Origin of the sequence: Marinobacter sp., from assembly GCF_041690455.1 — a bacterium.
Lineage (GTDB): Bacteria > Pseudomonadota > Gammaproteobacteria > Pseudomonadales > Oleiphilaceae > Marinobacter.
The window spans coordinates 1-49,759 of record NZ_JAWLHI010000030.1 but is presented as its reverse complement, the minus strand read 5'-3'; the positions used below and the strand labels follow the sequence as shown (position 1 = coordinate 49,759).

Genomic DNA, 49,759 nt, shown 5'->3' with positions numbered 1-49,759 from the left:
TCGACAAGGCCGCGGTTGCGACCAACCTGCTGGACCAGGCGCGCAAGAGCGAGAACTCCCAACTTTGGGGTGAGATGGCCGCTGTCGTCGCCCACGATTCAGCCATGTTCCGCAGTTCCGGCTGCGTGGTATTGGACATTGCGCGGGTTGCCTCCGGCAGCCTGGATGCCGCCATCATTTTCCGCCCGGAAGAAGCCGATATGGACCTGGGCGTGACCCTGGCCATGGAATCCGGCGCTCTGACCGGCGATTTCTCCGGCAACCCCTCCACCGGTAACGCCCGGCAACTGGTCGTGGCCAACCCGAAACTGTTCCGGGAAGTCCTGAAAACCCTGCACCCGTTCCGGGCTCGCCTGCCGCGCTGATCCACCCTTTTCGGCAAGCCATAAAAAAACCGCCAACTCCTCGGAGTGGCGGTTTTTTTGTGCCCGGAGATTTACATCCGGTTAAGCCATTCGGGCGGCTCTTCGTCTTCTTCCTCCCCGGCGGCGCCCTCCTTGACCGGCAGCATCATGTCCTCGCGGGACACACCGAGCGCGATCAGCAGGTTGGCGGAGACGTAGATGGAGGAATAGGTACCCACCAGCACACCGATAATCAACGCCAGCGCAAAGTTGTTGATTGCCTCACCCCCGAACAGGTACAGCGCAAACAACACCACCAACGTGGTACCGGACGTGTTGATGGTCCGGCTGATGGTCTGATGGATCGAGGTATTGATGATGTCCCAGGCATCCCCGACGCGCATCTTACGGAAGTTCTCCCGGATGCGGTCCGCAACAACGATGGTGTCGTTCAGGGAGTAACCGATCACGGCCAGCAACGCAGCCAGCACGGTCAGGTCAAAGGTCCACTGGAACAGCGCGAACACACCCAGAACGATGATCACATCGTGGGCCAGCGGAATCACCGAGGCGATACCGAACTTGAACTGGAAGCGCATACCTACATAGATGAGCACAACCGCCAGAGCCAGCAACAGACCCAGACCACTGTCTTCCTTCAGCTGCTCGCCCACCTGGGAACCGATGAACTCGGAGCTGATCAGTTCGAACTCCGCGCCGCCCTTCTGAAGGGCATCAGCAACTTCAACGGCAAGCTCATCATTACCCGCTTCCGCCAGGCGGATCAGGATCGTCGTATCGGAGCCGAAATTCTGGACCACGAAATTGTCGAATCCACCCTCATCCAGCTGGCTACGGATATTCTCCAGTGACGGCGCTTCCGCATATTCGAACTCAACGGACGTGCCCCCTGTAAAGTCCATACCCAGGTTCAGACCGCGAACCGCCAGCAAGGCAATCGAGGCAATGATCAGGGCGATGGAGAGGACGGAAGCGGCCTTCCGGAACCCCATAAAATCAAACGGTTTCTTCTCCAGCTCAGACATTTGCCAGCTTCCCTCCAATCGACAGCTTTTCGATCTCCCGACCGCCATACACAAGATTCACGATGCTGCGACTGACCATCAGCCCTGAGAACATCGAGGTGAGAATACCGATGCACAGGGTGACGGCGAAGCCCTTGACCGGGCCGGAGCCCATGGCGAACAGGATCACCGCGACCAGCAGTGTGGTGATGTTGGCATCAAAGATCGAGACGAATGCCCGCGAATAACCGGAGTTGATCGCCAGTTGCGGCGCCACCCCTGCTTTCAGCTCTTCGCGTATTCGCTCGAAGATCAGCACGTTCGCATCCACCGCCATACCAACGGTCAACACGATACCGGCAATACCTGGTAACGTGAGCGTCGCCGACAGGATAGACATGCAGGCAATCAACAGCATGAGGTTGAGCGTCAGCGAGACGTTGGCAATCAGCCCGAACCCGCGGTAATAGACAATCATGTACAGCAGCACCAGCCCGAAACCGAGCGCCACCGACATCACGCCGGCATCGATGTTCTTCTGACCGAGGCTCGGCCCGATGGTCCGCTCCTGCACGAAGTACATGGGGGCCGCCAGGGCACCGGCACGCAACAGCAGCGCAAGCTCGGCTGCTTCCGGAATGGAATCCAGCCCGGTAATCCGGAAGCTGCTGCCAAGAGCGGACTGGACGGTTGCCAGGCTGATGATGCCCTTCTCCACAACCCGCTTCTCGACCATAGTGGGCTCACCGTCCACCATCTGGCTTTCGGTTTCGGTGCGGTATTCGATGAACAAAACGGCCATCCGGCGACCAATGGCGTTGCGGGTGGCACGGTTCATCAGGTCACCGCCCACGGAGTCCATGGTGATGTTGACCTGTGGCTGGCCGTTCTCGTCAAACGCCTGCTGGGCGTTAGCCACATTGTTACCAGTGGCAATCACATCACGCTCAAGGCGCGCAGTGCGCTGGGGATTATCCCGGAAGCTGTACTGCTCCGTTTCGCTGGCCGGCGCATCGGGACGGGCCTCAAGTCGGAATTCCAGATTGGCGGTGGCACCCAGCACCCGCTTGGCCTGAGCCGTATCCTGCACGCCAGGCAACTCCACGATGATGCGATCACTGCCCTGGCGCTGGACCAGAGGCTCCGCGACACCCAGTTCATTCACCCGGTTACGGATCGTGGTCAGGTTTTGCTCTAGCGCATACTCCTGGATGTTCCTTACTTCCTCTTCGGACAGGGACAACACGAGGAGAAATTCATCGCCCTCGGTCTGCTCGTCCATCAGAAACTCATTGTACTGGTCCCGGACCATGTCAAAGGCTTCTGTACGGGAACCCTCATCCCGGAAACTCAGGACGATCTGCCGGTCACCGGCATCCACATCGCCACCACGATAACGAACCCGCTCTTCACGCAATTCCCGTTTGATCTGACTGGACAAGGCCTCCAGCCGCTGCTGCAGCGCCGTATCCATGTCCACTTCAAGCAGGAAGTGCACACCACCACGCAAATCCAGACCCAGCTTCATGGGTCCTGCACCGACGGCTTTCAGCCAGTCCGGGGTGGACGCAGCCATGTTCAATGCCACCAGGTATTCGTTGCCCAGCGCCTGCTGGACGGTCGGGCGGGCCTTGAGCTGGTCATCGGAGCTGGTCAGGCGGATCAGGGCATCACGCTCTTGAAGGGAGCTACTCTTCACCGTGATGCCTTCGGATTCCAGCGCCTGGACCGCACGTTCCAGCACGCGTTCATTCACTTCGGTGCTGCTACGGGCGCCGGTAATCTGGATGGCGTAATCATCGGGGAAAAGGTTCGGCAGAGCGTAGATAAACCCGATCACGAGCGCGACCAGGATAACCAGGTTTTTCCAGAGCGGGTACTTGTTCAGCATGGGTTCCCTTAATAGCCGGCCCGGGGGCCGGCCTTGGTTGTCAGCCAGAAAGAATCAGACAGGCAGGTTCCTGGGAAGGCAGATAGCCTCACCTGGATCAGATATCCTTCAGGGTACCTTTGGGCAGGGCTGCAGCAACGGCAACCTTCTGAACCTTGATTTCGACGTTATCGGCCACTTCGACCACGATGAAGTCATCAGTCACCTTGGTGATCTTGCCGGCAACACCACCGGAAGTCACAACTTCATCACCCTTGTTCAGACCGGACATCAGCGCCTTGTGCTCCTTGGCACGCTTGGACTGGGGGCGCCAGATCAGGAAGTAGAAAATCAGGATAAAGCCGGCGAAGAAGATCACCTGCCCCATCACGCCCATGCCCTGGGCTGCGGGATCCTGGGCCATAGCCAGTGCCGGCATCAGGGCCATCAGTCCAGCAACAAGAAACTTCATTGATTTCATTTATTATCTCCGTTGGTTTGGCAATTCATTCAGGCACCGGCCTGCGGCGGTACCGATTCGCCGCGAAGGGCGTAGAAGTCGCTAACAAAGTCCGACAATGTACCTGCTTCAATGGCCCCACGCAATCCAGCCATCAGGTTCTGGTAGAACCGCAAGTTGTGGATCGTATTGAGCTGCGCGCCCAGCATTTCTCCACACTTATCCAGATGATGCAGGTAACTTCTCGAAAAATTCTGGCAAGTGTAACAGTCACAACGCTCATCCAGCGGACTGATGTCATGGCGATGACGGGCGTTGCGGATCTTGATGATGCCGGTGGATGTGAACAGGTAGCCATTCCGGGCGTTCCGTGTGGGCATCACGCAGTCGAACATGTCCACTCCCCGGCGCACCGCCTCGACGATATCCTCCGGGCGGCCAACGCCCATCAGGTAGCGCGGCTTGTCCTCGGGCATTTTCGGCGGCAGGTGATCGAGGATACGGATCATGTCTTCCTTCGGCTCCCCCACCGACAGCCCGCCGATGGCGTAGCCGTCAAAACCGATCTCTGTGAGCCCCGCCAGGGACTGGTCCCGCAGCCCTTCGTACATGCCACCCTGGACGATACCGAACAACGCGGCCGGATTGCCCTCGTGGGCATTCTTGCTGCGTTCCGCCCAGCGAAGGGATAGCTGCATGGATTCCCGGGCCTGCTTCTCGGTTGCCGGGTAAGGCGTGCACTCGTCAAAGATCATGACGATATCCGAGCCCAGATCCCGCTGTACCTGAATCGCGATTTCCGGTGACAGCTCCACTTTCGAGCCATCCACCGGTGACCGGAAGGTCACGCCCTCTTCCGTGATCTTGCGCATCTCGCCCAGGCTGAACACCTGGAAACCGCCGGAATCGGTAAGAATCGGGCCCTGCCACTGGGTAAAATCGTGCAGGTCACCATGTGCCTTCACCACTTCAGTGCCGGGGCGAAGCATCAGGTGAAAGGTATTACCTAGAATGATCTGGGCACCGATTTCATGGATGTCCCGGGGCAGCATGCCCTTGACGGTGCCATAGGTACCGACGGGCATGAATGCCGGCGTCTCGACCACACCCCGAGGAAACGTCAGCCGGCCACGCCGCGCACGACCGTCTTCGGTGATTTTCTCGAAGGACATGAAGCAGGAATTGGTCACGATGATTCTCCGGACTCGTCGGATTCGGTAGTGGCAGCACTGGCGTATGCGCCCAGGAGCATGCCGCGGCTGGGCTCCTGGCTGGTGATAAACATGGCATCGCCGTAGCTGAAGAAACGGTAGCGCTCGGCCACGGCTTCCCGGTACGCCGCCATCACATTGTCGTAACCGGCAAAGGCACTGACCAGCATGATCAGGGTCGATTCCGGCAGATGGAAATTGGTAATCAGGGCGTCCACGGTCTGGAAGCGGTAACCCGGATGGATAAAGATATCGGTCTCTCCCCGGAACGGCCGCACACGGCCACCCCGGCTCGCGGACTCCAGGGACCGTACCGATGTGGTACCAACGGCAATGACACGCCCGCCGCGGGCACGGGTCCGCTCGATCGCTTCGACGGTTTGCTCCGGCACATGCGCAACCTCGCTGTGCATCACGTGGTCCTCGATTCGCTCCACGCGCACCGGCTGAAAGGTACCGGCCCCCACATGCAGTGTTACAAAGGTGGTTTCGACACCTTTCTCCCGAAGCTGCTCCAGCATCACCTCGTCAAAGTGTAACCCCGCCGTCGGGGCTGCCACCGCACCGGCCTCCCGGGCATAAACCGTCTGGTAACGTTCCCGGTCAGAGGATTCGTCGGGGCGGTCTACATAGGGTGGCAGCGGCATATGGCCAATACGCTCGAGCAGTTCGAGAACAGGCTCAGCGGTTTCGGCCATCAGCCGGAACAGCGCACCCTCGCGCTCGACCATGCGCAGCACACTGCCATCTTCCAGAATCACCTTCTGGTCGGCTTTGAGAGCTTTGGAGGCACGGACATGGGCGAGGATTTCGTGTTCACCGGTTACCCGCTCGACCAGCACTTCCACCTGGCCGCCGGTTTCTTTCCGGCCGAACAACCGCGCCGGAATCACCCGGGTGTCATTGAATACCAGCAGGTCACCTTCCTGGACCAGGTCCTGCAGGTCTGTGAACCGGAGATGGTCAACCTTGCCGGTCAGCCCTTCAAGGTAAAGCAGACGGGAGGCGCTGCGCTCCGTGAGCGGATACCGGGCTATGAGTTCGTCCGGAAGATCAAAATAAAAGTCGGAGACGTTCATGGGATGGACTGGTTACGACACTGCAGGAAAGATGATGGTAGCGGCGGGCGGACTCGAACCGCCACGGGTTTTACCCCAACGGATTTTGAATCCGTCGTGTCTACCAATTTCACCACGCCGCCATCGGAGAGTGTGGGGGATTATACTGACGTTATTTTCGAAAGCAATAACATTACCGGCGTTCAGGCGGCCAGTCCGAGACGAACTCCCCAACCTCCGGCCGAGGCACCTTCGGCTTCTCCGTGGCGACCGTTCCGGTATACAGAAAACCGATGATGGATTCCTGCTCTGACAGACCCAGACCTTCCCTGACTGCCGGATGGTAGGCCATCGTGCCTGTACGCCACATCACGCCGAACCCGGCCTCCTGCAGCGCCAGTTCCAGAAAGCTCATGCCGGCGCCCGCGGACAACAGCTGCTCCACTTCCGGAACCTTCGGATGTTCGCTCGGAGACGCAATCCCCACAATGATCATCGGTGCCCGCTGCGGCGCGCGGCGCAACTTCTCAATGTCCTGCTCGTCGGCATTGTTGGGACAGGTGGACGCAAACAGCTCGCCCAACTGCTCAAGCCCTTCCCCTTCGACCACCAGGTAACGCCAGGGCCGCAACAGGGCGTGATCCGGCGCCCGTGCGGCGCAGGCAAAGGCACGCTCCAGGGTTTTCCGGTCCGGGGCGGGGGCGGTGAGGCGCGGTTCGGAACTGCGATTGAGAAGGAACTCGGTAACGGACGTCATATCGACTCGCTGTCTGGAAAAAATGTGTTCAAAAAGCCCTGTTTAGAAGCCCACACGCGAATTGTGGCTTATACGTAATACTGGTAACCTTCAACTCTGGTTGGCCCATGTTAACAACTATAAATGAAGTGGCAGCACCATGAATGACCAGAATGAATTTCGCAACTTTTCAGAATTCTATCCTTACTATCTGGAAGAGCACAGTGATGTCACCTGCCGGCGCCTGCATTTTGTCGGCAGCCTGCTGGTCCTGATCGTGGCAATCTGGGCGATCACCTCGGGCAAACTGTTGTGGTTACTGGCGCTCCCGGTTATCGGATATGGCTTTGCCTGGGTGGGCCACTTCAAGTTCGAGAAAAATCGCCCGGCTACCTTCAAATACCCGCTTTACAGCCTGATGGGAGACTGGGTGATGTTCCGAGACATGCTGATTGGCAGGATCCGTTTCTGAGATGATGAGCGCCCCTGTGGACTTGCGAAACGCAAGCAACAGCGCCGGCAACGCGCTGTCCCACGAGCAGGGCAGCAGTTCAACGGCCGTTCCCCCGATGCCGGATTACAGCGGGCGTATCCTTGCCTATACGGTCACTGCCGTCATCATCGTCATCGGTGTCCTTCAGAGTGCCTTTGAACATTGGCTGTTGTGGCTGGTTGCCGGGGCCCTGCTCTGGCCCCACATCGCCCACTTCCTTACCCGCCGAACCTTTCTGAACCGCTCTCCACGCATCCGCCAGAAGATGTTGCTGGTCGATTGCGTGTTCGGCGGCACGTTCATCGGTTTAACCGGACTGGTAGCCGTGCCCGCGGTTTCAGTGGCCCTGATGATGATGTTCAGCTGCCTGATCATCGGCGGCATCCGCCAATGGCTGATGGGCACCACCCTCATGGCATCCGCGATTGCTGCCGGCGCTGCCCTCGCCGGGCCCGCCGAGTCCTTCCAGTCGCCGCTGCTGACCAGTATCAGCGCGGTGCTGGCCACCGGTATCTATATCTGCGTTACCGCCTTCTATTCCCACCAGCAGGCGCGCGCCCTGATGCTGGCCAAGACCCAGATCCAGAACCAGCGGGAACAATCCATCGCCCTCTCCCATAAACTGTCCAAGTACCTGTCGCCCCAGGTCTGGCAGTCCATCTTTACCGGTGAACGGGATGTCCGCCTGGAAACCCAGCGCAAGAAGCTGGCGATCTTCTTTTCGGACATCAAGGGCTTCACGGAGCTGTCCGAGGAGATGGAGCCGGAGGCCCTCACTGAACTGCTGAACCACTACTTCAACGGCATGTCCGAGGTAGCCCTGAAGTACGGCGGCACCATCGACAAGTTCGTGGGTGATTCCATCATGGTGTTCTTCGGGGACCCCACCAGCCGGGGCCAGAAGGAAGATGCTTTTGCCTGCGTATCCATGGCCATCGAAATGCGCAAACACATGAAGATCATGCGCCAGAAGTGGCGGAGCCAGGGCATCAAGACGCCCCTGCAGATCCGCATGGGCATCAGCACCGGCTACACCACCGTGGGCAACTTCGGCGCCGAGAACCGGATGGACTACACCATCATCGGCAAGGAAGTGAACCTTGCCAGCCGGCTCGAATCCCTGGCCGAGCCTGGTGAGATCCTGGTTTCCTATGAAACCTTCTCACTGATCAAGGACCGGATCATGTGCCGTGACAAGGGCGAGATTACGGTCAAGGGCTTTACCAAGCCGGTGCCGATTTACGAGGTGGTGGACTTCCGCCGGGACATGGGCCCGAACCGCAGCTTCCTGGAACACGAGCACAGCGGTTTTGCCATGTACCTGGACTCCGACAAGATTACCGAGAAGGAACGCAAGGCGATCCTGGAAGCGCTCGAGGATGCCGCCGACCGCCTGCGCTCCGAAGAGGAACTGCCCGACTCCGGCAAACTCGGCTGAACCGGGCCACTCCGGTTACTGCCGGATCAGCCTCGGCCCCGCACTCCCTTCTGCCTGCGTACTTCGCCACGGGTTGATGTCGAGCCCGCCTCGGCGCGTGTAGCGCGCGCACACCGCCAGTTCCGTTGGCTGGCAATGCTCCATCAGATCGGTGAAGACCGTCTCCACGCAGTGCTCGTGGAAATCCTGCTTGTTCCGGAAACTGACGACGTACCGCAACAACGCCGAACGGTCGATCTTCGGCCCGGTGTAGCTGATCAGCAGCGTGCCCCAGTCCGGCTGCCCGGTTACCGGGCAGTTGCTCTTGAGCAGGTGTGAGCACAGTTGCTCGGTCACCACCCCTGCACTCTGTTCTACAGCCAGGCATTCCGGCGCGTACTGGTACACCACATCGGCCACCGGCTCGTCATCAATCAGGAGGTAACCCTCGGGGCGACCGATCGCTTGCCCGCTGTCATCGACACTGTGCAGGTTCACCCGGACCGCGGCGCCACAGGCGCTGGAGAGATCGCTGACCACCGTCTCCACCAGTTGCTCCGGCGTGGAGAAAACATGCTGGTTCAGCGAATTGAGATACAGCTTCAGGGACTTTGATTCAATGATCGACGGCGATGCCGCCGGCACGAAGATCTCTGCCCAGGCGACAGCAGGCACACCGCCAGGCCGGAGCCAGGAAACTTCCCAGGCCTGCCAGAGGTCCTCACCGAACCAGGGCCAGCGACCATCCTCAAGCCCGATCCGGCGGCGGTTTTCATCCCGCGCCACCGGGAACAGCAGGTTCGGGTCGTAAGAATCCGGGTATTCGCTGGATTTGCCCAGCGGCGCGTTATGCAAAGCCATATCGGTTCCTGAAATCAGTGGCGGATGCCCTTGCCGCGCTCGAGCATACGCAGGGCAATGAACGCCAGTACAACGATGAAGACCAGAATCATACCAAGAGACACGAACGGATTAACGTCCGAAACACCCAGTATGCCGAAACGGAAGCCGTTCACCATGTACAGGATCGGGTTCGCCATGGACACGCCCTGCCAGAACCCCGGCAACATGTCGATGCTGTAGAACACGCCGCCCAGATACGTCAGCGGGGTCAGCACGAAGGTGGGCACGATCGAGATATCGTCAAACTTGGTCGCCAGCATGGCGTTGATGAAACCGCCCAGAGAAAAGAGCGCGGACGTCAGGAACACCGTCACCACCACCATCGGCAGGCTGTGGATCGACAGCTGGGTGAATGCCAGGGACAACGCCGTGACAATAACGCCAATACCAAGACCACGGGCCATGCCGCCGGTCACGTAACCGGCCAGGATCACCCAGTTTGGCACCGGGGATACCAGAAGCTCCTCGATACTGCGCTGGAACTTCATGGAGAAAAAGGACGACACCACGTTGGCATAGGAATTGGTGATCACCGCCATCATGATCAAACCGGGCACGATGAACTGCATATAGTTAAAGCCGCCCATCTCACCGATCCGCGAACCGATCAGGTTGCCGAAGATGATGAAGTAGAGCGTCATGGTGACTGCCGGCGGCAACAGCGTCTGCGGCCAGATCCGGGTAAACCTGCGAACCTCACGGAGAACAATGGTGTAGAACGCAACCCACAATGCATCAAGCTTCATGCCGCACCCTCCACGTTCTTGCGGGTGTCGGCGGCATTCTCTTCCACCATCCGGATAAACAGCTCCTCAAGCCGGTTGGCCTTGGTACGCATACTGACGACCTTGATGCCAAGCTGATCCAGCTGTGCAAAGACCGTGTTCAGGCCCTGGCCTTTTTCCACGTCCACTTCCAGGGCACCCTCGTCATTGATGCGGCAGGTGACGCCTTCCAGCTCCGGTGCACCGGAGAGCTCTTTCTCGGTATCCAGAACGAAGGTCTCCACGCTCAGCTGCTGCAGCAGCTCGCGCTTACTGGTGTGCTTGAGGATCTTGCCATGGTCAATGATGGCAATATTCCGGCACAGGGCTTCCGCTTCTTCCAGGTAATGGGTGGTCAGGATGATGGTGGTGCCTTCGCGATTCATCTCTTCAAGGAAGGTCCACATGGATCGGCGCAGCTCGATATCGACACCGGCGGTGGGCTCATCGAGAATCAACAGCTTCGGCTCGTGTACCAGCGCCCGGGCAATCATCAGGCGGCGCTTCATACCACCGGAAAGCATGCGGGCCGGAGTGTTCCGCTTGTCCCAGAGGCCCAGCTTCTTGAGGTATTTCTCGGCGGACACCGAGGCCCGACTGAGAGGAATGCCGTAATAGCCCGCCTGAGTGGTCACGATATCGAACACTTTTTCGAACTGATTGAAATTGAACTCCTGAGGCACAACCCCGAGGTTCAGTTTCGCACCCGCGAGGTTGGTGTCGATGTCATGGCCGAACACCCGGACCTTGCCGGCGGTCTTGTTCACCAGTGAGCAGACGATGCCCAGCGTCGTGGATTTGCCGGCGCCATTGGGGCCCAGCAACGCGAAGAAATCCCCTTCCCTGACATGAAGATCAATCCCCTTCAGGGCCTGGAACCCGTCACCATAGGTCTTGGTGAGGCCCTCAATTTCCAGTGCGTTGGTCATAGCTCATCCCGGATCCGATGGATTTCGATGGCAGCCAGCACAGCCGTGCACGCCAAAAAGTAGAGTGCTATTCATTGTGGCAACCTCGTGAAATTCAAGGGTATGCCTGTCGCCCCGGCAAAACCGCCAAACTGCGACAGGTATCGCGATATCAGCCAACCGCCATCCCTATAATGCAGTTACAACAACTTACAAAACGCCGGCCGGACTCTCCGCTGCCAGCCATCAAGACCGGGATGTACGCCGAAACATGAGATTCGTTCACCGAACTGCGCCCCTGACCGTCCTCCTGAGCTCCTTCGCCCTGACGGGCTGCCTGGGCAGTGATGACGGCGGCAGTATCGCCGCGGAAACCGGGCAACTCAATTTCAACGGATTCAGCGGCCTGGACTTCCGGACCGCAAGTCAGAGCGGCACCACCAACCTCGACGGCCAGTTCCGCTATTATCCCGGCGAGACCCTGAGCTTTCAGGTCGGGGACCTGGTCCTGGCAGACGGTGTTCCGGCCAGACCCCACGTTACCCTGCTGGAATTCTTCCCCGACATTCGCAGTGCCCTGCAAACCCCGACGGTCGACACCGAAGGCCTTCGCACCCATACCCGCACGGAACTCAACCTGCTGGATAACGGCGCGCTGATGAACATGACCCGCCTGTTGATGTCACTGGACTGGACCCAGGGTGTGCCGGAAGACGAGGGCATCGAAATTCGCCAACGGGTGATCGATCAGCTTAACGCGGCCCTGCCCCTGATTGATGGCACCATCGACTTCAACGTGCCGACCACCGAGTTTACCGCCACGGGCACAACGCCCTCACCTGCGAACCAGCTGCTGGCCAGGATCTGCTTTCACCCGGAAGGAGATGAACTTTGCGAACCCCCGCCCACCCCTGAGCAGATCCAGAATGCCCCGGAACGGCCGGAAAACGAGGAAGACTGGGACCCGGATGTGGAATACCGGCAGGACCTGCAGGCCAAGCGGGATCGCATCCTGGAAGCCATCCGGACCCTGGATGAAATAGACAACGAAGACGCACGAACCTACCTGCGCCGGGAACTGAAGGACATCACCACCACTGTCAGCAACGGCTATTACCTGGATGAAGACGTGGCCAACCACCCGGCCAGTGACACCGAAATCAAGAGCGTCCGGGTGCAACGCATCGGAGGCGACACGGCGCTCGCGGAGATCGAGGCCATCAGCACTCGCCCGGAGGATGTCACCATACACGCGTGGAGTTGGCAGAGTGCCGAGTTGGACTATTTCGTCAGTGGGGACAGCGGTGGTGAATCTGAACTGGTGATGAGCTTCCGCCCCGAAAACACCTACCGCTGGGTACGCAAGAGCCTGCGGGTGATTATCCGCTGATCAGACGACTGAAATTCCAGCGGGATTCCGCACCGGTAACATCATACCGCGAAGGATCCAGACCCTCGGAGCCGTGCGGCAGACATTCCTTCACGATCAGCGCCTCGTTGACGTCCCGGCTCTCGTTGTAACGGGCAAGGTCGATGATGTGTGCAGACTTCAGGGGCTTGTGCTCCTGATCGGTCATCACCATCACCTTCGGCCACAAACGGCGCTCCGGAGAATGGGAAACCACGATGCCACGCTGGCCGTCGCTGAGTTCCACCAGGCTGCCGGTCGGATAGACACCAATCGCCTGGATGAAATTCTCCACCAGGTCTTCCTGGAACTCGATGTTCCTCATCTCGTACAGCAGGCTGACTGCCTTGGCCGGCGTCATGGGGTCATCGCCACCGTCCCGGGGGCCGATCAGGCTCTCAAAATACTCGGCAATACCCGCCACTTTCGCCATCAGCGGAATCCGGGTACCGCGGACACCCTGCGGGAAACCGGAGCCGTTGTGCCGCTCCCGATGACCGCCGACCACGCTGAGCACTGCGCGGGAAACGCCGGTGCCCTCGAGCATGGCGAGGCCCTTCTCAACGTAGGTGCGGTAACGAGCATAGTCCTCGGCGCTGAACTGACCTTCGTGGTTCAGCAGAGAGCGCGGCAGAACCGTCTTACCCACCTGGGACAACAGGCAACCCATACCCAGGTGATTCAGGAGCCCTTCATTGAGGCCGAGATGACGACCGCACACCAGCGCCCAGATCGACGTGTTGAGTGAGTGGCGGTAGATATAGTCATCGTGGGCTCGAATCCGGCTCAGCCACAGCAGTGCGTCGGGATGACGAATCACACTGGCGACCATCTTGCGGGTTATTTCAGCAACCGGGCGAAGGTCGGCCTCACCACCCTCCTGCAGGGATTCGAAGGCACGCTCCAGAGCAATCTCGGCGTCGTCCAGGAGCTGCCGGGAAACCTTGATTTCTTTCTTCAGGGTTGTCGTGGTCTCGTATTGCACCGGCTCCTGAATGGCCAGGGGCGGCAGCTTGAGTTCCTCACGATCACCGCCACGCCTCAGGGTTCTGCGCCCGAACGCCGGCTTGATCTCGCCCTGATCGAATTTCGTGGTGTCCCGGATTTCGGCGACATCGATCATCACCCAGCGGCAATGGGATTTCAGCGCCCGGATGTCATCCTCGGAACGGATGTAGAACCCCTGGATAGGAAACGGTGTCTGGTGCCAAGGCCGGTCCAGATCGGACACAAACATGCCCACTTCCAAGTCATGAACCGCAACTTTTCTCTGCTGGACACCCACGAGAGTCACCCCTGAAAATTATTCATTTTTAGATATTTGACATTCTGAACCAGCTTACACAAGAGTCCATTACATTTTCGTACCCCAAAAGATCCAGAAAGTAACTGAAGGTAAACAGACTGTAACGCCGTGATCTGAATCACACCGCTCACCCCTGGCTATTCGCAGGCGGATTCATCGAAGGCCGGAAGACTGGCACTCAGGGATCCGCGAGGTACTTTACGAGTATAGACAGTGTAAGGAACGGGAGAAGCACGAAGATAATCCATATTGACGATCTCCCCTTCGCGCTCCGACTCAGGCACCACCGGCTCGCAGGCCACCAGCAATTCCAGACGCCCCTCTATGCCTGCAATCCGGGCATTGCTCTGCCCCGGGTTCACCACGAGACACGCCGATGGATCCAGGTCCTCCCGACGCACCACCACCCGATCCACCCCGGGTTCCGCGCAGGCGCGGATTCCGTCCCCGCACTTGCCCGCATCCTCATGGGAGTCATCCTGCAGTCGCCATATCCGGGCACTGCACTGGGTTTCCACTTTCAGTGCCGTGGAACGGTCGTTGAGGACCCACCAGTCGGGATATTCCGCCGAGTTCCAGGACACCCGCACCTGGCGGGACTCACCCTGTGAGTTCTCTGCCGGAAACATGGCGAAATGGCTGTAGTAGCTGGCGCAGCCGGGCAAGAGAGCCACCAGCGGAATAAAAAGAAACAATATTCTGTGCATCATCCCTGCTTTTCCAGTCATTCCGGAATCCCTGTATTACGAAAAACTTCATGTTTTTTAGAGTGTTCTGAAGAATACCACCATTTTGCCTGAAATATTCCAAAGGTGATATTGACTCTGCCGCCAATACAAATGAGAATGGTTGCTGTTTTTAGATGCTTGTGACTCTTACAAGCGAAACAAACTCAAATCAGGCAGAGGTAACATCATCATGCGCATGAAACTGGCAGCAACCGCAGCAATGGCCCTGGCGGCCATGCCACTCTCCGCATCCGCCGACGGCGAAGTCAACATCTATTCCTACCGCCAGGCATACCTGCTTGAGCCGCTGCTCAACGCCTTTGAAAAAGAAACCGGCATCGAGACCAACGTGGTCTTCGCCAAACAGGGTCTGGCCGAGCGCCTGGAGCGTGAAGGCCGCAACAGCCCGGCGGATGTAGTCATGACGGTGGATATCTCCCGCATCAACGAACTGGTCGAGCGCGATCTGGTTCAGGGCGTGGAGAACGACGTACTGAACAAAAACATCCCGGAGAACCTGCGTCATCCGGACGGCAAGTGGTTTGCCCTGACCACCCGCGGCCGCCTGATTTTCGTCTCGAAAGATCGCGTGGAAGAAGGTGAAATCACCACCTACGAGCAACTGGCGGACGACAAGTGGGAAGGTCGCATCTGCACCCGCAGTGGCAAGCACCCGTATAACGTGGCCCTGTTCTCTTCCATGATCGCCCACCACGGCGAGGCCGAAACCGAAGAATGGCTGGCCGGCCTGAAGGACAACCTGGCCCGCAAGCCACAGGGTGGCGACCGCGACCAGATCAAAGCCATCGCCGAAGGTGTGTGTGACGTTGCTATCGGTAACAGCTACTACTACGGCAACATGCTGCAGGACGAGAACCAGCGCCCGATTGCCGAACAGGTTCGCCTGGTGTTCCCGAATGCCGATGACCGTGGCACCCACGTCAACATCAGTGGCATCTCCCTGACCAACAGCGCACCGAACAAGGAAAACGCCATCAAACTGATGGAATTCCTGTCCTCGCCGGAGGCCCAGCGCATTTACGCCGAGGCCAACACCGAATACCCGGCCAACCCGGAAGTAAAGCCCTCCGGTCTCGTTGCCGAGTGGGGTGAAATGAACCCGGACGACCTGTCCCTGCAGGAAATTGCCAATAACCGCAATGCCGCAGTGAAACTGGTTGACCGCGTCGACTACGACGGCGAGTAATCGCGCCGGACCGACAGCAATAAAATCAGGGAAAGGGCGCTGCGGCGCCCTTTCCTGTCTCGGGTGTATCGGTTCCGAAAATGACGCGAGTCATTGCAGCGCAACTGGCAGCTGACTACAATCCTCAATCTTTCTCAGTTCCATTTGACAGACGGGAGCATTATGACCGAGGCCGTAACCGCCGCTGATCCGGGGCTCACTCAGCCCTTGCTGGCAAAACGCGCTTCCCGTCGCTGGATCATTTCCGCCGCCCTGATTACCGCCATTGTGGCGCTCCCTGTACTCTCGGTGATCTTCCTGGCCTTCTTCCCGGAAGAGAACATCTGGCCCCACCTCATCGACACCACCCTGCCACGCTACCTGTGGACCACCATCCAGCTGATGGTCGGTGTGGGCGCCATCACCCTCGCAATCGGTCTGTCCAGCGCCTGGGCAGTGACAATGTGCGAATTTCCGGGGCGCAAGTTCTTCGAATGGGCCATGCTGCTGCCCTTTGCCGTTCCGGCTTACGTAATTGCCTATGTCTACACCAGCCTGCTGGACTACGCCGGCCCGGTTCAGCGGACCTTGCGCGACTGGTTTGGCTGGCAGAATGCCTCCGATTACTGGTTCCCTGAGATTCGCAGCCTCGAGGGCGCCACGTTGATGATCGGCCTGGTGCTCTACCCCTATGTTTATTTGCTGGCCCGGGCCGCCTTCCTGGAGCAATCGCCGTCCCTGTTTGCGGTCAGCCGCAGCCTTGGCCATTCCGCGCTAAGCACCTTCTTCCGGGTGGTCCTGCCCATTGCCCGGCCCGCTGTCGCCGTCGGCCTTTCCCTGGTGCTGATGGAAACCCTGAACGATTTCGGCACGGTCGATTTCTTTGCTGTCCAGACCCTGACCGCCGGGCTTTTTGATACCTGGATGAACCTGGGCAACCTGGGCGGAGCCGCGCAGATTGCCACCACCATGCTGGTGTTTGTGGTGATTCTTGTAACCCTCGAGCGCTATTCCCGCCGCCGTCAGCAGCAGTATGCCGCCCGCGACAACCGGGACCCGATCCGCCGCTTTACCATGTCCTTTCCCCGGCAGCTGATCTGCGTTGTTGTGTGCGCCATTCCGTTCATCCTCGGCTTCGTGGTGCCTGCCGGAACGCTCGGCCTGTATGCCTGGGAATATTTTGAAGAGAGCTGGAATCCGGACTTCGTCCAGAACACCCTGAACAGCCTGTTCCTGTCCAGCGCTGCTGCCCTGACCACCCTGCTGATCGGCGTCATCCTCGCTTACAGCCGGCGCCTGCATAACACCCGGGGCATGCAGATTCTGATGCGGCTTTCCAGCCTGGGCTACGCCATGCCGGGCGCGGTACTGGCGGTGGGTGTGATTGTGCCCCTGGCGGGCTTCGATAACTGGCTGGACAGCCTGATGCGCAACACCTTCGGTGTCAGCACCGGCCTGCTGCTCAGCGGCACTGCATTTGCGCTGGTGTTTGCTTACACCGTCCGCTTCCTGGCGGTATCCGCCGGAAGTGTGGAAAGCGCCCTGCAAAAAATCACGCCGAGCATGGACATGGCTTCCCGCTCACTGGGCTACACACCGGGCAAGACCCTGATGAACGTGCATCTGCCGATGCTCCGGGGCACCCTGCTGACCGCCGCCCTGGTGGTGTTCGTGGATTGCATGAAAGAGTTGCCGGCTACGCTCATCCTGCGGCCGTTCAACTTCGAGACCCTGGCGACCTATGTGTACCAGTTCGCCTCGGACGAGCGCCTGTTCCACAGCGCCCTGCCCTCATTGATCATTGTCCTGGCGGGCATCGTGCCGATCATCCTGATGAGCCGCTCCATCTCCAACACCCGGAGCATTGCCTAGGACTAAGCGGCCTTCAATTGCGGAATTAAAGGTCCACCCGGGACCGCACATCCTGAACCACAAAACGACCCTGGAACACCGCCACCGGATCAGTCTTCGGCAGTACCGTGGGCTCACCGCAGAACACTTCAGCGGTCAGATCCAGCCGCCCCTTGCCATGGCGGGCAAGACTCTTGCGGAAGCGCTCGGGAATCTCCTCCCCGGGCAAACGGCACACCACATAGAAATCGCTGGTGACCGGTTCAAGGTAATCGATGTTGCCACTCTGCACGACCACGGCGCCTCTCAGTCCGAGATCCGCGAGGGCGAGCTCGGTGAGGCTCCAGGCCGCGGTTACCGCGGCGGAATAGACACTGCCGCCAAAACCGGTGCCCTGGTGGTTGCGGTTGGGCTCAAGCGGTGCGCTCAACACCAGCGCATGACCGTCCCAGGAATGCAGCTGGATACCCAGCGCACGGGACAGGGGAATATCTTCGTTGATTCGTTTCTGGAAAAGGGCCAACTGGGTCATAACTTCCTCCTGACTAACAGAAGTTTAGGCCCGAGCCGTCGTTTTCAACATGCGACTAACGTCGGCCAGATACAGCCAGATATAGAAAGGGCCCGGGAAATTCCGGGCCCTTTCGTTGGAGCGATGGTGCGGTCAACCGCGGTTTATTGCCAGATAACCGGCTGCTTCTGGGCGTACCAGTTGTCCACCTTCTCCTGGTAGGCATCCTCCACCACGTTCCGCTTGAGCTTGAGCGTCGGAGTCAGGAAGCTGTTCTCGATGGACCATTCGTCACTGACCACGGTAATGAACGCTAGTTGCTCGTGGGGATCCACGGTTTTGTTCACTTCCCGGATCAGGTTCTTGAAGCTGTCTTCCAGCTGTTTGCGGTAGTTCTCATCTGCGAGCTTCGGCCGGGCCTCCTCGCCGAGCATCACCAGGGCATGGGGCTGGGTCTGGTTGGCACCGGACACGCACACCATCTCGATGGCGTCGTGGGACATCAGGCGGTTCTCGATCGGCGCGGGCGCAATGTACTTGCCCTTGCTGGTCTTGAAGATCTCCTTGATGCGGCCGGTCAGTTTAAGGCGCCCCATCTCGTCGATCTCGCCCTTGTCGCCGGTCTTCAGGAAGCCATCCTCGGTAAAGGTTTCCCGGGTTTTCTCCTCATCCTTGTAGTAGCCCATCATGGTGGCGGGGCTCTTGACCAGCACCTCACCTTCCTCGCTGATCTTCGTTTCCACACCCGGCAGTGACTCGCCCACGTACCCGGTGCGGGCCCGACCCGGCTTGTTCATGTGGGAGTAGGCAAAGTTCTCGGACATGCCGTAGCCTTCAAGCAGCTCCAGGCCCAGGTTGCGGTACCAGTCCAGCACATCGTGGGACAGCGGCGCGGAGCCACTGCCGGCCAGCTTCACCTTGTCCAGGCCCAGGCCCTTGAGCACCTTCTTCTTGATCAGCCGGTTCACCAGCGGAATCTTCATCAGCCGGTCCATCTTCTCCTTCGGCAGCTTCTGCAGCACACCGTGCTGGAACTTCACCCACAGGCGGGGAACCGAGAGGAACAATGTGGGCTGCGCCCGTTGCAGGTCCTGGACAAAGGTATCCAGGGATTCCGCAAAGTACAGCTGGAAGCCGGAATACAGCGAGCCCAGCTCCACAAAGGTGCGCTCGAACACGTGGGCCAGGGGCAGATAGGACAGCATCCGCTCGTTCGGGCCGACACCCAGGGTCTCGATGCCACCGGCCGCGGCAAACGCCATGTTGTTGAAGCTCAGCATGACGCCCTTGGGCCGGCCGGTGCTGCCGGAGGTGTAGACGATGGTGGCCAGCTCTTCCGGATCACGCTGAACGTTCTCCTCCAGCGGCGGGTACTTGCTGACAATATCGTCCCAGGTTTCGAAATCGTTGGGCGGGCTCAGCGGGTAGGAAATGCAGCGCACCGACTCGGGCACGCCGGGCTTCATCATGTCCCAGTCATCCAGCTTGCCGACGAACAATACTTCGCACTCCGCATGGTTAAGGATGTAGTTGACGGTGTCCGAGTTCAGCGTGGGATACAGGGGAACGGAAATGTGCCCGGCCATCCAAATGGCCCAATCCGACATGACCCACTGGGCGCAATTCTTGGAAATGATGCCCACCCGGCTCTTTTCCGGGAGGTTCAGGGATTTCAGATAGGCCGCCATCCGGCGCGCCTCTTCCACCGCACGACCCCAGGTGTACTCCACTACCTTGCCATCGCCCACGGGCTGGGTCATGTAGAGGTCGTTCTTCTTCGCCTTCTCCCAGTGATAGACCATATCCAGGGGAAGTTTGTTTGTTGTGTCCATGGACCTTCCTTATGCGTCACAGTGCTTTTAATTATTCGCCTTATCAGGCGTATTATTAGACTTTCGTAGGGTATTTCAACACACATCGGCCCGTCAAAACGTGACGGGCGCAAAACAATTAGAAATTACAACTTCTTCGGGCAAAAACCTCTCAGCCTTCAAGATCCCCTACCCCCTACGGCCCCGGGCTGTGATAAACTCACGCTCTTTCCGGACGTCAGACCCGACACACCTGAAACCATTAAAAAACTCGGAGATGGGTATATGGCCAAGAGAACTCTGCGCACTCTTCTGGGTGCCTCCCTGCTGGCAGCGGCAAGCCTGGTACAGGCCCAGGAAGCCAAGACGGTTGCCATCACGCAGATCGTCGAACATCCGGCTCTGGACGCCGTTTACCAGGGCGTGAAGGACCAGCTGGCCGAACAAGGCTACAAGGAAGGTGAAAACCTGACCGTGATGCACGAGAGTGCCCAGGGCAACTCCGCCATTGCCTCCCAGATCGCCCGCAAGTTCGTCGGTGAGAGCCCGGATGTGATCGTGGCCATCGCCACGCCTTCCGCCCAGACCGTCGCCGCAGCCGCCCGCAATATCCCGGTCGTGTTCTCCGCTGTTACCGATCCGTTAGGCGCCAAGCTGGTCAAGAGTCTGGAAGCACCGGGCGCCAACATCACCGGCGTCAGTGACATGCTGCCGCTCGACAAGCATCTGGACATGCTCCAGCGCGTGATGCCGGATGCCAAACGCATCGGTACCGTCTACAACCCGGGTGAAGCCAACGCCGTTTCCCTGGTCAACATGCTAGAAGAGCGCCTGGCCGCCCGTGGCCTGGAGCTGGTCAAGGCTGCCGCAACCAAGACCTCCGAGGTTCTGGGTGCCGCCCGTTCCCTGGTGGGTGAAGCCGACGCCATCTACCTGACCACCGACAACACCGTGATCAGCGCCGCCGAGGCAGTGCTCTCCGTGGGCGAGCGTGCTGATATCCCGGTGTTCGCCGCTGACACCGCTACCGTTGAGCGTGGCGCCGTGGCCGCTCTTGGCTTCAACTACTACGAGCACGGCCGCCAGACCGGCAAGATGGTCGTCCGCGTGCTCGAAGGTGCGGAAACCGCCACCATGCCCGTTGAAACCATGGACACCCTGGACCTGTTCGTGAACCCTGCCGCCGCCGAGCGTATGGGTATCACCCTGTCCGAAGATTTCGTCAAGGAAGCGAAAGAAGTCGTCAAATCCGACAAGTAAACGCCCAGACCAATACGGGCGGACCCCACAAGGGCCCGCCCGTTTTTCTTTCACAGTGAATACTACCCATGCTCAGTGAAATCGCTTTTTACGGCGCCCTGGAAACCGGCCTCATCTATGGCCTGGTCGCCTTCGGCATCTACATCTCTTTCCGCGTTCTCGACTTCCCCGACCTCACCGTTGACGGCAGCTTCCCGCTGGGTGCCGCCGTGGCCGCCATGCTCATTATCGCTGGCTGGAATCCCTGGATTGCCACCGGTGCGGCGGTGCTCGCCGGCATGGCAGCCGGCGCCGTCACCGCGTTGCTTAACGTCAAGCTCAACATCCTGAACCTGCTGGCCTCGATCCTTACCATGATCGCCCTGTACTCGGTGAACCTCCGGATCATGGGCCGGCCCAACGTGGCCCTGTTGACCGAGGAAACCGTGCTCACCCCCTGGTACGAACTGGATCTGGCCTACCACCAGGTGCCGGTGCTGTTGTTCGTAGTGGTGGTCTTCATCTCACTGATCCTGCTGTGGCGTTTCATGAAATCCGAAACTGGCCTGGCGATGCGTGCCACCGGTGCCAACCCCCGGATGGCCCGGGCCCAGGGTATCGCCACCGGCGGTATGATCGTTCTCGGCGTTGCCCTGTCCAACGGCCTGGTGGGTCTGGCCGGCGCGCTGTTTGCCCAGAGCCAGGGTGCGGCGGACGTCACCATGGGTGTAGGCGTGATCGTCATCGGCCTGGCTTCCCTGATTGGCGGAGAAGCCCTGGTCACACCCTCCACGGTTGTCCGGGCACTGATAGCCTGCGTGGTGGGCGCCATCATCTACCGCCTGGCCATCGCCTTCGCCCTGAACGCCGACGTGCTGGGCCTGCAGGCACAGGATCTGAACCTGATCACCGCCGTGCTCGTAACCCTGGCCATCGTATTGCCGGGCGTGCGTAACTCCGTAATCGGCAAACTCACCCGCAAAAAGGCCTGAGGAATCGACATGATCAGTGCAAGCGATCTCCGACTGACTTTTGGCAAGGGAACGCCGCTGGAAAACCCGGCACTCCGAGGCATGAGCCTGACCGTGAACCAGGGTGAATTTGTCACCGTGATCGGCAGTAACGGCGCCGGCAAATCCACCTTCCTCAACGCCCTCGCGGGCGAAGTGATTGTGGACACCGGCCAGATCATCGTGGACAACCAGGATGTCACCCGGCTGCCCACCCACAAGCGTGCGGCAAGGGTGGCCCGGGTGTTCCAGGACCCCCTCGCGGGCACCTGCGAGAACCTGTCCATCGAGGAAAACCTGGCCCTCGCCATCAAACGTGGCCAGCGCCGAGGGCTGACCTCAGCGGTTAAGAGGCAGTTTCTCGGCCAGTTCCGGGAAAGCCTCTCCTCCCTGAAACTGGGCCTGGAGAACCGCCTGGGCGACAAGATGGGCCTGCTCTCCGGTGGCCAGCGCCAGGCCGTGAGCCTGCTGATGGCCAGCCTGACGCCTTCCAGCATCCTGCTGCTGGATGAGCACACCGCTGCCCTGGACCCGAAAACCGCCGCCTTCGTGCTGGAACTGACGGAAAAGATCATCGAGGAGCAGAAACTCACTGCCCTGATGGTCACCCACAGCATGAAACAGGCACTGGAAGTCGGCACCCGCACGGTGATGCTGCACCAGGGCCAGGTGGTATTCGACATTGCGGGCAAGGAACGGGAAGGTCTGGAAGTGAAGGACCTGCTCGGGCTGTTCGAGCAACAGCGCGGCCTGGAAGTGGATGACGACAGTTTGCTGCTGGGCTGAATCGGCTGATATAGAAAAAGGCGGGAATGGAAACTCCCGCCTTTTTTATGCCATCAAGACACGGGCGGTCAGTGACCGTATATGCGCATCGCGGTGTTGGTAATCGCCAGGTTGTCCAGCGCCACCGAACCAATCGATGTACCGCCGATCAACACGCCACCAATCCGCATATCCGCCGTGAAGTTGTCCATCTCCACTGCCAGCGCTTCCCCGCCGGCCGCATTGGTATCCTTGAAGATGTCCATATCGACGCTGGCAAACAGTCTTAGTGGCTGGGGAGCAGACAGGTCATAATCGGCCCCGGTGAGCTCGAGATCCCGGATCCCTAACGCCAGGAAGGGTACGTCGAAGTCCAGGTCGTCGATGGCGAAATCGGTCAGAAGGTTGAGCCTGTCCGTGGCTGTGTCGATGCGGATTGTTCCGGAGCCGATCAACGCATCCATCCGGAAATTATCCATGACCGTGGTAGTCTCGCCGCCCTGGCCGACCAGGTTCCAGGCACCGGTGGCGATGGTGAAATCCACCGCTCCAAAGGACATAGGCAGGATGTTTATGATGGCATCGCCGTCACTGGCAATATCGATGTTGATCCGGATGTTGTCGAGCTTGTCACTCGCCGGCTGGCTGGTGATGTTGGTCCCCAACTCCGAAAAGTAGTCGGTCCGATTACCGCCACCCACAAAGATGTCGTTGATCTCCAGCGACCCCTCATCCGTGTAGATGAACCGATCGATATTCAACCTGGTTTCCAGCTCGATGGTCACACCGGCCTGGCCGGTGATGTTACCCATGGCGTTCTCATCCAGGCTCCGGATTTCCGCCAGGGCAGCGGCGGGCACGCCTGCCACGCTGAGCGCCAGTATAGAAAGTTTCAGGCCTTTCATTGTTTCGTCCTTTTTATAGTCGTTATCACTTCCTGTGGGCCACTGCGCTACTACGACGCCACCCGCTAACTTTAGCGACACGTCCGTCGAGGGTACGTGCAGGAGTCACAAAACATGCAACTCTGAATTATTGGCATCATTTGACTGAATTCTGACCACAATATGTAGTGTTTTTGAGCAATCTTTCCCAAGACCCCGTTTTTACGCGGCTTTCGGTATTTTCAAGCCCTCTTCCATTGATTTTCTTTGCCCCGCACCGTCAATCAATAGTTGCGTTCTTATTCACTCAATACTATATCCTGTTATACTCCTTGGAAAATAAGCCCATATATAGGGCCACAAGGACAAAACGGACCTGCCCACCCGGCAGGCGCGAGAAGGCCTCAGCCAGGGCTGCCGCAACGATCACACAACGGGAACGGCCATCAACGGCTGGCAGGGAAGACCCCCACATCTTGTGGTCTTCTTCCCTATTCGCCCAAGCCGGGCCCGCAAGACACAGAAACTGACAGACGCAACACGACTCAAAGGGGTATGGCACCGGCGACGGCGCCATCGAAAAGAGACATACTGGAAGAACCGAGGGTGGCAATGAACGCTAAGGCACAGGCAGTGATCACAACGATTCCCATGCAGGAAGCTTCACTGGATATCTGGAGCAGCAAATACCAGCTCAAGACCAAGACCGGTGAACCCGTCGACAAGGACATCAACGCCACCTACGAACGTGTGGCCAAAGCCTTGGCGGAAGTGGAAAACAAGTCCGTGCGCACCAAGCACATGAAGGACTTCATCTGGGCCCTGCAGAACGGCGCCATCCCGGCCGGCCGCATTACCTCCAACGCAGGCGCGGAAGCCCACAAGCCGGCTACTTCCACCATCAACTGCACTGTCTCCGGCACCGTCCATGACTCCATGAACGACATCCTGGAGAAGAACCACGAAGCGGGCCTGACCCTCAAGGCCGGCTGCGGTATCGGTTACGAGTTTTCCACCCTGCGCCCCCGTGGTGCTTACGTAGCCGGCGCCGGCGCCACCACCTCCGGCCCGCTGTCGTTCATGGATATCTTCGACCGCATGTGCTTCACCGTGTCCTCCGCCGGTGGCCGTCGCGGTGCACAGATGGCCACCTTCGACGTTCACCACCCGGACGTGATCGAGTTCATCCAGGCCAAGCGTGAAGACGGCCGCCTGCGCCAGTTCAACCTGTCCCTGCTGATCACCGAGGACTTCATCGAAGCGGTGCGCAACGGCGATGACTGGCACCTCTCCTTCCCTGTCACCCAGAAGGAAGTGGAAGACGAAGGCCTGGACCTGAGCGATACCTCCCAGTACCTGTACCGCGATTTCCCGGTGCAGGACGGGTACGTGGTCAACGATGAAGGCAAGGTTGCCTGCCGCATCTACAAGACGGTCAAGGCCCAGTTCATCTGGGACACCATCATGACCAGCACCTACGACTACGCCGAGCCGGGCTTCATCCTGATCGACAAGGTCAACCAGATGAACAACAACTGGTTCTGCGAGGACATCCGCGCCACCAACCCCTGCGGCGAGCAGCCCCTGCCCCCGTATGGCAGCTGCCTGCTGGGCTCGGTGAACCTGACCAAGTTCGTGGAATACCCGTTCACCGACAAGGCCAGCTTCAACTACGAGAAATACCGCAAGGTAGTGGGCATCTTCACCCGCATGCTGGACAACGTGGTTGAGATCAACGGCCTGCCGCTGGCCGAGCAGCGCCACGAGATCACCCACAAGCGCCGCCACGGCATGGGCATCCTGGGCCTGGGCTCCACCCTCGCCATGCTGCGCATGCCGTACGGTTCTGACGAGTCCGTACAGTTCACCGAGGAAGTGGTGCGTGAGATGGCCGTGGAAGGCTGGCGCCAGTCCCTGGCCCTGGCCGAAGAGAAAGGCCCGGCGCCGATCATGGAAGAAGAGTTCGAAATTACTCCGAAGATGATGACCAAGTGCCCGGAACTGGCCAAAGAAGGCTACAAGGTGGGCGACATCCTCAAAGGCAAGCTGCTGCACGCCCGCTTCAGCCGCTACATGCAGCAGATCGCCCACGTGGAGCCGGAGCTGGTGAAGCAGCTGGCCGAGAAAGGTGGCCGCTTTACCCACCACACCTCGATCGCGCCCACCGGCACCATCAGCCTGTCACTGGCCAACAACGCCAGTAACGGCATCGAGCCGAGCTTCTCGCACCACTATGCGCGTAACATCATCCGCGAAGGCCGCAAGACCAAGGAGAAGGTAGACGTATTCTCCTTCGAGCTGCTGGCCTACCGCCACCTGGCGAACCCGGGCGCCATGCCGTTCTCCGAAGACGAGGACAAGAAACTGCCGTCCTACTTCACCACCTCGGACGACGTAACGCCGAAGCAGCACGTGGACATCCAGGCAGCCGCCCAGAAGTGGGTAGATTCCTCGATTTCCAAGACGGCCAACGTTCCGACAGACTTCGCATACCAGGACTTCAAGGGCATCTACCTGTACGCCTACGACAAGGGCCTGAAGGGTTGCACAACCTTCCGCTTCAACCCGGAAGCCTTCCAGGGCGTACTGGTGAAAGAGAAAGACCTTGAGAACACCCTTTACGAGTTCACCCTGGACGATGGCAGCAAGGTGACCCTGCGCGGTAACGAACAGGTCGAGTACGACGGCGAAATCCACAACGCCGCCAACCTGTTTGATGCGCTCAAAGAAGGCACCTACGGCAAGTACTGATCCGGGAACCGACAACAGGACAACGAACATGACAGTCAAAATCAGCAACAAAATCGTCGGCTACCGCGTTAAGAAGGCCGAGACCGAAACCCCGAACGAGCACCAGGCGCAGGTACAGGCAGAAACCAAGCCGGTCCAGATGAACGAATACATCGAACGGCCGGACTTCCTGCTGGGCACCACCTACAAGATCAAGCCGCCGGTGGCCGAGCACGCGATGTACATCACCATCAACGACATCCTGCTCAACGAAGGAACGGACCACGAGAGCCGCCAGCCCTACGAAGTGTTCATCAACTCCAAGTCGATGGAACATTTCCAGTGGGTTATCGCCCTCACCCGCGTCATCTCCGCGGTGTTCCGCAAAGGCGGTGACGTGACCTTCCTGGTGGAAGAGCTGCGCTCCGTGTACGACCCCAACGGCGGCTACTTCAAGAAAGGCGGCGTGTTCATGCCCTCACTGGTCGCCGAAATCGGCGCCGTGATCGAGAAGCACCTGAAGGCCATCGGCCTGCTGGAAAGCGAGGAAATGAGCGAAACCACCAAGCGCATCCTCGCCGAAAAGCGCGCCGAGTTCGAAGCCAGCCAAAGCACGGCCACGAATGACGACACCAGCAACGACTACCCCGCCAACGCCACCATGTGCGGCAAGTGCAGCACCAAGGCGGTGATCGTAATGGACGGTTGCGCCACCTGCCTGGCTTGCGGTGATAGCAAGTGCGGTTGAGGTGATTGAGTGGTGAGTTAGTAAGAAGGCCCGGAGTGAGAACTTCGGGCCTTTTTGTTTGGGGTTGGGGATTGAGTGACCGGGGCCTGTATTCGTGTGAACGGTTCGTTGTTACGCGATGATATTGCGGTTTCTTGGCGCAACTGACTGGTAATCTACTGATTTTAAGTTACTCAGGAATGACGTACTTGTGAGGCGTACAAATGAAGGGGTCAGGTTTCACCAATCATGAATACGTCTGTCGAATACGCTGTTAGCACCTCAAGTCCGACGGCTATCGTTTACATCATCCGCAAGCCAAGCCTTGATCAGCGATTGATAGGGCATATCCCGTTTGTTGGCTTCGATTTTGATCCGATCAAGCAGAGTTTCCGGCAGCCGAAGTGAAATCGTCTTGGTAGAGGGTTTCAGTTTCGGGAACGAAGCCGGCTTGGCCTGGCTCCAGTCCAGGTAGTCGGTGGAATCGTGGGTTTCCCAGAATTCCCGTTCTTCTGCTTCAGTTTTGAACTCAGGCATCTTTTTTGGTTTGCTCATAAACAGCCTTCTCTTTTCGGTGCATGTCGCGAGCGGAAATCACCCTAATCAGCGTACCGTTCTGCCTCAGTGTGAACGTGATGTGGAGTAACCTCTCATCATCGGTTTCACCAAGGGCATGAAAACGGGCCTCAGTCTGGCTGTGTTTGGAGTCTTCCAGCACCAGAAGCGGCTCATTAAAGAAAATTTCTTCCGCCTCGGACTGGTTTACGCCATGTTTCTCCGCGTTTTTGCGGGAGTTACCTTGGTCCCAGTCAAAGCCAGTAACTTGTGCCCAATTGATCATAAAAGTATATTATCAGCATATACGCTGGAATCAACAAGTGCTAAGCAATGCAGGCACGGCGACGCCCACTACATTGCGCCTTTGGCTCCATTGCGTGGGCGCGCATGCTGCAGGCGTTGAATTTCAGCCAGTGGCCATGGAAGCAGTTCTGATGACTGATCATTTAGGTTCTTGTCTGTGCGGCACCGTGAGCTTTGAGGTAAAAGGTGACTTCGACAGTTTTTACCTGTGTCATTGTCTGCGCTGCCAAAAAGATACGGGTTCTGCTCATGCGGCAAATCTGTTCTCACAGTCAGCTAAATTGATCTGGCAGTCGGGTGCAGATGCTGTGACTTCCTTTACGCTTCCAGGCACTCGTCACAGCAAAAGCTTTTGTAAGTTGTGTGGTTCAGCATTGCCAAGCACTCAGATCGCAGGTTTGCTCGTCGTTCCCGCAGGGTGTTTGGACACTGAAATCTCTATGTTGCCAACTGCGCACATATTTTCATCCAGCAAAGCTACTTGGGATGGGGAGTCAGGGGACGTGCCAAAATTCGAGGGTCTGCCAGAGTGAGCGACCATCACATAGCAAGTGACTGCACGAGAAAACCGGAACAGATCTGTTTTCTGAATCCGAAACCCTATGACCTCACCAAAGCCTGTAAAGTACCTCGGTAACAACCTTGGCCAGGGTTTCCTGACCTCCCCTTTTCAGGCCCCATTGAAGGCCTGGGCCCTGATACCAGTGTTCGCAATCATTTCGGTATCCGTTGGTTTTGGAGCCGGCTTATTTCAATTCGGGTGGCTGGATTCGCCAATCACTCCCCTGCTCCCGATCATACTGTTCGTGTTCCCGTCGCTGCTCGAAGAAGCCTTCTTCAGGGGCGTACTTATACCGAGAAACATCCTGGCCTCGGGGCACGTAAAGGCTGCCTGGAGTGTGGCAATCAGCACACTGGTCTTCGTTCTTTGGCATCCGTTCAATGCGCTGGCGTTTAACCCCACCGCTATTCCGCTTTTCCTGAATCCGTGGTTTCTGGTTATCGTAGGCGCTATGGGGGTTACCTGTGGCTACGCCTACGTGCTTTCCCGGTCTATCTGGGTTCCGGTGATCATTCACTGGGCAGCGGTAACGGTTTGGGTGCTTCTTCTTGGCGGCAGAAATCTTGTGCTGGAGTTGTAACCTTTTGCCGGCCCCGGGGACTGCCAGCTGCTAGCCTGTCACTGAGGGAAACGTTTTAAGGACGAGACCAATGCCATACGATAGCAATTCGGATTTACCGGCGAGTGTACGCAACAATTTGCCAGCCCATGCCCAGGAGATTTATCGCAAAGCGTTCAATTCCGCCTGGGAAGAATACAGCGATCCTGAAGATCGCCGTGGCCATTCGGGGCGGGAAGAAACCGCCCATAAGGTGGCTTGGGCGGCGGTAAAAAAGGAATACCACAAGGAAGGTGACAAGTGGGTGAAGGATAAAACCTGAGGATAGACCGGAACAAACCTATTTCCGCTCCGGGTGCATCAGCCCGATGCCCAGCCGACCAAGAGCTACGTTCGTCTTGACGTACGTACATAAAGGCGTACAATTGATCAAAAGTTGAACACACAAGAGGTGCGTCATGACCGGAATCACAGCAACTGAGGCGCGCAGCAACCTTTATCGGTTGATTGATGAAGCTGCCGAATCCCATCAACCAATCGTCATCACGGGTAAGCGGAACACAGCCGTCTTGATATCCGAAGAAGACTGGTCGGCAATTCAGGAAACACTTTACCTGCTCTCCGTGCCTGGTATGCGGGAGTCTATTCGTGAGGGGATGGATACCCCTGTGGATGAATGCAATGAGGAGCTGGACTGGTGACATGGAAGTTGGTTTACACCAAGCAAGCACAGAAAGACGCAAAAAAACTGGCCTCCAGCGGCCTCAAGCCAAAAGGCCAGGAATTGTTGGCACTGATTGCAGAAGACCCCTACCGGAAGCCACCTCCGTTTGAAAAGCTCATTGGTGATCTTGCGGGGGCCTACTCACGCCGGATCAATATTCAGCATCGCCTCGTCTACCAAGTGCTCGAGGAGGAGCGGGTAGTGAAAGTTCTCAGGCTCTGGAGCCACTACGAATAATGCGCATCAGGCCTGCCACCGCCGAGGATAGAATGGATGTCTTTTCGCTGGCCCGTTCCTTCCAGTCAGCTTTCTCCTCTCTTAAAGAGTTTGATACGACTTTTTGTGGACTACTCGATTCCAGGGATCACCGCATATGGATTGCCGAAGACCGTGGCACTGTCGTTGGCTGGCTGCACGCCTTCATCGCTTTACGAGTTGGAATTGGCCCATTTATAGAAATTGGAGGCCTCGTAGTTAAGGAAGACTACAGGCGTGGAGGAGTTGGCTCTGCGTTGGTTCACGAATCAGCTGAGTGGGCGAGATCGGAAGGAATGGCTCTCCGTGTACGCTGTCACTCGGAAAGAGAGGAAACTCATGGTTTCTACAAGGCCTTTGGCTTCAAGCTGCTTAAGCCACAATTTGTATTTGAACTTAACCGATAACGAGCCCTGCTCAATAAACCGGGACAGTTCTATTTTCCCATCAAACATGGATGATAAATGATCAACTGGCAGTATTTTCCTAAATCCGACGAAGCACCCCCTATCGTTTACACCGTAGTCGATGCGTTTGAAGAGGCTTCCAAAAGAATTGATTCATCCAAATTCGATCTGCCCAGTAATGACGTCCTGGCAGAAGTCTGTAGTTGACTCAAAGCTGCAGAATTTGACGTCGAAACCGGCAAGAAAAAATCCGAAAAAATTCTCGTACCAGTACTCTTTGGGCTCAACGGCAAGCCCGAAAAATCATTCGAAGCTGATGCATACCACCGACAAGAGGAGTTTGTGCTTGAGGTGGAGGCAGGTCGGGCAGTAGTGAACAATCAATTCCTGAAAGACCTGTTCCAAGCATGCATGATGCATGGAGTAAATTATCTTGGTATTGCTGTCCGAAATATTTACCGGAATAGCAACGATTTTGATCGGGTCATCCGTTTCATCGATACTCTGTATGCAAGTAGTCGGATTCGTCTTCCACTCAAGGGAATCCTGATCATAGGGTATTAGATGCATAATCAGGACTGCAGCCGGTAAATTCCGAGGGGTCGCATGGCATCACTTTATGACAAACCAGTCCGTACTCTCATGCACGATATGGTGCATGAAATTGGTTTAACACCGGACACGGTCCTTTCTCGTGATCGCGTTCGTTCCTGGTTCCGGGAGAACTACCCAAAGATCAAAGAAGGAACGATTGCCGCGCACCTGCTCCGAATGTCAGTGAATTCTAGAAGCCGGGTTCATTATGGGGCAAAGCCGGGAGAGGACGACCTGTTCTTCCAGGTCGACCCAAAGCATTTTCGTTTGTACCAACCCCAGACTGATCCAACACCAATTTACCCGGGCAATGATGCCGAACCGACTGTAGAGGAAGAGGTTGGGGAGCTAACAGAGGCAGGAAGTCCGGAGTTCGCCTATGAAAAGGACCTTCAAAACTATCTCGCCAAGAATCTCCATCTCCTAGAGCCGGGCCTCACTCTCTTTGAAGATGAAGGCATTAATGGCCTTGAGTTCCCTGCCGGTGGCAGGTTTATTGACATTCTGGCCACTGACTCCAGAGGCAACTTCGTTGTCATAGAGCTAAAAGTTTCCAAGGGGTATGACAGAGTCGTAGGTCAGTTGCTGCGCTATATGGCCTGGATACGAAAAAACCAAACTGAATCTGGCCAGCTGGTTCGAGGCATTATCGTTGCGCGACATATCTCCGAAGACCTGCTGCTCGCGTGCTCGGGAGTCCAGGGCGTTCAGCTGTTTGAATATGAGCTTTCAGTCAGCCTCCGTGAGGCGCGACTGGAATAAAGATTTCAAAAATTGGGGACACTCTTTTTCGTCTGATATCGCCGGCGCAGCCTCATAGAATTTTCTTCAGCGCACCCTCGATGTCGCCGCTGTTTCCCGGGCGCACTAACCGCGCCATTTCCTCACCATCCTTCAGAAAAATCAGCGATGGCCAGAGCTTAACGCCAAATGTCCGCCCCAACCTCCGGCCTTTGCCATCTTCAACCTTCACATGCGGAACGTCTGGGTGTTTGTCCATGGCCGCCTTGATATCTGCCTGCGCACCCTGGCAGAAGCCGCACCAGTTGGTACCGAATTCGATTACCATCGCGCCCGTGCTCTGGTCCAGCTCGTCACGGCTGAGCGTTTCGGGTGTATATTGGCTGGTATAGGACATGGTGTTTCCTCGTTGGGTTATCGGCAACCTTGGAGCGCCTGCACTCGAATGATACCGTTTGGTGGTTTCAGTCATCCAGACTCCGGAGGAGCCCATGGCAGGTGGATGGTCACGTGATGGTGCGGTTCAGGAACAGATCGATGCAAGCGTTGATGACGAAATTCAGCGCGCACGCAGCCAGTTAGCCGCAGGCGAGAGCGCCACGAATTGCGATGAGTGTGACGCCCCGATTCCAGAAGCCCGGCGCAAGGCCATTCCCGGTGTCCGGTTGTGCATTGACTGCCAGTCGGCCTATGAAAAGCAGCAGACTCATTCTGGCAGCATCAATCGCAGAGGTAGTAAGGACAGCCAGCTTCGATAGCCTGTTGGTTTCGCCCGCAATTGAACTCGATTCTGAGAACTGCGTCCGGCTGGGCACTGGCCCTGAGAGTCTGGATGCTTTATACAAGTTGTTGTAGTTCGTTCCGGCCTGCCCAAGGCTGTTCCGGGTCTCCCCGGATTGTGCCGGCGACCTGTTGAATAGGGTAAAATCCTTGGAATACAGCGTACGGCAGCTGCCGGAGGAGATACTAATGAATAATAAAATTCGGAACGGCGTAGTTGCCGTCCTGCTGGCTTCGTTCGCAGGGGCCGCTATGGCCGTTTCCGACGAAGAGATGGAGCGCCAGAGGCAGATACACCAGCAGAGAATCGCGGACGAGAAAGAATCCTACCTACAAAACTCAATCCGGGAAGTTGAGGATTCGGCGCGGAAGGGTGTTGAGCAGATCGAGACCATTATGAGCCTCCACGAGAGCTCGACCGATGGCCTTCAGTTCACGGACGAGGATAGGTTCCGCATATATCGTATCGGTGCCGAAGAGGGGCACGGGGCCTACCAGATTAAGCTGGCTGAGTACTACCTGGAAGGAAAAGGAGTTGAAAAGAGCGTAGAAAAGGCAAAGGAATGGCTCGAAAAAGCAGAACAGACGTGGCTTTCTTCCCGGCTGTCTGTCGAGTCTCTCTTTAAACTTGCCACAGTTTACCTCGACGATCCCCGCTTGGAGCGAGAGGATCGTGGGGCGTACTACGTATTCCAGACGTGCCAGCAGGCACACCCGGAGGCCTGCTATCGCACTGGTCTTATCTTCGAGCAAGGCCGGCTTGCAGAGAAGAATGAAGAGCTTGCGGCCGAAGCGTTCAGGCTCGCCCGGGAGGGCGGCAGCATAAGCGCGGTGCATAAGCATCTGAAGGAGCTGCTCAAAGGCGGGGAGCAAGAGCAGCGGGAAGCCTTCGGGCTATGGATGAAGTACGCACAGATGGGGGTGGATCGCGGCTCCGATCACGAGTTCTTCGTGACTGCCTGGTACCAGGTCGGCGCCATGTACCTGGACGGGATTGGAACCGAGCGAGATCCCGTCAATGCGAAGGAATGGCTCCGCAGAGCCAGTGAGGCTGGCCATCCAGAGGCGAAGCTTGCGCTTGGGGGAATCTGAGAGGCGGCTGGACGTCGGATCCCACCAAGATGAGATCCGTGCCGGAGCCACGGGCAATGGCCGCCCTTGTGGCCGACCAGTTAACAGGCACAGAGTGTTCTAGGCCGTGCGTGGCACCGGTCAGTAGACTGACCGCTTTAACCGGTTGAACGCCGACACCCCGTCAACAGGAGCCCACCCAGTGCCTGAACTGAAAACCCTCGGTCTGTTTGTCGTCACCGCCCTGGCGGAGATCGTTGGCTGTTACCTGCCCTACCTCTGGCTTCGCGAAGGCAAAAGCGTCTGGCTACTGGTGCCCGGCGCCCTCAGCCTCACGCTTTTCGCCTGGTTACTGTCACTGCATCCGACGGCGGCTGGCCGGGTGTATGCGGCTTATGGCGGGGTTTACGTCTTTATGGCGATACTGTGGCTCTGGGCGGTTGACGGTATCCGGCCTACCGGGTGGGATATCCTTGGCTCGGCTGTCGCCCTGCTGGGAATGGCGATCATCATGTTTGCGCCGAGAAGCAGCTAAGCTGGTTCACACCCAAAACAAAACCTGCTGTCGATTTTGCGGTGCCCCACACGACTACTGGTTGCAAGAAAGCAAACCAGGAGGATGGACTCATGCGAAAAGTGATTGTTGGCGCCATGGTGTCGCTGGACGGCGTGATGCAGGCCCCCGGCGGCCCTGAAGAGGATCCCACCGGTGGATTCGGCTACGGCGGCTGGGTTGCCCCGATGGTGGACGAGGTGTTTGGCGAAGAGATTGACCGCATGTTCGGCCAGCCCTTCGACCTGCTGCTCGGGCGCAAGACCTATGAGATTTTTGCCGCCCACTGGCCCTACGCCGAGGACGGGCCGGACGATTCCATCGCCAAAACCTTCAATACGATCAACAAGTACGTTGCCACCCGGAAAGGGCTGGATCTGACCTGGCAGGGTTCGGTGGCGCTCAATGACGCAGCGGCCGATGTCGCGCGGCTAAAGCAGGAGGATGGTCCTGCGCTGGTCACGCAAGGCAGCTCGGATCTGCTCCAGACGCTGTTTGCGAACGACCTCGTCGATCAGATCAATGTCTTCACTTTCCAGGTCGTACTCGGCCACGGCAAGAAGCTGTTTGGCACTGGCACCAAGCCAGCCGCATTCAAACTCGCCTCCAGCCGGGTTTCACCGAGCGGCATAGTGATTGCGCGCTATGTACGCGATGGCAAGGTAGCAACCGGTGATTTTGCCATGGACCCACCTACTCCGGCGGAAATCGCTCGCCGGGAAAAGATGCGCCAGGAGGGCTAACGCGATGGAACACGCAAAGAACACCATTTGCCTCTGGTTCAACGGCGGCGCCGAAGAGGCGGCCCGCTTTTATGCGGAGACCTTTCCGGATTCATCGGTTGGCAGAATCCTCCGCGCTCCGGGAGACTTTCCATCCGGCAAGAAAGGCGATGTGCTGACCGTGCAGTTCACCGTACTGGGCATCCCCTGCCTCGGGCTAAACGGCGGCCCCGCCTTTACCCACGACGAAGCCTTTTCCTTTCAGGTTGCCACCTATGATCAGGAGGAGACGGACCGCTACTGGAAGGCCATTGTCGGTAATGGCGGCGAAGAAAGCGCCTGTGGCTGGTGCCGGGACAAGTGGGGCATCTCATGGCAAATTACACCGGTGGCTCTGACCGAAGCCATCGCCGACCCGGATCCCGCTGCTGCCAAACGAGCGTTCGATGCCATGATGGAGATGGGGAAGATCGATATTGCAGCCATCGAAACGGCACGCAGGGGGTAATAACGGTCACCGGCACAACAGGTCTCAGATGCGAGGAACTCAGGAAATGAGCGAGTTACTGGAGTTTGGAAGAAAGATACTCAAGAACCAGCCCTTCAGCGCCCTGCTCGGCACCGAGCTGGAGGTCTTCGAGCCCGGAACGGCTGTTCTCTCGCTCGCCATCAGGCCGGAGTTGAAGCAACAGCATGGCTTTGTGCATGGAGGCGTTGTCAGTTACCTCGCTGACAACGCATTGACCTATGCGGGGGGCTCAGTCTTGGGCGATTCGGTGACCTCTGAATACAAGATCAATTACCTGCGCCCTGCGATTGGCGACAAGCTGGTCGCCAGGGCCATGGTTCTTTCGTCAGGAAGAAACCAGGCAGTCTGCCAGTGCACCGTTATCGCGAGTGGAGAGGCCGGTGAGCGCACCGTTGCGGTGGCCCAGGGCACGATCAGCAAGGTTGAACCCGGAAAATGACGACCTCCGAGCATCGCTAACCGGCAACTGATGCTGCATCAACAGCCAACTCGTACTATTTTCTAGTGAGTGACCAGCAGAATGATTGCTGCCTGGTCTCCCATACACGCATGGAGCTCACTTCATATGACTAACTTACCCGATGTCGGAGAAAGGATCAGTGCCGGCGAATCCGCCAGCATTGAAAATACCCATACCGCCAAACTCTCGATCAGCCTGTTCTGTGGTGACGCTTGCCGCGTCGATATTGACCTGGGGCCTGGTCAGGTTCTGGAATTTACCGCCGGCAACTCAGACGCGAAGGTTGTCCTTCACCATGGTGATCCTGCTAACCTTCTGATCATCAAACCGGAATCCGCATCCTGAACTATGAGCTCAGCAAGCGCATTCCGGGTGCCCGGATAACGGAGCTGAAGCCAGTCCAGGTTGTACAGACAGGAACCCAAACGGACCGAAAGCCTGAACTTTTTTTACAAGGCGGAGGCGGCATGAAGTTTCCTTCGAGTACCGCATTTGCAATTTTCGGGGCGGCCCTGATCGCAATCAGTTATGGGCTCGCACGCTTCGCCTTCGGTTTGTTTGTGCCGCCGATCCGTTCCGAATTGGAACTGTCCCCGGAGGTCATTGGCATCATCGGTGCCCTGCCCCTCATCAGTTTTCTATTGGCGACAATGGTCGCGCCATCGGCAGCCGACCGTCTCGGCGCCCGCAACACGGCAGTGATTTCCGGTGGTTTCGGTGCGGCGGGTCTGGCATTGATCAGCCAGTCCTCCGGCGCCGTGTCCCTCGGCGTGGGTGTGTTCGCCTGCGGCATCTGTACCGGCCTGATGATGCCGGCGCTCACCGCCGCCATGCAGGCATTGGTGAAACGTTCACTGCATGGCCGTGTGAGCGCGGTCATGAATGCGGGCACCAGCATTGGCGTCGCTGTCGCCGTGCCAACGGTTCTATTCCTGGTCGGCGCCTGGCGCTATGCGTATATTTCATTTGCCATCCTCGCCGCTATCGGGGTGGTTGCCACCTGGTTCTTCATTCCCTCGGTGTCTCGGGTTACGCCTTCAAATGCCGCCCCGCCGCCTCCGATCAGTGCCCTCCAGTGGGCGCGTCTGATCAGGCTCTCGTTGTTTGCTTTCGTGATGGGTTTTGTTTCTGCCGCCTACTGGATCTTCGCGCCGGATCTGGTGGTCAACCTCGGCGCCCTGTCTTCCGACGCAACCGGCTGGCTGTGGCTGGCCGTGGGCATAGCGGGTCTCGGGGGTGCCGTGGTTGCCGACCTGGCGGATCGCAACAACCCGCCCATCACCCAGGCCCTGATGCTGATGATGCTGGCTGCAAGCCTGGCATTGTTGGCCGCCAGCCCCGATCAGCTGCCCATCGCGATATTCTCCGCGCTGGTCTTCGGACTCGCTTATATGAGCCTGACGGGACTGTATTTGATGACCGGCATCCGCCTGTTGCCGGGCCGGCTGTCCATGGGGCCGGTACTGCCCTTCATGGCGGTCTCGCTCGGACAAGCAACGGGCTCACCCGTGGTGGGTATGCTGGTGAATGAATTCGGTTATGACGATGCCTTTGCCATGTTCGCCGCTATCGGCATCCTGGTGGCAATACTGTCACCATTTTACCCGCGTTCTATTGATGACGGGGCCGAGGAGGAGGATGAGGAAACCGGTCTCCAGGCAGCGTACGATAGCCAGCTCCAGATCGAGGAAGCCGAACCGGAAAAGCCTTTGGCTCAACCCCCGGCTTCCCGATAGGACACCATTTGCTGTTTATCTTCATCCCAAAGGGCGTACCGGAAGCAATCTGCAATGTCGCCAGGTGCAAGGGACGTCGTTAATGGTGTTTGCAGTTCGGGAATGGCCGCCATCACTTCCGGAAGGCGGTAGAAAGGGATTCGGACATTGAGATGGTGAATATGGTGGAAACCGATATTCCCGGTAAACCACTGCATAACCCGATTCATCCGCATGAAACTTGAGGACTCCATGGCCCCGCGGTAATAGGTCCAGTCTTCGGCTGAAGCAATCTTCATGCGGCGGAAGCTGTGCTGAGCAAAAAACAGATAGCACCCCATCGCGGAGGCAAGGGTCATGGGTAGCAGGATGACGAATAAGACCAGGCTGAACCCGCCCAGCATCAAAAGCACTGCAATCAACCCCAAATGACTGAGCAGCGCTATCAGGGAGTCGATGTGTTTGCCCGGATCCTTCAGCAGTGGTATGAGCGTGATGTTCAACCCGAAAACAATGGGATAGCTCAACAGTACCACGATGGGATTGCGCTGAGCCCGATAGGCAAAGCGCTGCCACCGCGTTGAGTCCCGCCACATACGGGCGGTTATAAGCGGGAAAGCACCCACACTGGCAGCCGAAATCTGGCCTACGTGGCCGTGGTGATAATTGTGGCTGGCAAGCCAGGAGCGTGTTGGCGTCAGGGCCAGCGCGCCATAGGTATGGAAGAGCCAGTAGGCAATCCGGGAATCTCTGAGAATCGCACCGTGGAGGTAATCGTGAAAGGTGATGAAGGCGCGTACCATCAGCAGAGCGCCCAGTACCGAAAACACCACTCTGAGGGGCCACCACGGGATTACCCCGGCGGCCGTCAGTGCGGCAATCATCATTCCGAAGGTAGAGCCGACGTACCACCAGCTTGTTGCAGCTGACTCTTCAACGTATGGCTTCGTGGCCGAGAGCAACTCCCGGCCAACCCGGATGCCTTCGCTGTGTACCGGTGAGCTGTTGTCCGATTCCTGGAGATTACCCTGATCCATGGTCGATCCCTCCCTGCAAATAAAAGTAGATCTTTTGGCAGGTAATTTCCAACGATTGAAAGTCTGTCAGTTCGAGGCCGGGCCAGAGCCTGATATTCGCAGCCCATCAGCAATTTCCATCATTTATCGAGAAGTCCGGTCATTTAACAGTACTATATGAAAAGAAATTCATTGGCGAATCGGAGCAAAGATGACTAAGACAAAAAATATTTCTGATTGGATAGGGCGCGCTGTTTATGGTCTCATCAGCCTAAGCTTGGGAGTGATAAGCCTCACAATGATGGGCGTTGCCTTGTGGGATATATGGCTCTCGGTACATGAAAATACCTCACTTGTTACATCCCTTCTTAATGCGATCGGGTTGATCGTGATAGGAATGGCTGTCTTCGATGTCTCTAAATTCCTGTTGGAGGAAGAAGTTTTCAGCAGTAGCAGTACAAAGTCGGCTGCGAAGCAGCGGGGGACCTTATTGAAGTTTCTCGTCATCATTGCCATTGCCGTAAGCCTGGAAGCCCTGGTGTTTATTTTTGACGCCGGGACAAAAGATATTGCTATGTTGATCTACCCCACTTTCTTGTTAATTTCAGCGATTTTGGTGGTAATCGGTCTTGGTGTATATCAGAAGTTGACTCAGGATGAAGACAAGTAGCGGCTATACTGACTGGTATATAACGTTGAGAAGTTAACGGATTCAACCAGGCTACGCAGATCCTGGCTTTGAGGGAGATCATGAGAGAGTCAACTAATCGGCATTCCGCGCTGGCCTCCACCTTGAGGCATCCGATGACATGCATCATGGACAATCTGCCAAAATGAGCCCACATTGGACATTGCGCCGGATCATTGATGGAAACGGCGCTGCCTTCAGGATGGATAGCCCAATGAGGTTTGCAGAGTCCGATGTCGCAAGGGCGTATTGCTGATGGCATTCATTCGAACGCTTCCCTAAGGACGGAGGAAATCCAAATGAAAGTCAACGAAGTCATGGTTACCGAAGTGGCGAGCTGCTCCCCGCAAACCTCCTTGCAGGACATCGCAATGCTGATGTGGGACAACGACTGTGGCGCCATTCCACTGGTCGATGACGATGAGCATCCCGTGGGCATCATTACCGACCGGGACATCTCCATGGGCGCTGCGCTACAACACAAACCCTTGTGGGAGCTTCGCGGCGAGGAGATTTCCAACCATCGGGAACTCTATTGCTGCGGGCCGGAGGACAGCATTCAGAAAGCGCTCCAGCTGATGGAAGCACGGGAGGTGCGGCGTCTTCCCGTTGTGAATCAGTACAACCAGCTTTGCGGCATGGTCAGCCTGGGGGACATCGTCTCCTTCACGAGCACCGAAAGCGTAAAGAAAGCCGGAGATGAAAAGATTTCCTCGGCGGATACGATGGAGTTTTTACGGCACATAAGTGCGCATCACCCCGGCCACAAGGCTACCGCCACCCTGTAAAGGCCATTTTCGGATCGCAGTCGACCGTTCACTGAAGCGGCGACTGCCCCGTTCGAAAACAAGCGGAAAACCACCGTGACCATCGCAACCTGGTTTGTATTGATTGGAAGCCTGTTGATCTTGATAGGTCTGCGGTCATCCCTTCTTCGGCGTTTCCATCTGACGCCGCCTCTGGTCTACCTGGCAGTCGGCGTTGCACTCGGACCGTCAGTACTTGGCGCCTTTCATTTCAACCCGCTGGAACAGGCACACCTGCTGGAAGTGCTGGCGGAAGTCGCGGTTCTGGTGTCGCTGTTCATTGCCGGTATGAAAATGCCGGTCCCGTTCCAGTGGCGGGCATGGCGCGCACCGATTCGACTTGCATTTCTCTCCATGACTATCAGTGTCGCGCTGACTGCGGCTTTTGGTTACTACGTGCTTGCCTTGCCCCTGGGCGCAGCCATTCTCCTGGGCGGCATTCTGGCGCCCACCGACCCAGTGCTGGCAACGGAAGTCCAGGTTCGCCACGTGGGCGATCAGGACCCTTTGCGATTCACCCTGACCAGTGAAGCCGGCATGAATGATGGCAGCGCCTTCCCGTTTGTCATGCTGGGGCTGGCCATGGTCGGCTCTCCGGCAAGTTCTGAACTGCTCAGTACCTGGGTGCTGAAGGACGTTTTGTGGTCAACGCTGTCGGCCCTGGTTGTTGGACTGGCCCTGGGATGGTTGTTAGCACATGTTGTACAGAAGCAGCGCGTCCTGGAGAGCGAAGGCCCTTTACTGGACGACTTTCTTGGTCTGGGATTGATCGGTGTGGTTTATGGCACCTGCCTGGTCGTTGAGGCTTGGGGGTTTATGGCGGTTTTTGTCTCGGCAATTTCTCTTCGGCAAACGGAACTCAAGCTCGCAGCTAGGCACGCCTCCGGCCATGACGGTGACGTGTTATCGGCATCTACGGATCACACCTGGAAGCAGAGGCCAAAGCCAAAGCCACAGCCACAACTCAGCCCCCAGGTGTCGGAGGGCTCTCTGCTTTTCAAGGAACCTCTGGAGCGAATGGCAGAACTGGTACTCGTCTTGTTATTAGGTGGGATGCTCTTTCTTGACTCCTGGAGCTTCAGATCCGTAGGCCTGGCGGTGTTTCTGTTTGTAGTGATTCGGCCTGTCAGCGTTTTTCTGGGCCTGCTTGGTTCTGGAATTCCCTTCAGGCTGCAGTTGCTGGTCGGTTGGTTTGGCGTACGCGGGATCGGCTCAATCTATTACCTGATGTTCGCGATCGTATTTGGCCTGTCGGAAGACCTCGCCGTAGAGTTCATCCACATTACGCTGGTTGTTATCGTGCTCTCGATCATCATCCACGGGCTGACTGTGAGGCCGATGATCGTGAAATGGTGGCCGTAGAATTCACGCCAGAAAGCGCGCAAATATTCAGATCCAACAATGACTTTCGCCACTACCGGTGCTATGAGTTCTGTTGTTGGAATATACCTTTTCGCCAAGGATTTACATTGGAGGCAACATGGATATCATTAGCTTAATTATATTTTTGGCCATCGGCGCACTTGTCGGCTGGCTTGCCGGCAACATTGTGAAGGGAAGAGGTTTTGGCATCCTGGGCAATATTGTTGTTGGAATTGTCGGCTCAGTATTGGGTGGTTTTTTATTCGGTTTGTTCGGCATAACAACAGGCGGGTTGTTGGGCTCAATAATCATGGCCACTATTGGCGCTGTCGTTCTGTTATATCTGATCAGTCTGGTTAAGAAGGGCTAGCATGAAAACCATCGGTCTGCTGGGCGGGATGAGCTGGGAATCGAGCCAGACTTACTATCGGCTGCTCAACGAGGGCGTGAAAGCACGCTTGGGCGGGCTGCATTCTGCAAAGCTGATTCTCTACAGCGTGGATTTTGCCGAGATCGAGGCGCTCCAGCACCAGGGCAACTGGGCAGAGACTGCCAACATTCTGTCCCGGGCCGCTCGCGCTCTTGAAGAGGCCGGAGCGGATTTTCTGGTGATTGGCACCAACACCATGCACAAGGTAGCACCGGAGATTGAACAGGCCATTGGGATTCCCCTGCTTCATATTGCCGATGCAACGGCCGGAGTCCTGAAACGGGATGGTGTTTCCAGTGTGGGGCTGCTGGGTACGCGGTTTACCATGGAGCAGGACTTTTACCGGGCGCGTCTGGAACAATCCGGGATACGGGTCATTGTTCCGAACGAGTCTGAGCGGGAATTGATTCACCGGGTCATCTATGGGGAGCTGTGCCAGGGTGCAATCAACCCGGCGTCAAAGCAGGCTTACCTGGAGATCGTCGCTTCCCTGGCAGAACGGGGCGCGGAGGCGGTCATCCTCGGCTGCACCGAGATCGGGCTGCTGATCCAGCAAGCAGACACGCCGGTTGCCCTCTATGACACCACGGAAATCCACGCTGCTCAGGCCGTTGAGAAGACGCTTGATACTTGATTGAGGTTTACCCATGCACCTTCCCTTCTGGCTGACCACCGCGCTGCTGTTCCCGGTATTACTGTACCAGGGCAAGCGTGCCCGCCGGGAAACGCCACGACTCCCGGAAGCCCAGGGCTCTCCCGGAGGCCTATATGGTGAGGGTGCGCCAGTGTTCCGGGTGCTGGTCATCGGTGAATCCACGGCGGCTGGCGTGGGTGTGTCCACCCACGAACAGGGCCTCGCCAGCCAGCTGGCGTTACAGCTGCACGAACGCTCCCGGCAAGCCATCTCGTGGCATACCTTTGGGGTGACTGGCATCCGCTTGGGCGAACTCAATAACAAGCTGGCAAATGCCGACCTGCCAGAGGCGGATGTGGTATTACTCAGCATGGGCGTTAACGACACCACCGGATTCACCCCGAAGTTCCGGTTCCGCCAGCAGCTGCTGGCCCTCCGTGATCTGCTCGCCCAACGCTACCCGGCGCCCGTCTACCTGCTGAGCGTACCGCCGATGCACCTGTTCACGGCGCTGCCTTCGCCGCTCCGGCATATCATGGGTTGGCGGGCGCGGCAGCTGGACCAGCTATACCAGGAACTGGCGCATCAGGCTCCGGAGGAATTCCGCTATCTGACCTACCCGACCATCACCGACACCTCGATGCTGGCCAGCGACGGCTATCATCCGAGTGACAAAGGCTACCAGGCTATTGCCGGAGCGCTGGCAACAGGAGGCTGGCTCTCCGACGAGGACCGCACTGAGGACGAAGTCGCCTGAAACGTGCGTCGGCCTCGGTCAAAGGCTCAAAATACGTCGATATCTTTTACAGTTCTTCACTAGTGGTTAACGAGCCTGAACTGACGGGATCTGTTTTCAGTAAACATCTTCTTCAGTGGCGTTCATCTTGCTTTCAAACACCTTCTGGCAGGCGTGTCGGGTACTGACAGAGGGTTTGGTTATGACCTGGATAGCAAAGGGAGCTGGAATCCTGGCTCTGGCAGTAACCATAGGAGGATGTGGAGGCTCGTCATCCAATGATTCAAGCAGCAGCGAGGCTACCTCCGATGAGCTGGTGACTTTGTCCGGGCGCGCGGCGGTTGGTGCACCGATCGCGAACGCGACAGTTGAGGTCCGATGCGAGGGAGGAACGGGTTTTACAGAGAATGTTGAAACGGATGCTGCCGGCGGCTTCAGAGGGCAAGTAGCATCGACCGCCTTACCATGTGCCTTGAGAGTACATGGTGGCACTGAGTACGAAATGCTACACAGCTACGCGGGCTCATCGGGCACTGTAAACATCACTCCATTCACAGATTTGATCATCGCACTGGCATCTGCGCGAGACCCCGAAACCTGGTTTCAGCAGGAAGATTATGCCATCGTCGCTGATAACCTGAATCAAGCAAAAAGCGAGTTTCTTCAGGCACTGGCGCAAGCAAGCTACGACATTCCGGCTGATGATTTCGATCCTTTCCATTCCAGTTTTGTTATCGGTGACGCAGTCGACCGATTACTTGATGCCTTTTCGCAGGCGGCAAGAGATGTAGTGAATATTGCATTCTATCAGGAACTTGTCGACGTTATTTCCAGCGGTAACCTTGAATCTATCCCGCCCGCACCACAGTCATCAGGCGATGGCGGCTCAGGCGACGGTAACGGCGGTGGTGATGGTGGAGGCAACGGCGGCGACGGTGGTACTGGAGGCGGAGACGGCGACACTGACGGTGGAGACGGTGGCTCTACCGATCAGGCGTGTTATACCCCCCAAACCAGACCTGCAGGCACAATCATAGAGTTTGAACAGCAACTTTATGACACTGCCACCGGTGAGGCCATGGTGGTTTTGCGTTTCAGACAGGAACTTCTTGGGTCAATGGATTTTAGAGGCGAAAACACCCAAGCCATCTTTATCGAAGATTTGACACCAGGAGTCATTGATCCGGGGTACACCACATATGTCTCTGTTGATTCCTCTGCCATGCTCGAACGAACACATGGATCAACGAGCACAGATTCTATAACAGGGGCTGAATATACAAACTGGTTTGAACCGACCTTCAACTATCCCTATGGGCTTGCTGTCGGCGAAACCTATGACCAGGTTGTGGCAAATTACCTTTCCACCGATGGTGGCCCGGGAGTTCTCATGTTCCAGCTGAATTCCACCATTCAGTTTGTAGGCAAGGAAACCATATCGGTCCCTGCGGGAACTTTCGAAGCCTGTAAGTTTCTGGAAACTATGAGCGAGTCATCTCAGGCCAGTACCTCAACGACAGCATCATATTTTACCGTAGGAGACGGCATCCCACTCCGTTCAGCCGTCGTAACAGAAAGTGGAGAAATACCCGAGACTGAGCTGATAACACTAACAATCAATGGCGTCCAGGAATTACCCTAAATATCAGACAAACTAGGGGTTTCTGAGAAAACCAGCCCTATCGGATCAAACGGTAGGGCTGTTTTTTTTCTATCGTCCAGTTTATCTAATCTCATCTTCTGGAATCAACTTATTCCAACTTGAACTCAAAAACAGACACCGCATAATCGAGGGAGTTTCCTAAACTAAAGTCGGCCAGATTCATGAGCAAAGACTACTTCGCCCACAAGGCAGACACCTACGAGCAGAATCGCGATCGCGTCGATAACGTTACCAACATCGCCAACACTATTCTGGAAAAGGCGCATATCGACCCCTCCATGCACCTGATGGATTTCGGCTCCGGCACCGGACTCCTGCTGGAGCGGATCGCACCTCACGTGCAGAAAATCACGGCGGTGGATATTTCCCCCTCCATGAACCGCCAGCTCTCCGAAAAGCGGGCTTCACTGAACTACGAGCGCCAATTCAGATGAAAACCGCCACCAGTAATAGTAAGCCCATCTTCTGGCGAGACGCCCACCTACCCCATGTCGAGCTACGCAAGGTAGGCGACGGTCGCGAGGTTTGCTATGCCCCACATAGCCACACCCAGTGGTCGATTGGTGCCATTACCGGGGGCGAGAGCACCTTTCAGTACCGGGACAATCAGTACCGGGTCCAAGCCGGTGATCTTGTCCTGATGAACCCCGAATGGGTCCACGCCTGCAATCCCATCGACAATAAACTCTGGGCGTATCTCATGTTGTACGTGGATACGACGTGGCTTACAGACCTGCGGTTCCGGGCGGGACTGCTCCCGGAACTCCGATGGCAGGACATCTCCACCGCAACGATCTCGGATCCAATCTGGTTCGAACGCTACTGCAGCCTGGCTCAGTGCCTTCTGGAACCGGGGCATGAGTTGCTTGAGAAGCAATCAAAGGTTGTGGAATTTCTCTCAGACCTGATGCATGAACTGTCGAAGCAACCCGTCGCAACGGCACCAAAGACCCCAGGAATTCTCACTGACCTGGCCCACTATCTGGATGACCACGCAGCGGATGATGTCTCCCTGGACACTCTGTGCGAATTGTCCGGGTTCAGCCCGGGCCATCTGATCCGGGCGTTCAAACAACATTTCGGACTAACGCCCCACGCCTATCTTTTGAATCGTCGCGTGCAACTGGGCCGCCATGAACTTAAAAACGGTACCCCCATTGCCGAGGCCGCCCTCAACTCGGGCTTTTCCGATCAGCCCCACTTCCAGCGTGCCTTCAAACGGCTGATGGCGGCAACACCGAACCAGTATCGGCGCGGCTCAACCGAGCACAAGGTACAGGCAACTCGCCGCCAGCAGTAAAGCCAGCACTCGGTTCACCGTGGCCAATACCACTGGTCGCTGGACCTGCTGCCGGAGAAAGGCACCCGCGTAAACCCAGCAAGCCAAGGATAGCCAGCAGATGGGAAGATAAACCGAGGCGAACAACAGGACCTGCGGCCAGTCATTCGCGCTGGTATAGGCGCCGATGCCGGAAGCCGAGGCCAACCAGGCCTTTGGATTGAGCCACTGCATCAACGCCCCCGCCCCGAAACCGGGCGCTTTTTCAGCCCCCTTCTCGGGCAAGTGACCGCTGTCGAGGGCCAGTTTTATACTCAGATAGAGCAGAAACGCCACGCCCGCCCATCTCAGCACGTCCTCAAAGGCCGGCACCAGGGTCAGTAGCGAGTAGAGTCCCAACCCCACTGAGATGAACAGCGCAATGAAACCGACGGTGGCACCGGTTACGAAGATCAATCCGCGGGAGACGGGATACCGGGTTCCGCTGCTCAGACAAACAAGGTTGACGGGCCCCGGCGATATGGATGCGGCCAGGGCAAAGGCGGACATGGGCAGAATCAGTGAAAGGCTCATTTCAAAGGGTCTCCGTTCAGGTTACAGACGAAGTCTGCCCTGAACGGCGTTCCTGGTATTGAACAAAATTGAGGCCATGCACTAGTAAGGAATGAACTCCTCCTCATCGCCCACAACTTTCTCAAACCGACCTGTCCGCCAGTCGTCCTTCGCGTGCTCGATACGCTCCTTCAGGGACGACACAAAATTCCACTCGATAAAGCGCCGACCGACTGGCTTACCGCCGATCAGGGCAATGCGGGTGTATTCGATAGCGGTGATACAAACGCTAAGCTCTGCGGCGAATACTGTCATGCTATGGGGCGGTAGTTCCGAGCCGTGGGCTTTGAGGGCGCCACTCGCGACATAGACTGCCCGCTCGGGCGCATCGGGCAGCTGGAGGGTCTGACCCGCTTTCAGGTTGGCTTCCAGGTAGAGGGTTTCACTGAAGCTGCGTACGGGGGGAGGTCACGCCATAGGCGCTGCCAATCATTACCCGGACGGGAACATCATTGATATCAATCGCCGGAATGTCATCACCGGGATAATGGTGGAACGCCGGTTCGGTCTCCTCCTGTTTCTCCGGCAACAGCGCCAGTCAGAGCTGGAGACGATGCAGACGGTGATCTTTGGCGGTGACTTCCGGGCGCTCCCGCTCGGAATGGGCGATGCCGCGGCCGGCAACCATCAAATTGATATCACCGGGCCGGATACTGCCCCAGGCTGCACCGATTCTCGCGAGAGCTTCAGAATCCGTCGACACATTTTACACTCAGTCTTCCAGGCACAATCGCCCATCGCTGCCGATGGCTGTTTTCAGTGAACATCTCGTTCCGTGGCGTTCATCTTGCTTCCAAACACCTTTTGGCAGGTGTGTCGGGAGCTGACAGAGGGTTTGGTCATGATCTGGGTAGCGAAGGGAGCTTGCATCCCGGCTCTGGCAATAATAATAAGCGGGTGCGACGGAATATCATCTAATGATCCGAGTGGGCGCGAAGTTACTGCGGACCAACTGGTAGTGGTTTTGTCCGGGCGGGCGGCTGTGGGCGCCCCGATTGCAAATGCTCCGGTCGATGCCCGATGCGAAAACGGGGGACGTTTCATTGAAGAGGTCCAGACGGATTCCTCAGGCGGTTTTACAGGGCAAGTAGATGCGACCGCTCTACCTTGTGCCCTGAGGGTGAGTGCTGGAGCAGAGTATGAAGTGTTGCACAGTTATACCAGCTCAGCGGGGACCGTCAACGTAACCCCATTCACAGATCTGATCATTACCCTTGCAACGTCGAGCACACCGGAAATCTGGTTCCAGCAGGACGACTACGCCTCAGTGACCAACAACCTGGATCAAGCCAAAAACGAGTTCGTTCAGGCCCTTACACGGGCAGGCTACAGTGTCCCGGCTGATTTCGATCCTTTCCACTCGAGTTTCCAGATAAACGACACGATCGACAAGCTGCTCGATGTCTTTCTTGAGGCCGTCAGAAATTTACCGAATGTTGCGAGTTACGGGGAGTATGTTGACCTGATCTCCAGTGGCAACCTCACCGCTATCCCGTCGGCTCCCCTACCTCCAGGCACCGATGACGGCGGCAGCGGTGACGGCAGTGGCGACGATGGCGGTAGCGATGGCGGTGGCGGCATCGACGATGGCGGTGGCGATGGCGGCAGCGGCGATGACGGCAGCGGTGACGATGGCGGCAGCGGCGATGACGGCAGCGGTGACGATGGCAGTGACGACGGAAGCAGCGATGGCAGTGGTAAAGGTAATGGTCGTGGTAATGGCAGTAACAAGGGCAGTGACGATGACGATTAAGACGGAAACGGCGACGATGGCGACAATGTAGAGTGGGCCGGCTTTCTCCAATCCATAGAAATGCTATTACGACTTTTTTAGCATAACGATATTTCATCTTGAACTCGGTCACGAACGCCGCATAATCAGGTGAGTTTCCTTAACCAAAGACGGCCAGATTCATGAGCAAAGATTACTTCGCCCACAAGGCAGATACCTATGAGCAGAATCGCGATCGCGTCGATAACGTTACCAATATCGCCAACACCATTCTGGAAAAGGCGCGTATCGAACCCTCCATGCACCTGATGGATTTCGGCTCCGGCACCGGGCTTCTGCTGGAGCGGATTGCTCCTCACGTGAAGAAAATCACGGCGGTGGATATTTCCCCTTCCATGAACCGCCAGCTCTCCGAGAAACGAGCCTCGCTGAACTGCGACCTGGAAATCAAGGAGATTGATCTGGAAAAGCAGTCCATCGACGAGCGTTTCGACGGCATCATCTCGTCCATGACCATGCATCACGTGCGGGATATCGATGCCATGTTCCGGCGCTTCCGGGAGCTTTTGAAGCCGGGCGGCTTTATCGCCATTTCGGATCTGGACAAGGAAGATGGCACCTTTCATGGTGAAGACACCGGCGTGTTCCATCTCGGATTCGAGCGGGACGAAATCGCCCGTGCTGCTGAAAAGGCAGGCTTCTCTGGAATTGAGGTGGTTTCCGCCAGCGCCATCGAAAAAGAAGATCGGAGCTATCCGGTGTTCTTGTTGACTGCCAGCCTATGATGCCCGTACTCAGCGGCCCGCCCTGGTCCTCTGCCCACGGGCAGCACGGCCAGGGCGGGGTTGCTGGCTAGTGTCCCGTCTGGCTAATTCGTTAACCTACTGAGCCACTGAGAGCCTTGAGAGCTAGGCGCGGTGTCG

General features: G+C 57.3%; 59 protein-coding genes and 1 tRNA gene. 37 read left to right on the top strand and 23 right to left on the bottom strand.

The annotated features are described in order from the left end of the window. On the top strand, positions 1–365 hold a 365-nt coding region (locus tag ACESMW_RS09260), incomplete at its 5' end, for an inositol monophosphatase family protein (RefSeq protein WP_372986752.1). 71 nt (positions 366–436) lie between these two features. On the opposite strand, the gene secF is transcribed toward ACESMW_RS09260, so the two are convergent. From secF to ACESMW_RS09225, 7 genes are all read right to left on the bottom strand, one after another. Next, positions 437–1,390: a protein translocase subunit SecF gene (secF, locus tag ACESMW_RS09255; protein WP_372986751.1), complete on the bottom strand. Its 954-nt coding sequence runs from the start codon at positions 1,388–1,390 to the stop codon at positions 437–439. Continuing rightward, positions 1,383–3,260: a protein translocase subunit SecD gene (secD, locus tag ACESMW_RS09250; protein WP_372986750.1), complete on the bottom strand. Its 1,878-nt coding sequence runs from the start codon at positions 3,258–3,260 to the stop codon at positions 1,383–1,385. Before secD ends, secF begins: the two co-directional genes overlap by 8 nt. A 97-nt stretch (positions 3,261–3,357) precedes the next feature. Continuing rightward, on the bottom strand, positions 3,358–3,720 hold the full coding sequence (gene yajC / locus ACESMW_RS09245) for a preprotein translocase subunit YajC (protein WP_343809273.1): 363 nt from the start codon (positions 3,718–3,720) through the stop codon (positions 3,358–3,360). 29 nt (positions 3,721–3,749) lie between these two features. Beyond that, complete coding sequence (gene tgt / locus ACESMW_RS09240; RefSeq protein WP_372986754.1) at positions 3,750–4,871, bottom strand: tRNA guanosine(34) transglycosylase Tgt; 1,122 nt, start codon at positions 4,869–4,871, stop codon at positions 3,750–3,752. Positions 4,872–4,885: 14 nt separating this feature from the next. Continuing rightward, positions 4,886–5,989 carry a tRNA preQ1(34) S-adenosylmethionine ribosyltransferase-isomerase QueA gene (gene queA / locus ACESMW_RS09235; protein ID WP_372986749.1) on the bottom strand — a complete coding sequence of 368 codons (1,104 nt, stop codon included), beginning with the start codon at positions 5,987–5,989 and terminating at the stop codon, positions 4,886–4,888. 35 nt (positions 5,990–6,024) lie between these two features. Next, positions 6,025–6,111, bottom strand: a tRNA-Leu gene (locus ACESMW_RS09230). Between the two features lie 50 nt (positions 6,112–6,161). Further along, positions 6,162–6,725: a nitroreductase family protein gene (locus tag ACESMW_RS09225; protein ID WP_372986748.1), complete on the bottom strand. Its 564-nt coding sequence runs from the start codon at positions 6,723–6,725 to the stop codon at positions 6,162–6,164. A 139-nt stretch (positions 6,726–6,864) separates the two neighbouring features. Here ACESMW_RS09225 and ACESMW_RS09220 point away from each other — a divergent pair, with 139 nt between their 5' ends. Both ACESMW_RS09220 and ACESMW_RS09215 read left to right on the top strand, forming a co-directional pair. After that, positions 6,865–7,176 (top strand): Mpo1-like protein, encoded by a 312-nt coding sequence (locus ACESMW_RS09220; protein ID WP_092002566.1) that lies wholly within the window; start codon positions 6,865–6,867, stop codon positions 7,174–7,176. A 1-nt stretch (position 7,177) separates the two neighbouring features. Then, positions 7,178–8,635 (top strand): adenylate/guanylate cyclase domain-containing protein, encoded by a 1,458-nt coding sequence (locus ACESMW_RS09215; protein ID WP_372986747.1) that lies wholly within the window; start codon positions 7,178–7,180, stop codon positions 8,633–8,635. A 15-nt stretch (positions 8,636–8,650) separates the two neighbouring features. Here the strand turns inward: ACESMW_RS09215 and queF are convergent, their stop codons facing one another. The 3 genes from queF to ACESMW_RS09200 are packed head-to-tail and all read right to left on the bottom strand — an operon-like array spanning position 8,651 to position 11,210. After that, a complete protein-coding gene (gene queF, locus ACESMW_RS09210; protein WP_372986746.1) occupies positions 8,651–9,475 on the bottom strand; it encodes an NADPH-dependent 7-cyano-7-deazaguanine reductase QueF in 825 nt (274 codons plus the stop codon). Positions 9,476–9,489: 14 nt separating this feature from the next. Continuing rightward, on the bottom strand, positions 9,490–10,263 hold the full coding sequence (locus ACESMW_RS09205) for an ABC transporter permease (protein WP_372986745.1): 774 nt from the start codon (positions 10,261–10,263) through the stop codon (positions 9,490–9,492). Continuing rightward, complete coding sequence (locus tag ACESMW_RS09200; protein WP_372986744.1) at positions 10,260–11,210, bottom strand: ABC transporter ATP-binding protein; 951 nt, start codon at positions 11,208–11,210, stop codon at positions 10,260–10,262. Before ACESMW_RS09200 ends, ACESMW_RS09205 begins: the two co-directional genes overlap by 4 nt. 250 nt (positions 11,211–11,460) lie before the next feature. Between ACESMW_RS09200 and ACESMW_RS09195 the strand changes: the two genes are divergently transcribed. Beyond that, positions 11,461–12,579: an organic solvent ABC transporter permease gene (locus ACESMW_RS09195; protein WP_372986743.1), complete on the top strand. Its 1,119-nt coding sequence runs from the start codon at positions 11,461–11,463 to the stop codon at positions 12,577–12,579. Here the strand turns inward: ACESMW_RS09195 and ACESMW_RS09190 are convergent. After that, a complete protein-coding gene (locus tag ACESMW_RS09190; RefSeq protein ID WP_372986742.1) occupies positions 12,569–13,882 on the bottom strand; it encodes an HD-GYP domain-containing protein in 1,314 nt (437 codons plus the stop codon). The genes ACESMW_RS09195 and ACESMW_RS09190 overlap by 11 nt on opposite strands. Positions 13,883–14,040: 158 nt before the next feature. After that, positions 14,041–14,631, bottom strand: coding sequence for a hypothetical protein (locus ACESMW_RS09185; RefSeq protein ID WP_372986741.1), 591 nt, complete (start codon positions 14,629–14,631; stop codon positions 14,041–14,043). Positions 14,632–14,821: 190 nt separating this feature from the next. Here ACESMW_RS09185 and ACESMW_RS09180 point away from each other — a divergent pair, with 190 nt between their 5' ends. Further along, positions 14,822–15,838, top strand: a complete 1,017-nt coding sequence (locus ACESMW_RS09180; RefSeq protein ID WP_372986740.1) for a Fe(3+) ABC transporter substrate-binding protein — start codon at positions 14,822–14,824, stop codon at positions 15,836–15,838. 162 nt (positions 15,839–16,000) lie between these two features. Beyond that, a complete protein-coding gene (locus ACESMW_RS09175) occupies positions 16,001–17,689 on the top strand; it encodes an ABC transporter permease (protein WP_372986739.1) in 1,689 nt (562 codons plus the stop codon). Positions 17,690–17,714: 25 nt separating this feature from the next. On the opposite strand, the gene ACESMW_RS09170 is transcribed toward ACESMW_RS09175, so the two are convergent. Next, positions 17,715–18,200 carry a thioesterase domain-containing protein gene (locus tag ACESMW_RS09170; RefSeq protein WP_372986738.1) on the bottom strand — a complete coding sequence of 162 codons (486 nt, stop codon included), beginning with the start codon at positions 18,198–18,200 and terminating at the stop codon, positions 17,715–17,717. A gap of 143 nt (positions 18,201–18,343) precedes the next feature. Continuing rightward, positions 18,344–20,011 carry an AMP-binding protein gene (locus tag ACESMW_RS09165; protein WP_372986737.1) on the bottom strand — a complete coding sequence of 556 codons (1,668 nt, stop codon included), beginning with the start codon at positions 20,009–20,011 and terminating at the stop codon, positions 18,344–18,346. Positions 20,012–20,275: 264 nt separating this feature from the next. Between ACESMW_RS09165 and ACESMW_RS09160 the strand changes: the two genes are divergently transcribed. The 3 genes from ACESMW_RS09160 to ACESMW_RS09150 all read left to right on the top strand — a co-directional run bounded on the left by ACESMW_RS09160 (position 20,276) and on the right by ACESMW_RS09150 (position 23,025). Further along, positions 20,276–21,250, top strand: a complete 975-nt coding sequence (locus tag ACESMW_RS09160) for an ABC transporter substrate-binding protein (RefSeq protein WP_372986736.1) — start codon at positions 20,276–20,278, stop codon at positions 21,248–21,250. A 68-nt stretch (positions 21,251–21,318) separates the two neighbouring features. Next, positions 21,319–22,221, top strand: a complete 903-nt coding sequence (locus ACESMW_RS09155; RefSeq protein WP_372986735.1) for an ABC transporter permease — start codon at positions 21,319–21,321, stop codon at positions 22,219–22,221. Positions 22,222–22,230: 9 nt separating this feature from the next. After that, entirely contained in the window at positions 22,231–23,025 is a 795-nt protein-coding gene (locus ACESMW_RS09150; RefSeq protein WP_372986734.1) for an ABC transporter ATP-binding protein, read from the top strand. Positions 23,026–23,093: 68 nt separating this feature from the next. Here ACESMW_RS09150 and ACESMW_RS09145 read toward each other — a convergent pair whose 3' ends face one another. After that, on the bottom strand, positions 23,094–23,909 hold the full coding sequence (locus ACESMW_RS09145; protein ID WP_372986733.1) for a DUF6160 family protein: 816 nt from the start codon (positions 23,907–23,909) through the stop codon (positions 23,094–23,096). A gap of 591 nt (positions 23,910–24,500) precedes the next feature. On the opposite strand from ACESMW_RS09145, the gene ACESMW_RS09140 reads away from it, so the two are divergent. Then, positions 24,501–26,639: an adenosylcobalamin-dependent ribonucleoside-diphosphate reductase gene (locus ACESMW_RS09140; protein ID WP_372986732.1), complete on the top strand. Its 2,139-nt coding sequence runs from the start codon at positions 24,501–24,503 to the stop codon at positions 26,637–26,639. Positions 26,640–26,667: 28 nt separating this feature from the next. Then, positions 26,668–27,366, top strand: a complete 699-nt coding sequence (locus ACESMW_RS09135; protein ID WP_372986731.1) for an NrdJb — start codon at positions 26,668–26,670, stop codon at positions 27,364–27,366. Positions 27,367–27,627: 261 nt separating this feature from the next. On the opposite strand, the gene ACESMW_RS09130 is transcribed toward ACESMW_RS09135, so the two are convergent. Next, on the bottom strand, positions 27,628–27,882 hold the full coding sequence (locus ACESMW_RS09130) for a BrnA antitoxin family protein (protein ID WP_227513253.1): 255 nt from the start codon (positions 27,880–27,882) through the stop codon (positions 27,628–27,630). Beyond that, positions 27,875–28,186, bottom strand: a complete 312-nt coding sequence (locus ACESMW_RS09125; RefSeq protein ID WP_372986730.1) for a BrnT family toxin — start codon at positions 28,184–28,186, stop codon at positions 27,875–27,877. The genes ACESMW_RS09130 and ACESMW_RS09125 overlap by 8 nt, the downstream gene beginning before the upstream one ends. 151 nt (positions 28,187–28,337) lie before the next feature. Between ACESMW_RS09125 and ACESMW_RS09120 the strand changes: the two genes are divergently transcribed. The 7 genes from ACESMW_RS09120 (at position 28,338) to ACESMW_RS09090 (ending at position 32,069) form a co-directional block, all read left to right on the top strand. Then, positions 28,338–28,739 carry a GFA family protein gene (locus ACESMW_RS09120; protein WP_372986729.1) on the top strand — a complete coding sequence of 134 codons (402 nt, stop codon included), beginning with the start codon at positions 28,338–28,340 and terminating at the stop codon, positions 28,737–28,739. Positions 28,740–28,808: 69 nt separating this feature from the next. After that, positions 28,809–29,348, top strand: coding sequence for a type II CAAX prenyl endopeptidase Rce1 family protein (locus ACESMW_RS09115; protein WP_372986728.1), 540 nt, complete (start codon positions 28,809–28,811; stop codon positions 29,346–29,348). A 70-nt stretch (positions 29,349–29,418) separates the two neighbouring features. Continuing rightward, positions 29,419–29,649, top strand: a complete 231-nt coding sequence (locus ACESMW_RS09110) for a ChaB family protein (RefSeq protein ID WP_372986727.1) — start codon at positions 29,419–29,421, stop codon at positions 29,647–29,649. Between the two features lie 136 nt (positions 29,650–29,785). Then, entirely contained in the window at positions 29,786–30,028 is a 243-nt protein-coding gene (locus tag ACESMW_RS09105; RefSeq protein WP_372986726.1) for a type II toxin-antitoxin system Phd/YefM family antitoxin, read from the top strand. Beyond that, the gene (locus tag ACESMW_RS09100; protein WP_372986725.1) at positions 30,025–30,288 is read left to right on the top strand and encodes a Txe/YoeB family addiction module toxin; all 264 of its coding nucleotides are present in this window, start codon (positions 30,025–30,027) and stop codon (positions 30,286–30,288) included. Before ACESMW_RS09105 ends, ACESMW_RS09100 begins: the two co-directional genes overlap by 4 nt. Continuing rightward, entirely contained in the window at positions 30,288–30,713 is a 426-nt protein-coding gene (locus tag ACESMW_RS09095; protein ID WP_372986724.1) for a GNAT family N-acetyltransferase, read from the top strand. The genes ACESMW_RS09100 and ACESMW_RS09095 overlap by 1 nt, the downstream gene beginning before the upstream one ends. A gap of 606 nt (positions 30,714–31,319) precedes the next feature. Continuing rightward, entirely contained in the window at positions 31,320–32,069 is a 750-nt protein-coding gene (locus ACESMW_RS09090; RefSeq protein ID WP_372986723.1) for an endonuclease NucS domain-containing protein, read from the top strand. 52 nt (positions 32,070–32,121) lie between these two features. Here the strand turns inward: ACESMW_RS09090 and ACESMW_RS09085 are convergent, their stop codons facing one another. Beyond that, positions 32,122–32,445, bottom strand: a complete 324-nt coding sequence (locus tag ACESMW_RS09085; protein WP_372986722.1) for a thioredoxin family protein — start codon at positions 32,443–32,445, stop codon at positions 32,122–32,124. 94 nt (positions 32,446–32,539) lie between these two features. Here ACESMW_RS09085 and ACESMW_RS09080 point away from each other — a divergent pair, with 94 nt between their 5' ends. The 8 genes from ACESMW_RS09080 (at position 32,540) to ACESMW_RS09045 (ending at position 37,899) form a co-directional block, all read left to right on the top strand. Further along, a complete protein-coding gene (locus ACESMW_RS09080; protein ID WP_372986721.1) occupies positions 32,540–32,806 on the top strand; it encodes a DksA/TraR family C4-type zinc finger protein in 267 nt (88 codons plus the stop codon). Between the two features lie 211 nt (positions 32,807–33,017). After that, positions 33,018–33,920, top strand: coding sequence for a tetratricopeptide repeat protein (locus ACESMW_RS09075; RefSeq protein WP_372986720.1), 903 nt, complete (start codon positions 33,018–33,020; stop codon positions 33,918–33,920). Positions 33,921–34,101: 181 nt separating this feature from the next. Then, on the top strand, positions 34,102–34,434 hold the full coding sequence (locus ACESMW_RS09070) for a YnfA family protein (protein ID WP_372986719.1): 333 nt from the start codon (positions 34,102–34,104) through the stop codon (positions 34,432–34,434). Positions 34,435–34,526: 92 nt separating this feature from the next. Next, entirely contained in the window at positions 34,527–35,195 is a 669-nt protein-coding gene (locus tag ACESMW_RS09065; RefSeq protein WP_372986718.1) for a dihydrofolate reductase family protein, read from the top strand. A gap of 4 nt (positions 35,196–35,199) precedes the next feature. Then, on the top strand, positions 35,200–35,682 hold the full coding sequence (locus ACESMW_RS09060) for a VOC family protein (RefSeq protein WP_372986717.1): 483 nt from the start codon (positions 35,200–35,202) through the stop codon (positions 35,680–35,682). A gap of 46 nt (positions 35,683–35,728) precedes the next feature. Next, on the top strand, positions 35,729–36,142 hold the full coding sequence (locus ACESMW_RS09055; protein ID WP_372986716.1) for a PaaI family thioesterase: 414 nt from the start codon (positions 35,729–35,731) through the stop codon (positions 36,140–36,142). Between the two features lie 81 nt (positions 36,143–36,223). Then, on the top strand, positions 36,224–36,508 hold the full coding sequence (locus tag ACESMW_RS09050; protein ID WP_372986715.1) for a hypothetical protein: 285 nt from the start codon (positions 36,224–36,226) through the stop codon (positions 36,506–36,508). Between the two features lie 122 nt (positions 36,509–36,630). Next, on the top strand, positions 36,631–37,899 hold the full coding sequence (locus ACESMW_RS09045; protein ID WP_372986714.1) for an MFS transporter: 1,269 nt from the start codon (positions 36,631–36,633) through the stop codon (positions 37,897–37,899). Here ACESMW_RS09045 and ACESMW_RS09040 read toward each other — a convergent pair. Beyond that, on the bottom strand, positions 37,878–38,915 hold the full coding sequence (locus ACESMW_RS09040) for a fatty acid desaturase family protein (protein ID WP_372986713.1): 1,038 nt from the start codon (positions 38,913–38,915) through the stop codon (positions 37,878–37,880). The two genes, ACESMW_RS09045 and ACESMW_RS09040, sit on opposite strands and share 22 nt — an antisense overlap. 190 nt (positions 38,916–39,105) lie before the next feature. Between ACESMW_RS09040 and ACESMW_RS09035 the strand changes: the two genes are divergently transcribed. The 9 genes from ACESMW_RS09035 (at position 39,106) to ACESMW_RS08995 (ending at position 46,513) form a co-directional block, all read left to right on the top strand. After that, positions 39,106–39,564 (top strand): hypothetical protein, encoded by a 459-nt coding sequence (locus tag ACESMW_RS09035; RefSeq protein WP_372986712.1) that lies wholly within the window; start codon positions 39,106–39,108, stop codon positions 39,562–39,564. A 317-nt stretch (positions 39,565–39,881) separates the two neighbouring features. Further along, positions 39,882–40,370 carry a CBS domain-containing protein gene (locus tag ACESMW_RS09030; protein WP_372986711.1) on the top strand — a complete coding sequence of 163 codons (489 nt, stop codon included), beginning with the start codon at positions 39,882–39,884 and terminating at the stop codon, positions 40,368–40,370. A 75-nt stretch (positions 40,371–40,445) separates the two neighbouring features. Further along, positions 40,446–41,750 carry a cation:proton antiporter gene (locus ACESMW_RS09025; RefSeq protein ID WP_372986710.1) on the top strand — a complete coding sequence of 435 codons (1,305 nt, stop codon included), beginning with the start codon at positions 40,446–40,448 and terminating at the stop codon, positions 41,748–41,750. 118 nt (positions 41,751–41,868) lie between these two features. Then, the gene (locus tag ACESMW_RS09020) at positions 41,869–42,120 is read left to right on the top strand and encodes a GlsB/YeaQ/YmgE family stress response membrane protein (RefSeq protein ID WP_372986709.1); all 252 of its coding nucleotides are present in this window, start codon (positions 41,869–41,871) and stop codon (positions 42,118–42,120) included. Position 42,121: 1 nt separating this feature from the next. Beyond that, positions 42,122–42,814, top strand: a complete 693-nt coding sequence (locus tag ACESMW_RS09015) for an aspartate/glutamate racemase family protein (protein WP_372986708.1) — start codon at positions 42,122–42,124, stop codon at positions 42,812–42,814. Between the two features lie 13 nt (positions 42,815–42,827). After that, positions 42,828–43,571 (top strand): SGNH/GDSL hydrolase family protein, encoded by a 744-nt coding sequence (locus tag ACESMW_RS09010; RefSeq protein ID WP_372986707.1) that lies wholly within the window; start codon positions 42,828–42,830, stop codon positions 43,569–43,571. Between the two features lie 181 nt (positions 43,572–43,752). Continuing rightward, positions 43,753–45,192 (top strand): carboxypeptidase-like regulatory domain-containing protein, encoded by a 1,440-nt coding sequence (locus ACESMW_RS09005; protein ID WP_372986706.1) that lies wholly within the window; start codon positions 43,753–43,755, stop codon positions 45,190–45,192. A 182-nt stretch (positions 45,193–45,374) separates the two neighbouring features. Beyond that, positions 45,375–45,647 (top strand): methyltransferase domain-containing protein, encoded by a 273-nt coding sequence (locus ACESMW_RS09000; RefSeq protein WP_372986705.1) that lies wholly within the window; start codon positions 45,375–45,377, stop codon positions 45,645–45,647. Continuing rightward, a complete protein-coding gene (locus tag ACESMW_RS08995; RefSeq protein WP_372986704.1) occupies positions 45,644–46,513 on the top strand; it encodes a helix-turn-helix domain-containing protein in 870 nt (289 codons plus the stop codon). Before ACESMW_RS09000 ends, ACESMW_RS08995 begins: the two co-directional genes overlap by 4 nt. On the opposite strand, the gene ACESMW_RS08990 is transcribed toward ACESMW_RS08995, so the two are convergent. The 4 genes from ACESMW_RS08990 to ACESMW_RS08975 all read right to left on the bottom strand — a co-directional run bounded on the left by ACESMW_RS08990 (position 46,472) and on the right by ACESMW_RS08975 (position 47,807). Then, the gene (locus ACESMW_RS08990; protein WP_372986703.1) at positions 46,472–47,065 is read right to left on the bottom strand and encodes a LysE family translocator; all 594 of its coding nucleotides are present in this window, start codon (positions 47,063–47,065) and stop codon (positions 46,472–46,474) included. The two genes, ACESMW_RS08995 and ACESMW_RS08990, sit on opposite strands and share 42 nt — an antisense overlap. Before the next feature lie 81 nt (positions 47,066–47,146). After that, positions 47,147–47,440 (bottom strand): pirin-like C-terminal cupin domain-containing protein, encoded by a 294-nt coding sequence (locus ACESMW_RS08985; RefSeq protein WP_372986753.1) that lies wholly within the window; start codon positions 47,438–47,440, stop codon positions 47,147–47,149. A gap of 46 nt (positions 47,441–47,486) precedes the next feature. Beyond that, on the bottom strand, positions 47,487–47,633 hold the full coding sequence (locus ACESMW_RS08980; protein WP_372986702.1) for a hypothetical protein: 147 nt from the start codon (positions 47,631–47,633) through the stop codon (positions 47,487–47,489). Between the two features lie 9 nt (positions 47,634–47,642). Beyond that, positions 47,643–47,807 carry a pirin family protein gene (locus tag ACESMW_RS08975; protein ID WP_372986701.1) on the bottom strand — a complete coding sequence of 55 codons (165 nt, stop codon included), beginning with the start codon at positions 47,805–47,807 and terminating at the stop codon, positions 47,643–47,645. Positions 47,808–48,248: 441 nt separating this feature from the next. Between ACESMW_RS08975 and ACESMW_RS08970 the strand changes: the two genes are divergently transcribed. After that, the gene (locus ACESMW_RS08970; RefSeq protein WP_372986700.1) at positions 48,249–48,857 is read left to right on the top strand and encodes a hypothetical protein; all 609 of its coding nucleotides are present in this window, start codon (positions 48,249–48,251) and stop codon (positions 48,855–48,857) included. Between the two features lie 161 nt (positions 48,858–49,018). Continuing rightward, positions 49,019–49,621 (top strand): class I SAM-dependent methyltransferase, encoded by a 603-nt coding sequence (locus tag ACESMW_RS08965; RefSeq protein ID WP_372986699.1) that lies wholly within the window; start codon positions 49,019–49,021, stop codon positions 49,619–49,621. Positions 49,622–49,759: the final 138 nt, after the last annotated feature.

What these genes read in the sequence shown, in the direction of transcription:
- ACESMW_RS09135 (WP_372986731.1), top strand. Translation starts at nt 26,668, where the DNA reads ATGACAGTCAAAATCAGCAACAAAATCGTCGGCTACCGCGTTAAGAAG.
- ACESMW_RS09060 (WP_372986717.1), top strand. Translation starts at nt 35,200, where the DNA reads ATGGAACACGCAAAGAACACCATTTGCCTCTGGTTCAACGGCGGCGCC.
- ACESMW_RS09175 (WP_372986739.1), top strand. Translation starts at nt 16,001, where the DNA reads ATGACCGAGGCCGTAACCGCCGCTGATCCGGGGCTCACTCAGCCCTTG.
- ACESMW_RS09085 (WP_372986722.1), bottom strand. Translation starts at nt 32,445, where the DNA reads ATGTCCTATACCAGCCAATATACACCCGAAACGCTCAGCCGTGACGAG.
- ACESMW_RS09185 (WP_372986741.1), bottom strand. Translation starts at nt 14,631, where the DNA reads ATGACTGGAAAAGCAGGGATGATGCACAGAATATTGTTTCTTTTTATT.
- queA (WP_372986749.1), bottom strand. Translation starts at nt 5,989, where the DNA reads ATGAACGTCTCCGACTTTTATTTTGATCTTCCGGACGAACTCATAGCC.
- ACESMW_RS09115 (WP_372986728.1), top strand. Translation starts at nt 28,809, where the DNA reads ATGACCTCACCAAAGCCTGTAAAGTACCTCGGTAACAACCTTGGCCAG.
- ACESMW_RS09225 (WP_372986748.1), bottom strand. Translation starts at nt 6,725, where the DNA reads ATGACGTCCGTTACCGAGTTCCTTCTCAATCGCAGTTCCGAACCGCGC.
- ACESMW_RS09010 (WP_372986707.1), top strand. Translation starts at nt 42,828, where the DNA reads ATGCACCTTCCCTTCTGGCTGACCACCGCGCTGCTGTTCCCGGTATTA.
- secD (WP_372986750.1), bottom strand. Translation starts at nt 3,260, where the DNA reads ATGCTGAACAAGTACCCGCTCTGGAAAAACCTGGTTATCCTGGTCGCG.
- queF (WP_372986746.1), bottom strand. Translation starts at nt 9,475, where the DNA reads ATGGCTTTGCATAACGCGCCGCTGGGCAAATCCAGCGAATACCCGGAT.
- ACESMW_RS09075 (WP_372986720.1), top strand. Translation starts at nt 33,018, where the DNA reads ATGAATAATAAAATTCGGAACGGCGTAGTTGCCGTCCTGCTGGCTTCG.
- ACESMW_RS09130 (WP_227513253.1), bottom strand. Translation starts at nt 27,882, where the DNA reads ATGCCTGAGTTCAAAACTGAAGCAGAAGAACGGGAATTCTGGGAAACC.
- ACESMW_RS09200 (WP_372986744.1), bottom strand. Translation starts at nt 11,210, where the DNA reads ATGACCAACGCACTGGAAATTGAGGGCCTCACCAAGACCTATGGTGAC.
- ACESMW_RS09145 (WP_372986733.1), bottom strand. Translation starts at nt 23,909, where the DNA reads ATGAAAGGCCTGAAACTTTCTATACTGGCGCTCAGCGTGGCAGGCGTG.
- ACESMW_RS09215 (WP_372986747.1), top strand. Translation starts at nt 7,178, where the DNA reads ATGATGAGCGCCCCTGTGGACTTGCGAAACGCAAGCAACAGCGCCGGC.
- ACESMW_RS09180 (WP_372986740.1), top strand. Translation starts at nt 14,822, where the DNA reads ATGCGCATGAAACTGGCAGCAACCGCAGCAATGGCCCTGGCGGCCATG.
- ACESMW_RS09205 (WP_372986745.1), bottom strand. Translation starts at nt 10,263, where the DNA reads ATGAAGCTTGATGCATTGTGGGTTGCGTTCTACACCATTGTTCTCCGT.
- ACESMW_RS09080 (WP_372986721.1), top strand. Translation starts at nt 32,540, where the DNA reads ATGGCAGGTGGATGGTCACGTGATGGTGCGGTTCAGGAACAGATCGAT.
- ACESMW_RS09020 (WP_372986709.1), top strand. Translation starts at nt 41,869, where the DNA reads ATGGATATCATTAGCTTAATTATATTTTTGGCCATCGGCGCACTTGTC.
- ACESMW_RS09040 (WP_372986713.1), bottom strand. Translation starts at nt 38,915, where the DNA reads ATGGATCAGGGTAATCTCCAGGAATCGGACAACAGCTCACCGGTACAC.
- ACESMW_RS09050 (WP_372986715.1), top strand. Translation starts at nt 36,224, where the DNA reads ATGATTGCTGCCTGGTCTCCCATACACGCATGGAGCTCACTTCATATG.
- ACESMW_RS09195 (WP_372986743.1), top strand. Translation starts at nt 11,461, where the DNA reads ATGAGATTCGTTCACCGAACTGCGCCCCTGACCGTCCTCCTGAGCTCC.
- ACESMW_RS09005 (WP_372986706.1), top strand. Translation starts at nt 43,753, where the DNA reads ATGACCTGGATAGCAAAGGGAGCTGGAATCCTGGCTCTGGCAGTAACC.
- ACESMW_RS09015 (WP_372986708.1), top strand. Translation starts at nt 42,122, where the DNA reads ATGAAAACCATCGGTCTGCTGGGCGGGATGAGCTGGGAATCGAGCCAG.
- ACESMW_RS09160 (WP_372986736.1), top strand. Translation starts at nt 20,276, where the DNA reads ATGGCCAAGAGAACTCTGCGCACTCTTCTGGGTGCCTCCCTGCTGGCA.
- ACESMW_RS09165 (WP_372986737.1), bottom strand. Translation starts at nt 20,011, where the DNA reads ATGGACACAACAAACAAACTTCCCCTGGATATGGTCTATCACTGGGAG.
- ACESMW_RS09065 (WP_372986718.1), top strand. Translation starts at nt 34,527, where the DNA reads ATGCGAAAAGTGATTGTTGGCGCCATGGTGTCGCTGGACGGCGTGATG.
- ACESMW_RS08965 (WP_372986699.1), top strand. Translation starts at nt 49,019, where the DNA reads ATGAGCAAAGATTACTTCGCCCACAAGGCAGATACCTATGAGCAGAAT.
- ACESMW_RS09125 (WP_372986730.1), bottom strand. Translation starts at nt 28,186, where the DNA reads ATGATCAATTGGGCACAAGTTACTGGCTTTGACTGGGACCAAGGTAAC.
- ACESMW_RS08995 (WP_372986704.1), top strand. Translation starts at nt 45,644, where the DNA reads ATGAAAACCGCCACCAGTAATAGTAAGCCCATCTTCTGGCGAGACGCC.
- ACESMW_RS09055 (WP_372986716.1), top strand. Translation starts at nt 35,729, where the DNA reads ATGAGCGAGTTACTGGAGTTTGGAAGAAAGATACTCAAGAACCAGCCC.
- ACESMW_RS09095 (WP_372986724.1), top strand. Translation starts at nt 30,288, where the DNA reads ATGCGCATCAGGCCTGCCACCGCCGAGGATAGAATGGATGTCTTTTCG.
- ACESMW_RS09150 (WP_372986734.1), top strand. Translation starts at nt 22,231, where the DNA reads ATGATCAGTGCAAGCGATCTCCGACTGACTTTTGGCAAGGGAACGCCG.
- ACESMW_RS09045 (WP_372986714.1), top strand. Translation starts at nt 36,631, where the DNA reads ATGAAGTTTCCTTCGAGTACCGCATTTGCAATTTTCGGGGCGGCCCTG.
- ACESMW_RS09220 (WP_092002566.1), top strand. Translation starts at nt 6,865, where the DNA reads ATGAATGACCAGAATGAATTTCGCAACTTTTCAGAATTCTATCCTTAC.
- ACESMW_RS08990 (WP_372986703.1), bottom strand. Translation starts at nt 47,065, where the DNA reads ATGAGCCTTTCACTGATTCTGCCCATGTCCGCCTTTGCCCTGGCCGCA.
- ACESMW_RS09170 (WP_372986738.1), bottom strand. Translation starts at nt 18,200, where the DNA reads ATGACCCAGTTGGCCCTTTTCCAGAAACGAATCAACGAAGATATTCCC.
- ACESMW_RS09120 (WP_372986729.1), top strand. Translation starts at nt 28,338, where the DNA reads ATGACTGATCATTTAGGTTCTTGTCTGTGCGGCACCGTGAGCTTTGAG.
- yajC (WP_343809273.1), bottom strand. Translation starts at nt 3,720, where the DNA reads ATGAAATCAATGAAGTTTCTTGTTGCTGGACTGATGGCCCTGATGCCG.
- ACESMW_RS09155 (WP_372986735.1), top strand. Translation starts at nt 21,319, where the DNA reads ATGCTCAGTGAAATCGCTTTTTACGGCGCCCTGGAAACCGGCCTCATC.
- ACESMW_RS09140 (WP_372986732.1), top strand. Translation starts at nt 24,501, where the DNA reads ATGAACGCTAAGGCACAGGCAGTGATCACAACGATTCCCATGCAGGAA.
- ACESMW_RS09110 (WP_372986727.1), top strand. Translation starts at nt 29,419, where the DNA reads ATGCCATACGATAGCAATTCGGATTTACCGGCGAGTGTACGCAACAAT.
- tgt (WP_372986754.1), bottom strand. Translation starts at nt 4,871, where the DNA reads ATGTCCTTCGAGAAAATCACCGAAGACGGTCGTGCGCGGCGTGGCCGG.
- ACESMW_RS09030 (WP_372986711.1), top strand. Translation starts at nt 39,882, where the DNA reads ATGAAAGTCAACGAAGTCATGGTTACCGAAGTGGCGAGCTGCTCCCCG.
- ACESMW_RS09000 (WP_372986705.1), top strand. Translation starts at nt 45,375, where the DNA reads ATGAGCAAAGACTACTTCGCCCACAAGGCAGACACCTACGAGCAGAAT.
- ACESMW_RS09105 (WP_372986726.1), top strand. Translation starts at nt 29,786, where the DNA reads ATGACCGGAATCACAGCAACTGAGGCGCGCAGCAACCTTTATCGGTTG.
- ACESMW_RS09035 (WP_372986712.1), top strand. Translation starts at nt 39,106, where the DNA reads ATGACTAAGACAAAAAATATTTCTGATTGGATAGGGCGCGCTGTTTAT.
- ACESMW_RS09090 (WP_372986723.1), top strand. Translation starts at nt 31,320, where the DNA reads ATGGCATCACTTTATGACAAACCAGTCCGTACTCTCATGCACGATATG.
- secF (WP_372986751.1), bottom strand. Translation starts at nt 1,390, where the DNA reads ATGTCTGAGCTGGAGAAGAAACCGTTTGATTTTATGGGGTTCCGGAAG.